Source organism: Streptomyces sp. NPDC048290, assembly GCF_040652095.1.
Classification (GTDB): Bacteria; Actinomycetota; Actinomycetes; order Streptomycetales; family Streptomycetaceae; genus Streptomyces.
This window is the reverse complement of record NZ_JBEZLM010000014.1, coordinates 112,708-168,798: the sequence shown is the minus strand read 5'-3', so window position 1 is coordinate 168,798 and position 56,091 is coordinate 112,708. Positions and strand designations below refer to the sequence as shown.

Here is a 56,091-nt window from a genome sequence, read left to right as displayed (position 1 = left end):
AACGGGCTGGTCGTGGAGACGGCCGCCGAGGAGGGCGCGGCCCGGCGTCAGGGGCGCCCGGCCCGGCGGTTCCGGTTCCGGGCCGAGGCGGGATATCTGCTGGGGCTGGAGATCGGCCCGCACCGGGTGGCGGCGCTGCTGGCCGACCTGGACGGGCGGGTGGTCGGCGCCCAGGCCAAGGACGTGGACGCGACGGCACCGGCCGACGAGCGGCTGGAGCGGCTGCGCGGCGCGGTGGCCGAGTTGCTGCGGCGGGCGGGGGTCCCGCGCGGGGCGCTGCGCGCGGTCGGGGTCGGCACACCGGGGATCGTGGAGGCGGACGGCACGGTACGGCTGGGCACCGCGCTGCCGGAGTGGACCGGGCTGCGGCTCGGGGAGCGGCTCGGGCGGTCCTTCAAGTGTCCGGTGCTGGTGGAGAACGACGCCAACGCGGCGGCGCTGGCCGAGCACTGGAAGGGCGGCGCCCGGGACTGCGACGACCTGGTGTTCGTGCTGGCGGGGCTGAGCCCGGGGGCGGGGTCGCTGATCGGCGGGCGGCTGCACCGGGGCTTCGGCGGGGCGGCGGGCGAGATCGGCGCGCTGCATCTGCTGGGCCGCGAGGTGACTCCGGAGCGGCTGCTGTCCACGACGGACGAGCCCCTGCAACCGCTGGACGAGCAGCAGGTGGCGGATGTCTTCGCCCGCGCCCGGCGGGGCGACGAGCGGGCCCGGCAGGCCGTGGAGCGCTTCATACAGCGGCTCATCCACGATGTGGCGGCGCTGGTCCTCGCCCTCGATCCGGAACTCGTCGTCGTCGGCGGCTGGGCGGCCGGCCTGGACGACGTCCTGGAGCCGCTGCGCCGGGAACTCGCCCGCTACTGCCTGCGTCCGCCGCGGGTCGCCCTGTCCCTGCTGGGCGAGGCGGCCGTGGCGACGGGGGCGCTGCGGCTGGCGCTGGACCATGTGGAGGAGGAGCTTTTCGCGGTGGAGGGCGCGGGGGTGGCGCGGCAGTAGGGGGCCGGCCCTGGTGCGCTCTTCTCGGCGTGTCGCCGGGGGGGGCGGGTCTGCTGGCGGGCGCCCTGTGCCGGTGTGTGCGGCTCGGTGGCGGGCGACCTGCTGGTGGCCGCCACGCCGGTGGCTGCCTGCCGGGCCGCTGTATGCCTGCCATGTGGCTGTATGCCTGCCGGGCCGGTGTGTGTCCGCCGCGCCGGTGCGTAACTGCGGCGCCGGTGCGTGTCCGCCGCGCCGGTGCTGTGTCTGCGGCGCCGGTGCTGGTCTAGGCGGGCCCCCAGACGCGCGGACGCGCCCCGGAGGATTTCCCTCCGGGGCGCGTCCGCTGTGTCCGTTCCGGTGTCGATCCACTCTCCGGAGAGCCCTCGCCCAGCCCCTGGTCCGGGCGGAGCCCTCCGGATGTGTCAGGAAGCCCGCTGCTCGGGCCCCTGGTGGATCTCCACGCCGCCCGAGTCGCCGAACGTCAGCCGGCAGGTGTCGGCGCGGTACGTGGCCACGGAGAGCGCGGCGGTGCGGCCCCCGGCGAGGTAGCGGGTGGTGACGACCAGGACCGGGGCGCCGGGAAGGCGGTCCAGTTCCTTGGCGTCGCCCGCGTTGGCCGAGCCCAGCTCGACCGCGCCCTCGCTGCCCTCCAGCTCCAGCCGGTGCAACTCGCGCAGGACGGCCCGCGCGCGGGCGGCGCCCGAGGGGGCGTCTATGGCGGTCAGCTCCGGCACCGAGGACTCCGGGATGTAGAGCAGTTCCGCGGCGACCGGCTGGCCGTGTGTCATCCGGGTCCGGCGCACGGTGTGCACCGCCTGCTCACGATCCGTCTCCAGGGCCTCGGCGACCGACGCGGGCGGCTCCGCGAGGGTGCAGTCGACGGCCTGCCAGGCATCCTCGCCGGTGCCCGGCCAGGCGTGCTGCTCGGTGCCGACGGCCACGCCCATGCGCGGCGGCGCCACCGTCGTACCGACTCCGCGGCGGCGCTGGAGCCGGCCTTCGAGTTCGAGCTGTTCGAGTGCCTGCCGCAACGTGGCGCGGGCTACACCGAAGCGGGCGGCGAGGTCGCGCTCGTTGGGCAGGATCTCGCCCACCGCGAACTCGGAGTCCAGTGCTTCGGTGAGCACGGTTCGTAGATGCCAGTACTTCGGTTCCGGTACCGATTCCAGCTGCGTGGTCCCCACCCTGTCCTCCGCAATCGCCGTGATCCGGCAGCGTTTTAGCGCCCTTGTTTATTAAAGGTTGTTGCACTAAGAGCGACCATAAGGCTGCCTTAACCCTTGGTCAATACCAATCCTCCGTCCCCCGCGCGCCGTGGACGGCCCTCGCAGCGGAGCGTTCATGACGCGTTCGCAAAGGGCCGCATTCGTGACGTAGCGGCAAAGCCCCCGTCGTGGGACGGGGGCCATGGCGCCAGCCACCGGTCGGGCAAACGTTCGCCAGAAACCTACCTAGTCGGGATGGCGTAGGCGAACTCAGACGTCGGCCAGCGCGTGCAGCTTGTCCGGATTGCGGATGACGTAGACGGCCTGAATGCGTCCGTCCGCGACATCCAGCTGGAACACGGTGTCGGGCTTGCCACCTGAGAAGACGGCGATCGCGGGTCCGGCGTTCACTTCCATGGTCCGGAAGCTCATGTCCGTCACCCCCTCCCGGCCGATGGCGGCGAGGAAACGGCCCACCTTGTCGGCGCTCTCCATGATCCGGAGCGGGGCCTTCGACTTGCCTCCGCTGTCCCCCACCAGGCGGACGTCCGGCGCGAGCAGCTCCATGAGCCCGTCCAGGTCCCCTTCCAAGGCGGCGGCCAGAAACCGCTCGGTCAGCTCGCGACGGCTGGCCGGTTCCACCTCGTAGCGCGGGCGGCGCTCCTCCACATGGCGGCGGGCCCGCACGGCGAGACGGCGTACCGCGGGCTCGGACCGGTCGAGCAGCCCGGCGATGTCGGCGAACGGGTAGCCGAACGCCTCGCGCAGGACGAACACCGCGCGCTCCAGGGGGGAGAGCGACTCCAGCACGACGAGCACGGCCAGGGACACGGTGTCGGCGAGGACGACCCGCTCGGCGGTGTCGGGGACGGCGTCGCCGAAATCGGTCACATACGGCTCGGGCAGCCAGGGCCCCACATACGACTCGTTGCGGGCGCGGATCTGGTGGAGCCGGTCGATGGCCAGCCGGGTGACGATCCGGACGAGGTAGGCGCGCGGCTGGCGGACCTCGGAGCGGTCTGCGGCGGACCAGCGCAGCCAACCGTCCTGGACGACGTCCTCGGCGTCGGCCACGCGGCCGAGCATGCGGTACGCCACGCCGAACAGGACGGGGCGGTGCTCCTCGAAGGCTTCGGTCACGGAGTCGGTGGTCGTCACCCCGCCATCCCACAACGGCGCTTCAGGCACTGTCCAGGCGATATCGGCGTGTCCTCGGAAGGCGGCGGGGGCGGTCGGAAGGCGCCGGTCATTCGAACCCGCGATTCCGGATTCCCGTTTCGCTACCCGCGAGTAGTAATTGCTGACAAGCTGTCCACCGAGCGCGCGGGGCCCGCGTCCCGCGGCCCTTCCCGCATGTCCCCAGCCACCCCGACCCGGTCCCCAGGAGCACCCATGGCCGCCACCACCGTCTCCTTCGAAGTCCCCGGCCCGCGCGGTCCGCGCAGCGCGACCGTGTCCTATGTGCGGGTCGGCGCCGGAGAGCCGCTGCTCCTGCTGCACGGCATCGGGCACCACCGGCAGGCCTGGGACCCGGTGCTGGACATCCTGGCGACCGAGCGGGACGTCATCGTGATGGACCTGCCCGGCTTCGGCGCGTCGCCCGCGCTGCCGGACGGGCTCCCCCACGACCTGCCCACCACCAACGCGGTCCTTGGTGCGCTGTGCGCGACGCTGGGCCTGGACCGGCCTCATGTGGCCGGTAACTCCCTGGGCGGGCTCCTCGCGCTGGAGATGGGCCGGGAGAAGCTGGTCCGGTCGGTGACGGCGCTGTCCCCGGCCGGGTTCTGGAGCCAGGCCGAGCGGCGGTACGCGTTCACCGTGCTGCGCACCATGCGGCACACCGCGCGGCGGCTGCCTCCGCCCGTGGTCGAGCGGATGGCCCGTACGGCGGCCGGGCGCGCCGCGCTCACCAGCACGATCTACGCCCATCCGGCGCGGCGCTCGCCGGACGCGGTGGTCGCCGAGACACGCGCGCTCGCGGAGGCGCCGGGGTTCGCCGAGACGCTCCGCGCGGGGACGGACGTGCGGTTCACGGACGATGTGACGGGGGTTCCGGTGACCGTCGCCTGGGGCAGCCGTGACCGGTTGCTGCTGCGGCGTCAGGGGGTGCGGGCGAAGCGGATCATTCCGCATGCCCGGCTGGTGCGGTTGCCGGGGTGCGGGCATGTGCCGATGCATGACGATCCGGCGCTGGTGGCTCGGGTGATCCTCGACGGGAGCCGGTGAGGCGGGTCGGGGTGTCGGGTGAGGTGCCGCCCTCGCCCGCGTCTCCGGTGGACCGGGGCGGCTCCCCTGTGCGCGGTTCCCCGCGCCCCTGGGGCGTCCGTGTCCATCGCCGTCCGCGGCGGGCGCGGGAGCCCGTTCCCGCGTTCCCTCCAGCCGTGCGCGATTCCCCGCGCCCCTGGGACGTCCGTGCCCATCGCCGTCCTCGGCGGGCGCGGGAGCCCGTTCCCGCGTTCCCTCCAGCCGTGTGCGGTTCCCCGCGCCCCTGGGGCGTCCGTGTCCATGGTCGTCCCCGGCCGGCCCCCGAGCCCGTTCCCGCTCAGCCCGCCTCCCATCCAGCCGCTCCCACCCCCGCCGTGCGCGGTGCCCCGCGCCCCCAAGGCGCCGGGGTCCCCATGTGACCGGGATCACTCGCCAGGTAAAACCTGAAGGCCGGGGCTCGCGTCTAGCCGGTGTGAGATCAGTGAGGAAGACACCGCGCGTGCCGGACGAGGAGCAGCTCGTCCGGCGGGTCGCCCGGGGCGACCGCGCGGCGTTCGAGGAGTTGTACCGGCGCACCGCGCCATGGCTGGCGGTGCGGCTGCGCCGTCGCTGTGCCGACGAGCAGATCGTCGCCGAGGTCATGCAGGAGACGTATCTCGCGGTGTGGCGCGCGGCGGGCGCGTTCGTGGGCGCCCCGGCGGGCGGGACGGCCGCCGGATGGCTGTGGACGATCGCGGCGCGCCGCCTCGTGGACGCCTTCCGGCGCCGGGCCCACCACGCCGAGCCTCCGACGGCAGCCGCGCTCCCGGACGCGGCCCCCGCCGCCGAGGAGGAGGCGCTCGCGACGACCGTCGGCGGTGACGTCGGCGACGCGCTGCGGTGCCTCGCGCCGGAACTCCGGCAGGTGCTCCAGGCCATGGTGCTCGACGGGCTGTCGGTCCGGGAGACGTCGGTCCTGCTGGGGCTGCCCGAGGGCACCGTGAAGACCCGGGCCCGGCGGGCCCGTACCGCGATGCGGAGGGCGCTGGCATGAGCGGGGAACACGCGTCGACGCGCATGATCGAGGGCTACGCGCGCGGCGGCACGCACCTGGCGGCCGACGAGGTGTGGGCCCTGGAAGCCCACCTGGAGGCGTGCGGGCCGTGCCGTGACCGGCTGACGGCCGCCGTCACCGCCGAGGCGCCCGCGGTGGCGGAGCTGGTCGCCACCGTCTGGTCCGGCCTCGAACCCCGGCTCGCCGACACCGCCCCGCTGTCCCGCCGACGGCACCGGCGGGCGCGGTTGTCGCGCTGGTTGACGCCCGCGATGGTGCCGTGGCTCGCCATGGCCGTGGGCGTGACCCTGCTCGCGCTGCTGCTCGACCTGGTCGGCACCGGCCTGGGCGAGGTGTCGCTGGTGCTGCTGTTCGCGCCGGTCCTGCCCGTCCTCGGCGTCGCGGCATCGTGGTCGCGCGGCCTGGACCCGGCGTACGAGCTGACGTCCGCCGCGCCCCGGGCGGGTCTTGACCTGGTGCTGCGGCGCACCGCGTCCGTGCTGGCCCTGGTCGTGCCCGCGCTGCTGGTCGCCGGGTGGCTGACCGGGGTGACGGCCGCTCAGTGGCTGCTGCCCTGTCTGGCCTTCACCTCGGCGACCCTGGCGCTCGGCGGGGTCGTCGGCGTGGCCCGTGCCGCCGCCGCGCTGGCGGGCGTGTGGGCCGCCGTGGTGGTGGCGCCGACCCTGGTCACCAGCCGTACGGCCGTCGCCCTGGAGACGGGCAGCCTGCCCGTGTGGGGCGTCGTCCTCGCGCTCGGTACGGCCGTCGTGATCGCGCGCAGAGGCGCGTACTCCGCCGGGGGAGCCCCTCGATGACCAGCGGGACGACGCACATGACGACCACTCTCAGAACGACGATCGGAAAGGAACACCACATCATGTCCGCGATCAGCGCGGCCGACATCGCGCCGACGCCCTACGCCTGGCAGGTCCGGGCCACCGGGCTCAAGGTCAGGGTCGGCAGGAACCGGATGGCCGTCGACGGGATCGATCTGTCGCTGAGCACGGGTGTGCACGGGCTGCTCGGCCCCAATGGGGCGGGCAAGACCACCCTCATCCGCACCCTGGCCACCGTGCTGCGCCCCACCGGGGGCGGCCTTGAGCTGCTCGGCGGGTCCGTCGGTGGTCCGGGAGGGCACCGCGCGGTGCGCCGCCGGATCGGCTATCTGCCGCAGGAGTTCGGCTACTACAAGCGCTTCACGGTGCGCGAGTTCGTCGAGTACATGGCGTGGCTGAAGGAGGTGCCCAAGGCGGAGATCCCGGCGGCCGTGCAGCGTGCCGTGGAGCGGGTGGGTCTGGCGGACCGCGCCGACGACCGGATGAAGGCCCTCTCGGGCGGCATGGTGCGCCGGGTCGGCATCGCCCAGGCCATCGTCAACGATCCGGCGATCCTGCTGCTGGACGAGCCGACGGTCGGCCTGGACCCGGCGCAGCGGCTGCGCTTCCGGGAGTTGCTCCAGGAACTGGGAGCGGACACCTGTGTGCTCGTCTCGACCCATCTGGTGGAGGATGTCGCCGCCGCCTGCACGGACGTGATGGTCCTCGCCGGGGGACGGCTGGTCTTCCAGGGCGCGCCGGACCGGCTGGCCGCGCTGGGCGGCCCCGGGCACCCGGGCGACAGCCCGCTGGAGCGCGGCTACTCGGCACTGCTGCTCGACCCGGCGCGGCAAGGGGGCACCTGGTGAACGGCCGTGTCCTGCGCATCGAGCTGAGGCGCTCGGTCGCCCCGTGGGCCGGGGCCCTCGTCCTGACGACCGCGCTGGCGTTCCTGTACCTGATCCCGGGACCGTGGTGGAGGGGCACCACGGAGTGGACGGCCCAGTGGACGTCCATGTCCCTGTGGACCCGTTCCGTGCTGTTCTACCTGTGGCCGCTCGCCGTGGGCCTCGGCGCGTTGCAGGGACTGCGCGACCACCGCTCCAGGATGTCCGAGCTGCTGACGAGTACACCGCGCCCCGCGCGGCACCGCGCCGCCGCCCTGGCGGGCACGACGGCGATCACGCTGGCCTCGGCCTTCGCGGTCCTGGTGCTCGTGGGCGGCGTCCAGGTCCTCGCCCGTACCGGGTACACGCATCCGGGGTGGCTGCCGGTCTCGCTCGTGGGGGCGCTGTCCCTCGTCGCGGGAGCCCTGCTCGGGATGGGCGCCGCGCGGGCCCTCCCCTCCGTGTTCACCCCGCCCGCGCTGGCCGTGGCCGCCTTCGTGTTCACGGCCCTCCTCCACATGTCGCCGGGCCGTACGCAGACGGTCACGGCGGACGGGTTCGCGGTCACGGAGCCGAACCGGCTCTCCCTGCTGTCACCGGCCGTGCAGGACGTGCGGGAGGCGTTCGTCACGCTCTCCGCGTCCGTGCACGCCGGGCAGACGGTCTGGCTGCTCGCGATGGCGGCGACCGGCTTCGCGCTGCTGGTCGCCGCGGCCCCGCGCACCCGGCTGTTCGCCCTGACGCCCCTTCTGGCGGGCGCGGTGGTCGCCCTGCTCGTCCTGCCCTCCGACCCGCGCCGGATGTTTGTCGTGGACGAGGCCGCCGCGGAGCCCGTGTGCGACGGCCCCGTGTGCGTGACACGGACCCAGCAGGCGCGGCTCCCCGATCTCGCGGCCCCCGGCAAGGAGGCGCTGCGGCTGCTGGACGGCGCTCTGGGCGGCCGGGCGCCGGTCTCCGTCCGGGAGAACACCTCCGTCGTGCCGGACGGCGCCACGCCCCGATGGTCCGCCGGGACCGTGCTCGTCGACTTTGACGACGACCTTGTGGCCGGTGCCGAGGGCGACGAGCTGACCCGGGCCCTGGTCGCCCAGGGCCTCGCCCCGGGGTGCACCCCTGTCGGCTGGAGCAGCTTCGGCGCGGATCAGTTCGCGCAGACCGTCGCGGCGAGCTGGGTCCTCGGGGACTTCGCCCCGGTGCCCGCCCGCCTGCCGGACGATCTGCGCCGCGAGCTGGACGCCGAGACCCGGCCGGTGTGGGAGGAGCTGAAGGCGCTGCCCCGGGCCGAGCAACACGCCCGGATCGACGCCATGCGCGCCGCAGCGCTCTCCTGTGAGGGCGACCCGTTCGAGGCACTGAAGGGCGGGGCGTCCCGGTGAGATGGCTGACGCTGTACGCGCGGTCACGCCGGATACCGGCGTCGTTCGCCGCGGTGCTGCTCTGCGCGGCGGCGGTGTGCGGGCTGGTCCGGGACGGCGGCGGGGGGAGCGGAGATCCCCGACTGCCCGTGCTGGTCCTGGCCGCGGGGGTGATGGCGGTGTCGGCCGGGTTCGGCGGGCAGGACCGCGCGCTGGACCGGACGGCCGCGATCCGCTGGGCACCGCGCAGAGCGGCACATGTGCTCCTCGGCGGGGCGGTCACCGGCGCGGCGCTGCTGATGGCGCAGACCCTGGGCGCGGACCGGTCGGCCCTCGCGTTCGTCGTCCGGGACGGCGCGGGCCTGATGGGACTGGCCGCGCTGGGCGCCGCGCTCTGGGGCGGCCACTACGCCTGGACGCTCCCGTTCACCTGGCTGTCGTTCGCCTTCCTCGCCCCGCCCCCGACGAGCACACCGGCCCGGGTGGCGAGCTGGCTGCTGCTGCCGCCCGGCACGACGGCGGCGACTTGGACGGCACTGGTCCTCGCGGTCACGGGCACCACGGCCTACGCGGTCGCGGGCCCGAGACGCTGACGCGCGGCGGGCGCCGCGCGGCCGTGGAGCGCGGGGCGGGAACCGGCGGTCTGCGTGATCGGTGTGGCGCGCGCTGGTGACGGTCGTCCCGGGGTGCCGCTCCCCCGCTCCAGGAGCGGCGCGGAGCAATCCCGCAGAACCCCGACCCCCGGCCCTCGGCCCCCGGCGGTCGGCGGTCGGCGGTCGGCTGTCGGCTGTCGGCTGTCGGCTGTCGGCTGTCGGCTGTCGGCGGTCGGCGGTCGGCGGTCGACACCGCTACGGGACCAGCGGCTGATCCCCACCGCGCGGCTTCCCTCCACCCAGCGGCTGATCCCCGCCACGCCCCTGACCCCCGCCACGCGGCCGTCCACCCCGGCCCCCGCGCCGCCCACCGGCCCCGTCCCCCGCACACTCGACGCGGCGCGCCCCTGATGTCGGCCGTCCACACCCGCCTCCGGCGTGTCCCTCCCCCGGTCCGGGAGCCGCGCGGAGCGGTTCCTCGGGGGCCCTCTTCCGGCGCAGTACGCCCGATCCCAGGGCCACGCCCGCCCCCACGAGCGCGCTGCCGACGGCCTGGGCCGGTCCGTAGGAGCCGGTTCCGACCAGCGGGGCCGTGGCCGCCGCCGCCACCGGGATGAGGCCGGAGAAAAGAGTGGCCCGCTCCGCGCCGATCCGCTGCATGGCCATGTACCAGCAGACGAAGCCGACGACGGTGACCACGGCCGCCTGCCACAGCAGCGCGAGCGCCTCCGTGGTGTCGGGGCGGGGCAGCCAGCCCGAACCGTCCGCGAGCAGGCCCACGGCGGCCGACTCGACCGCGGCGAGCCCGCACACGGCCGCCGACAGCAGCCGCGGCCCCAGCGGGCGCAGGACCGGCACCGCCAGGACCGCGAAGCCGACCTCGCCGAGCAGGGCGCACACCGAGAAGGCGATCCCGGCACCGTCGGTGCGGCCCCACCCCTGGACGGTGAACGCGCCGACCGCGACCAGCAGCGCCCCGTACAGGACCGCCCGCTGCGGCCTGCGGCCCGCCGTGAGCGGCACCAGGACCGCGACGACGATCGGGGCGCAGCCCACGAAGACACCCGGTACGGCCGGTTCCGCCGTGCGTTCGGCGGCCAGCACCGCCAGGTTGAAGCCGACCATGCCGACCGCCGCGAGCAGCGCCAGACGGCCCCACTGGCGCCCGGTCAGCGCCTTCAGCCGGGCTCCGGCGCCCGGACCCGCGAGCGGGGCGAGGAGCAGACCGGCCAGGGCGTAGCGCAGGAACTGGCCGCCCGCGTAGGGGTAGTCCCCGAGGACGCTGTTGGCGGTGAAGGACGCCCCGACGAGGACGCAGGCGAGCGCGGCGAGCAGGGCTCCGCGCGCGGTGGTGGCATTCATGGCGCCGACGCTAGGGACGCGAGCGGTCCGGATTAAGGTCCATTGGCATGAGCCCATCGGAGACCAATTCCTCGCCCGCCTGGGAGCTGCTCCTGCCCGCCGCCGCGGCGCCCGCCCGCGCGCGGGGCCGGTCCTTGCAGGCCGCGCTGCGCGAGGCCGTGCGGTCGGGACGGCTCACACCGGGGACCCGGCTGCCGTCTAGCCGGGACCTGGCGGGCGACCTCGGCGTGTCGCGGGGGCTGATCACGGAGGCGTACGAACAGCTCACCGCGGAGGGGTATCTGCGCAGCGGGCGCGGGGCGGGGACATGGGTCGGGGACGCCGTACGGGCCGCCCGGCCGCCCGCGCGGGACCTCGCGCCGCGCACGCCCGGTATCCGGGCCGACTTCGTGCCCGGCACGCCCGATCTCGCCCTGTTCCCGAGGGCCGCGTGGGGGGCGGCGCAGCGCGCCGCGCTGGCGGAGCTGCCGCACGACGGACTCGGCTATCCCGATCCGCGCGGTCTGCCCCGGCTGCGCACCGCGCTGGCCGGGCTGCTGGCGCGGCGCCGGGGCGTGGTCGCGGACCCGGAGCGGATCGTGGTGGTGTCCGGGGTCGCCCAGGCGTCGGCGCTGCTCGGTTCCGTGCTGCACGCGCGCGGGGCGCGGACGATCGGGGTGGAGGACCCGGGCAGCCCGCAGCACGACCGCCTGTACGCGGCGGCGGGTGTGGCGACCGTGCCGGTGCCGCTCGACGGCGAGGGCATCGCCATGGAGCCGCTGCGGGCGAGCGGGACCCGCGCGGTGGTGACCACCCCGTCGCACCAGTTCCCGACCGGGATCGCGTACTCGGCGCGGCGCCGCGCGGAGCTGCTCGCCTGGGCTCGGGACGTGGACGGACTCGTCCTGGAGGACGACTACGACGGCGACTTCCGCTACGACCGGGCGCCCGTCGGCGCGCTCCAAGGGCTCGATCCGGAACGCGTCGCCTATGCGGGCTCGGTCAGCAAGTCCCTGGCGCCGGGGCTGCGGCTGGGCTGGCTGCTGGTCCCGGAGTGGCTCGCCGAGGAGACGGTGGAGCGCAAGCGGACCCTGGATCTCGGGCATCCGGCGCTGGATCAGGAGCTGTTCGCGCGGTTCGTGGAACGCGGCGACTACGACCGGCAGTTGCGGCGCTGCCAGCGCGCCTACCGGGAGCGCCGGGACGCTTTGGTGGCCGCGCTGGCGGACCGGTTCCCCGGCGCGCGGGTCTCCGGGATCGCCGCCGGGCTCCATGTCATCGCCGGACTGCCGCTGCGCGACGGGAGCGAGGAGGGGTTCCTCGCGCGGGTGCGGGGCGCGGGGGTCGCCGTACGCACCCTCGCGGAGTACGCGAACCACGGGGCCCACCACCACGCGGAAGCGTGCCCGGAGCCGGGTGAGGGTCCGTCCGGCGACGCCTCCGGCACCGTACGGCTGGTGCTCGGGTACGCGCATCTGACACCCGCGCGGATCAGGGCGGGCGTACGGCTGATGGCGGAGGCGGCACGCGGATGAGCGGTCAGCCGGACGGGCGGGACGGCATGTGACGCGTGGGAGCCGGCGACCGGGGCGGAATAGGCAGCCGGGGCGACACGCGGGGAGGGGGCACAGGAGACCGGGCGACGGGCAGGGCCGACACGCCGGGGCGGCGAGCGGGCGCCGGGCACATGAGGCCGGTAGCGGGCACTGCGCACATGCAGTCGCCAGCAGGCACTCCGCACCTGAAGCCAGCAGCGGGCACTGCGTACATGAGGCCGCCGCCAGGCGTCGCGCACATGAGGCCGATAGCAGGTGCTCCCCACCCTGAAGCCGCCAGCAGGCCCACGCACCCGAGACCGGTGAACCCGCACCGAAGCAGGCGCGCCAAAACCGATCAACCAACTCAGCGGCACACACCGCCGATGAACGGTCACGACGACACGCCCCACGGATGAACAGGTGGCCCGGGGGGCACGGGACTCAGGGGGCCGGTGCGCAGACGGCGCCCGCGCGGTCCGTTGTTCACTTCCGGTTCGCGTCCCCGCTGTGCCGCCCCCGTAGGAGTGACAGCGCCGCCGAGGACCGGTTCCCCTCGACGGCGTCCGGCCGGAAGCACCACCGGACCCCGCATCCCACCGGACCCCCGAACGCCACTGGAGGCCCCATGCACCCCGCCCCGCTCTCCGCCCCGCTCCCCGCCCGCCGCAGCGTGCTGCGCGGCTCGCTCGCCGCCTCGGCGGCCCTGGCCCTGCCCGCCGCCGGTCTCGGTGCCGCCCCCGCCCTCGCCCTGTCGGGCCGTCCCCGCGCGGGCTGGGGTGTGCAGACCGGGGACGTGACGACGGACTCCGCGCTGGTGTGGGTCCGCGCGGACCGTCCGGCCCGGATGGTCGTCGAGACCTCGGCCACCGAGTCCTTCCGCAGAACGAAACGCTGGTACGGCCCGCTGCTCGGCTCCGGCTCCGACTTCACCGGCACCACCGCGCTGCGCGGGCTGCCCGCCGGGGAGCAGATCCACTACCGGGTGCTGCTGGCCGACCCGGACGACCCGCGCCGGACGGGTGAGCCGGTCGAGGGCAGCTTCCGTACGGCGTCGGACCGGCGGCGCGACGGTGTCCGGTTCGTCTGGTCGGGCGATCTGGCCGGACAGGGCTGGGGCATCAACCCGGAGATCGGCGGCTACCGGATCTATGAGGCCATGGGGCGACTGGACCCGGACTTCTTCCTGTGCAGCGGGGACAACGTGTACGCCGACGGCCCGATCACGGGGTCCGTGACGCTGCCCGACGGGCGGATCTGGCGGAACGTCACCACCGAGGAGAAGTCCAAGGTCGCGGAGACGCTGGCGGAGTTCCGCGGGAACTTCCGCTACAACCTGCTGGACGCGAACCTGCGCGCGTTCAACGCCCGGGTGCCGTCGATCGTCCAGTGGGACGACCACGAGGTCACCAACAACTGGTACCCGGGCGAGATCCTGGGCGACGCCCGGTACACGGAGAAGCGGGTCGACGTGCTCGCCGCCTGGGCCCGGCAGGCGTTCTCGGAGTACTTCCCGATCTCCACGCTGCGCCACCCCGGGGGCCGGGTGCACCGTGTCCAGCACCATGGACCGCTGCTGGACGTGTTCGTGCTGGACATGCGCACATACCGGAACGCCAACTCGGCCGACGACCAGACCCGGGACCCGCAGGGCATCCTCGGCGCCGGGCAGCTGGCCTGGCTGAAGCGGGAGCTGTCGCGGTCGCGGGCGGTGTGGAAGGTGATCGCCTCCGACATGCCGCTCGGGCTCGTCGTGCCGGACACGGGCGACGGCAAGCCGCACATCGAGGCCGTCGCGCAGGGCGATCCGGGGGCGCCGCTCGGCCGGGAACTCCAGATCGCTGAGCTGCTGCGGCACATCAAGCACCGGCGGATCACCGGCACGGTGTGGCTGACCGCGGACGTCCACTACACCTCGGCGCAGCACTACCAGCCGTCGCGGGCCGCGTTCGGCGACTTCGAGCCGTTCTGGGAGTTCGTCTCCGGGCCGCTGAACGCGGGCGCGTTCCCGGCGAACGCGCTGGACGGCACGTTCGGTCCGGAGCGGGTGTTCCTGAAGGCGCCGACGGTGGCGAACGTGTCGCCCGCCGAGGGCTACCAGTTCTTCGGCGAGGTGGACATCGACGGCGGCAGCGGCGAACTGACGGTACGGCTGCGCGAGCAGGACGGGACGGTGCTGTTCGCCAAGACGCTCCAGCCGGGGCGGGTCGGGCAGTGAACCGCCGCCACCACACCGCGGAAGAGCCCTGTCACGACACCGCAGAACAGCCCTGTTACAGCACCGCAATAGAACCCACAAAGGGCACATAAGCACCTTTTACCGATCAGTCACAGGACGTTCGTGATCACGCAACACCGTTCCTTCACAGTGGCGGCATGAAGCGGAAGATGTCTGACGTCACCCGGGCGAGGCACGGACGTCCGGTGCACCACTGGCGACGGGACGTGGTGGAGCTGGCGGCGCTGTTCACGGCCGTCGCCGTCGCGGACGCCGTGGCCAATCTGATCGGGCACGGGCCCGGCGGCCCCGAGCTGCTGATGCTGTCGGCCGTGGTGCTGGTGGCCACGGCGGCGTTCCATGTGTGGTGGTCACGCCGCCACGGCCACGCCCCTCCGGCCCCCGATACCGGCGCCCGGCCCCGCTCCCCCGAGCGGCGGTCCGGGCCGGTGCCGGACGACACCACGACGGCCGCCGACGAAAGCCGTCCCAGGACCGGGCCCGACGAGCGCCGCCCAAGGACCGGCGCCGACGAGAACCGCCCCCAGGCGGGGCGCCCCGTGCTGTGGCGGATGCGGACGACCGTACGGGACGAACCGGGCGCCCTGGCCGCGCTGTGCACGGCACTCGCCGGGCACCGGGTCGACATCCTCAGCCTCCAGACGCATCCCCTGGGCGAGGAGACCGTGGACGAGTTCCTGCTGCGCTCCCCCGGCACCCTCGGCGCCGCGGAGCTGTCCCGCGCGGTGGCCCTCGCGGGCGGGTCCGGCACCTGGACCGAACGGGCCGACGCCCACGATCTGGTCGACGCCCCGACCCGGGTGCTCGGCCTGGCCACCCGGACCGCGCTGGACGCGGCGGAACTTCCGCTGGCCCTGCGGCAGTTGTTGGGACGGTGCACCATCCGCTCGCTGCCCGCGCGGCCCGCCCACTCCGGCAGGGCGCCGGACGGGGTCCCGGTGGAGGGCGCGCTGGAGGACACCGTGATGCGACTGCGAGCACCGGAAGGCGGAGTGATCACCGTGGAGCGGCCCTATCTGCCGTTCACACCCACCGAGTTCGCGCGGGCGCGGGCTCTGGTCGAGCTGGACTCCCGGCTCGGCCCCCGCGTCCCGCGCGGCCATGACGTCCTGACGCTGCCCGAGGGCGGCGACTTCGCCGTGCGCCGGGCCGGTCCCGGGGACGTCGAGGCGGCGAAGGCCATGCATGAGCGCTGCTCCGCGCACACACTCGGCCTGCGTTACCACGGCCCGGTCGGTGACGCCGACCGCTATCTCGGCCATCTGCTCAGCCCCCGCTTCGGCCGCACCCTCGCGGTCGAGACGGACGACGGCCGGATCGTGGGCCTCGGCCATCTGCTCTGGGACGGCGACGAGACGGAGGTCGCGCTGATCGTCGAGGACGCCTGGCAGCGGCGCGGCATCGGCGGCGAACTCCTCGGGCGGCTGGTGGCCATGGCGGTGGAGGCGGGCTGCGAGAGCGTGTACGCCGTGACCCGGTCCGGCAACACGGGCATGGTCGCCGCGATGCGCGCCCTCGGCCTCCCGCTCGACTACCAGATCGAGGAGGGCACCCTGGTCATCACGGCCCGGCTGGACGCGACACCGGTCACCTCGACTCTGCCGTACGACGCGGGCCGCCGGCGGAGCGTACGGGACTGAGCGCCATGGGGGCCGCCGGGTGGGCGCCGGTGGCCCCCAGCGCCCGGTCCAGGTCGGCCCACAGGTCGTCGACGTCCTCCAGGCCCACCGAGAGCCGCAGCAGCCGGTCGCCGACGCCCGCGGCCCGGCGGTCGGCCGCGTCGACGATGCGATGGCTGATGGACGCCGGGTGCTGGATGAGGGTGTCGACGCTGCCGAGGCTGACGGCGGGGGTGATCAGCCGGACGGCGGCGATGACCGCGTGCGGGTCGCCGTACGGCTCGAAGGCGATCATCGCGCCGCCGATCCGGGGGCGGTGCACATGTGCCACGCGCGGGTCGGCGGCCAGGCGGCGGGCGAGTTCGGCGGCGGTCGCGGAGGCCGCCCGGACCCGTACCGGCAGGGTCGAGACGCCGCGCAGCAGCAGATATCCGGCCAGCGGATGCAGCACCGCGCCGGTGGCGAACCGGATCTTGCGCAGCGCCCCGGCGAGTTCCTCGTCGCAGGCCACCACCCCGCCCAGGACGTCCCCGTGACCGCCCAGGTACTTGGTCGCGGAGTGCAGGACGAGCCGGGCGCCCTGCGCGGCGGGGCGCTGGAGGACGGGCGTGGCGAAGGTGTTGTCGGCGAGCAGCGGCACCGCACCGCAGGCGTGGGCGACGGCCCTTAGATCGACCTCGGCGAGCGTCGGGTTGGCCGGGGTCTCCACCATCACCAGCCCGGTGTCCGGGCGCAGCGCGTCGGCGATGCCGGCCGGGTCGGTCCAGGTCACCTCGGTGCCGAGCAGTCCGCCGGTGAGCAGATGGTCGCTACAGCCGTACAGCGGCCGGACGCCCACCACATGCCGCAGCCCGAGCGCGCCACGCGCCAGCAGTACGGCGGTCAGGGCGGCCATGCCGCTGGCGAACGCGACGGCCGATTCGGTGCCCTCCAGCCGGGCGAGGGCGGTCTCGAAGCGGGCGACGGTGGGGTTGCCGAGCCGCCCGTAGACCGGCGGGCCCAAGGGATCGGCCCCGGTGGCGGCGAACGCGTCCACCCGGTCGGCCTCGGCCCGGCTGTCGTAGGACGGGTAGGTGGTGGACAGGTCGATCGGCGGGGCGTGCAGCCCCTGGCGGGCGAGGTCGTCGCGCCCGGCGTGCACGGCTTCGGTGGCGAGGGCCCTCGGCGCGGCCTTCTCGGGGACAGGCGCGGTGTCCCCCGGGGTCCGGGGCGGAGTGGCTGACGTGTGCGAACGGGTGGGCGTGTCCATGAGGGAAACGGTGGCCGCCTGTCCGGCCGTGCGTCCGAAAACCCGTGCTACGTTCGCCCGATGGCCGAAACCGTCGTACTGGATCCGGTGGATCTCCAGTTGCTGCGGCTCCTCCAGAACGACGCCCGGACGACGTACCGCGAGCTGGCCGCGCGCATCGGGGTGGCGCCGTCGACCTGCCTCGACCGGGTGACCCGGCTGCGGCGGGCCGGGGTGATCCTCGGGCACCGGCTGCGGCTTGATCCGGCCAAACTCGGGCGGGGCCTTCAGGCGCTGCTGTCGGTGCAGGTCAGACCGCATCGGCGGGAGCTGGTGGGGCCGTTCGTGGACCGGGTGCGGGCGCTGCCCGAATCGCTGACCGTGTTCCATCTGACCGGCCCCGACGACTATCTGGTGCACGTCGCGGTCATGGACATGGCAGATTTGCAGCGACTGGTGATCGACGAGTTCACCTCCCGGCGTGAGGTGGCCCGGGTCGAGACACGGCTGATCTTCCAGCAGTGGGACTGCGGGCCGATTATGCCCCCGGCGCAATCGGGGTGACGTGTGCCGGGCGGTCGTATGAGGATGGTCGGCATGTCACAGACCAAGACCCCCCAGCTGCCCCGCGCGGTCGCCGACGCCTATGTCGACGACCTCATCGCCCTCGACCCGGTCACCGGTACCTATCTCGGCGTACCGGAGAGTTCGAGCAGATTGCCCGATCTCTCCCCCGCCGGACAGGAGGCGGTCGCGGAGCTGGCGCGGGCCACGCTGGCGCGACTGGACGAGGCCGAGCGGCTGCCCGGCGCGGACAGTGACATCGAGCGGCGCTGCGCCCGGCTGCTGCGGGAGCGGCTGACCGCCGAACTCGCCGTACATGAGGCGGACGAAGGGCTGCGCCAGGTCGGGAACCTGGGCACGCCGCTGCACTCGGTGCGTGAGGTGTTCACGGTGACACCGACCGACACGGACGAGGACTGGGCGGCGATCGCCGAGCGGCTCCGCGCGGTGCCCGACGCGCTGGCGGGCTACCGGGCCGCGCTCCAGCTGGGTCTGGACCGCAAGCTGTACGCGGCGCCCCGGCCGACGGCCACGTTGATCGAGCAGCTCGGCGAGTGGTCGGACACGGACGGCGGCGGGCGCGGCTGGTTCGAGGACTTCGCCGCCGCCGGACCGGACGCGCTGCGCGGGGAGCTGGACGCGGCGGCGGGCGCGGCGACCGCGGCCGTGGTGGCGCTGCGGGACTGGCTGCGCGAGGTGTACGCCCCCGCGGTCGAGGGCGCCCCCGACACGGTCGGCCGGGACCGCTACGCCCGCTGGGCGCGCTACTTCAACGGCACCGATCTCGACCTGGACGAGGCGTACGCGTACGGCTGGGCCGAGTACCACCGGCTGCTCGGGGAGATGAAGCAGGAGGCCGAGAAGATCCTGCCGGGTGCGGCGACCCCCTGGGCGGCGCTGGCCCATCTGGACGAGCACGGACGGCACATCGAGGGCGTGGACGAGGTCCGCGACTGGCTCCAGGGGCTCATGGACCAGGCGATCGAGGCGCTCGACGGCACCCACTTCGAACTCGCCGAGCGGGTGCGCCGGGTGGAGTCGCGGATCGCCCCGCCGGGCAGCGCCGCGGCGCCCTACTACACGGCCCCCTCGGAGGACTTCTCCCGGCCGGGCCGCACCTGGCTGCCGACCATGGGGCAGACCCGGTTCCCGGTGTACGACCTGGTGTCGACCTGGTACCACGAGGGCGTGCCCGGCCATCATCTCCAGCTCGCCCAGTGGGCGCACGTGGCGGAGAACCTCTCCCGCTACCAGGCCACCATCGGCGGGGTCAGCGCCAACGCCGAGGGCTGGGCGCTGTACGCGGAGCGGCTGATGGACGAGCTGGGCTTCCTCACGGACGCCGAGGAGCGGCTCGGCTACCTGGACGCGCAGATGATGCGGGCGGCCCGGGTGATCGTGGACATCGGGATGCATCTGGAGCTGGAGATTCCTGCGGATGCGCCGTTCCATCCCGGTGAGCGGTGGACGCCCGAGCTGGCCCAGGAGTTCTTCGGCGCGCACAGCAGCCGTCCGGCGGACTTCGTGGAGAGCGAGCTGACCCGGTATCTCACGATCCCGGGCCAGGCGATCGGCTACAAGCTGGGCGAACGGGCCTGGCTGCTGGGGCGCGAGAAGGCGGCCGAGCGGCACGGCGACGCGTTCGACCTGAAGGCGTGGCACATGGCGGCGCTTTCGCAGGGGTCGCTGGGGCTTGACGACCTGGTGGACGAGTTGGCGCGGCTGTAGGTCGGGCGGAGGGGGCGGCCGGATGGGACGGGGCCGGGGTGTTGCGGGGGCCCCCGGGGGGGGCTCGCATGTTCCGGCGTGTCCCGGCGCCGTCCGGCGTGTCCCGGCGTCTTCGGGCGTGTCCCCGCGTCGTCGTCCGGCGTGTTGCGGCGTCTTCTTGCGTGTCCCGGCGTGTTCCGGTTCAGCGCCGGAAGCCGCCTTCCGAGTCGATGACCTGGCCGGTGATCCAGCCCGCCTCGTCCGTGGCGAGCCAGGCGATCAGCCGGGCCGGGTCGTCCGGCATGCCCCAGCGTCCGGCGGGGAACCGGGCGGCGACGGCGTCGTAGTCGGCACCGGTCAGGTAGTCGGTGTCGACGGGGCCCGGATTGACCGTGTTCACGGTGATGCCCAGCTCGGCGAGGGTGGTGGACAAGGAACGGGTGACCGAGGCGAGGGCGCCCTTCTGGAGGCCGTAGGCAAGTTCGCCGGGCATCCCGCCCGCGATGTCCTGCCCGGACGTCATCATGACGACCCGCCCGCCGTGCGGCAGCCGCGGCTGCCGGGCGAACGCCTGGACGAGCAGCAGCACCGACCGGGTGTCCACGGCCCAGTGGTCGTCCAGCATCGCCGCGTCGATCTCGAAGAGCGTGCCGTCCCGGCCGCTGCGGGCGTGATTGGCGACCAGGATGTCCAGCCGTCCGCCGAGCGCCGCGGCGGCGGTGGCGATCAGCGCCGCGGGCGCTTCCGGGGCGGCCAGGTCGCCGGGGCCATGCGTGACGGTGGCGGCCTGGTCGCCGGACGCCTCGCGCACGGACGCGGCCACCTCCTCGGGGCGGTCGGCGCCCCAGGGCAGTTCGGCGTCGTGCGGCACATGGTGGTGGAGATAGACGGCGGCGCCGTACGCGGCCAGCCGCCGGGCCACGGCGTGTCCGATGCCCCCGCGTCTGCTGGCACCGGTCACCAGGGCGGTACGGCCGCGCAGGGGCAGGGGGTCACGGCGGAGCGCCTCGGGCGTGGGGTGGGGAAGTCGGGGCATGGCAGCCCATGATGGGGATCAAGAGGAAGCAGCGCATCCCCTTTTTCCCGCCCCCCTTGTTCCCTCCCGCTCTCCGGTCAGCAGCCGCAGGCCGCGCCCACCGGTGCCGTCAGCGGGTCGGCGGCCCGGCTGGTGCCCCCGTCGGCGGTCTCGTACGCGAAGCCTTCACGGGCCCAGTACTCGAATCCGCCGAGCATCTCCCTGACCCGGTAGCCGCGTTCGGCGAGGGCGAGCGCCGCGCGGGTGGCGCCGTTGCAGCCGGGCCCCCAGCAGTAGGTCACCACCGGCACGGCCGGGTCGAGGAGCCGGGCGGCCAGCGCGGGGATCTGGGCGGTGGGCAGATGCAGTGCGCCGGGCACATGTCCCTGCTCCCACGATGCGGTGGACCGGGAGTCGAGGAGCACGAAGCCGGGTCCGCCGTCGGCGGCCAGCGCGGCGGCGACGTCCGAGACATCGGTGTGGAAGGCGAGGGAAGCCCGGAAGTAGGCGGCGGCCTCGGCGGGAGCGGGACCGGCGGACGGCTGCGTCGTGATCGTCATACCGGAGAATCTACGGCGGCGGAACCGCCCCCTGAACCCCGGATCACCGGCACTTCGCTTGCCGCGCCATGGATTGCCCTGCTACTTCTGCCCCATGACCACGTTTTCCCCGGACGCCACCGACTGGCGCATTCTTGAGGTCCTCCAGCGCGACGGCCGGGCCAGTTACGCCGAGCTGGCGCGCGCCGTGGCCATGTCGCCGAGCGCGGTCACCGAGCGGGTACGGCGCCTGGAGGAGGCGGGGGTGATCCAGGGGTACGCGGCGGTGGTGGACCCGGAGCGGCTGGGCCTGGGCGTGCTGGCGTTCGTCCGGCTGCGCTATCCGCACGGCAACTACAAGCCGTTCCACGACCTGGTGGCCGCGACGCCGGAGATCCTGGAGGCCCATCACGTCACGGGGGACGACTGTTTCGTCATCAAGGTCGCCGCGCGCTCGATGCGGCACCTGGAGGAGGTCACGGGCCGGATCGCCGGGCTCGGAGCGGTGACCACGAGTGTCGTGTACTCGTCGCCGCTGCCGCGCCGGCCGATCGGCCGGTGACCGGGCCTGGGCCTACCGGACCCGGTGGGACGCCGGTGACCGGGCCCTGGGGGGCGGCCGTGACCGGAAGGGCGTGCCCTGGTGAGCCGACAGTGACCAGGATGACGTGCCCTGATGGGCCGCCGGTGACCGGAACACGCCCCCTGGTGCGCACGGTCGCCGGGCCCGCCGGGGCTCACCCGCGCTGCCGCAGCACCGACCCCGATCTGCTCTTCACCACCTCCAGCTGGGCGTGGACGCGGCGCCGCAGATCGGCGACATGGCTGACGATCCCCACACTGCGGTCCCGCTCCCGCAGCGAGTCCAGGACGTCCAGGACCTCGTCCAGCGTCTGGTCGTCGAGGCTGCCGAAGCCCTCGTCGATGAAGAGCGTGTCGAGGCGGACGCCGCCGGTCTCGTCGGTGACGACATCCGCGAGACCGAGCGCGAGGGCGAGGGAGGCGAAGAAGGTCTCACCGCCGGACAGCGTGGCGGTGTCCCGCTCCCGGCCGGTCCAGGCGTCCACCACATGCAGTCCGAGTCCGCTGCGGCCCCGTCCGCTGCGGTCGTCGGAGTGGACCAGGGTGTAGCGCCCGGAGGACATCCGGCGCAGCCGGACGGTCGCGGCGGCGGCCACCTGCTCCAGCCGGGCGGCGAGGACATACGACTCCAGGCGCATCCGGCGTTCGTTGTCGGCGGCGGTGCCCGCCGTGAGGGCGGCCATCCGGGCGACCCGGTCGTACTCCTCGCGCAGGGGGCCGAGTCGGCGCACCGCGTCGGCGGCGCGCGCGGAGAGGGTGTCCAGCTCGGTTCCGCGCCGGGCGGCGGCGTCCCGCGCGGAGGCCGCTTCCCGTACCCGGCGGGCGGCCCCGGTGGCGGTCCGCTCTGCGGTGGCGAGGTCGGCGGGGGGCCGCTGCGCGGCGGCGGTGGTGTCCCGCTCGGCGAGCACCGCGCGGACGGCTGCCTCTTCTGCCTGCCACTCGTCCAGCCGGTGTTGCAGCGCGCGGTGGGCGGTGTCGTCGAGCAGGGCTCCGGCGGCTTCGCGCGGCGTGTCGAACCCGGCACGGAACGCGGCGTCGGCGAGTCGCGCGTCGGCGTCCTTGAGGCGCTGGGCGGTGTCCTCGGCGTCCCGGGCGGTGTCGGCGGCCTCGGTGAGCAGCGCCACCTGCCGCTCCAACTGCCCGGCCCGCGCGGCGACACTCCCGGACGTGCCGCGCGCCTGCACCAAGTCGCTCTCCAGGGACTGGCGTTCCCGCTCCAGGGCGTCCCGGCGGGCGGTGCGGGAGGCGGCCCGCAGTTCGGCCTGCTGCCGGTCGGTGGTGCGCCGCTGGTGTTCCTGTTCGGCGTGGCGCAGCTCCTCATGCGCGGCGTGCAGCCCGGCCGCGTCGGCGCGGGCCCGCGCGAAGAGCCGCTCCAGTTCGTCGGTCTCGGTGGCGAGGCGGTCGGTCGGGGTGTCCCCGGCCTCGGCGGAGGCGGCGGCCAGGGCCTCGCGGACCAGACCGAGGCGGCGTTCGTCCTCGGCACGCCGCTCGTCGGCGCTCTGGTAGGCGGCCAGGGCACGTTCCTCGGCCTCCCGGCCGACATGTCCGTCGACTTTGCGGGCGGGCGCGGGGTGCTCCGTGGCACCGCAGACCGCGCAGGGCGCGCCGTCGGCGAGGTTCGCGGCGAGTTCGGCGGCGATACCGCTCAGTCGCCGCTCCTTCAGGTCGAGCCAGTGGGTGCGGGCGTCGGCCGCCGTCCGCGCGGAGGCGAGGGCCCGGTGCTGGGCGGATTCGGTGTCCTGGGCGAACTGGTCGCGCTGGCGGGCGGCGGCCAGCCGCCGCTGGGCGGGTTCGCGCTGCACCCCGAGCTGCTCGGCCCGGGTGGCGGCGTCCTGCGCGGTGTCGATCCGGGCCTGGAGGGCGCCGCGCAGGGTGTCCCAGCCGGTGAGCCAGGTGCCGGACTCGGTGAGGACGTCGTCGTCGGCGCGGTCCTGACGGTCCAGGTCCGCGCGTTCCCCGGTCAGTGCGGCGAGCCGCTGTTCGGCGCGGCGGGCGGCCTCCAGGCCGCCGAGTTCCTCGGCGGCGCGGCGGGCCGCGGTGGCGAGGCCGGCGGGTCCGGCTCCGTCGAAGGCGGCGGGCAGCGGGCCCCGGGCGCGGGTCTCGGCGGCGCTCGCGCGGCGGTGCTCGGCCTCGGCGGCGTCGCGCAGTTCCAGGGCGGGTGCGACGGCCGCCGCCTTGCGGGCCCGCTCCATGCGCGCCTGGGCCTCGCGGTGCGCCCCGGAGCGCTCTTCGAGCCGCTCCGCGCGCTCCCGCGCCTCGGCGAACCGCCCCTGGAGCCGCGCCACTTCCCGTACGTCGGCCAGGGCGCGGTCGGCGGCGGCCTGGGCGGACTCGGCGGCGAGCAGGCCCGCGCGGGCGATGTCGAGCCGCTCGCGGGCGGTGCTGCGGGCGACCGCGGCGGCGGCGAGGACGGTCCCGGCGAGTCCGGGGTCGCCGGGGGCGAGGTCGGGCAGTTCCATGGCGTCCCCGGCGGCCTGCTGCATCCGGTGGGCGTCTGCGAGCAGGGCCGTGTCCCCGTCGCGGACCGCGGCCTCGGTGGTGCGGCGGCGCTCGGCGAGGCGTTTCTCGACCTCCCCGAAGCGGTGGGTGTCGAAGAGGCGGCCCAGGAGCCGGCCGCGGGCCTCCGCGTCGGCGCGCAGGAACCGGGCGAAGTCGCCCTGCGGCAACAGCACGACCTGGCAGAACTGCTCCCGGCTCATCCCGAGCAGCTGGGTGATCTCCTCGCCGATCTCCTGATGGGAGCGGCTGAGGTCCCGCCAGGTGCCGGACCGGTGCTCGCGCAGCCAGGTCTGTGCCTTGTCGACCGTGGTGCCGCCGCCGCGCTTCTTGGGGCGGGCCCAGGGCGGCTGCCGGGTGATCTCCAGCCGCCGCCCGGCGACGGTCAGGTCGAGGGTGACGGACGTACGGGTGGCCGGTGCGGCGTGGTCGCTGCGCAGGGTCAGGCCCTGGCCGGTCTGGCGGGCGCCGGGGACGGCGCCGTACAGGGCGTAGCACACGGCGTCCAGGACGGAGGTCTTTCCGGCGCCGGTCGGGCCGTGCAGCAGGAACAGTCCGGCGGCGGACAGGGTGTCGAAGGCGACGCTCTGTGTGGTGCCGAACGGGCCGAAGGCGGTGACGTCGAGCCGGTGCAGCCTCATGGGGCGACCTCCCGGACGGTCAGGTCCGCGCGGACCGTGTCGAACGCGTCGCGCAGCACCGCGCGCTCCCGCTCGTCGGGTCCGGCGCCGCGCACATGGGCCACGAAGTCCTCGGCGATCTCCTGGTCGGTGCGGCCCGCGAGCCGCCGGGCATACGACACATCGGGGTCGTCGGGCGGCCGGTCCGGGTCGAACACCAGCCCGAGGGTGTGCGGGAAGCGCTCGGTGAGCCGGGCCATGGGGTCGCCGGGGCGGATGGCGTCGGTGAGCGTGGCCTCGATCCAGGACTCCTCGTACGGCGTGAGGCCGGGGTCGGCGAGCAGGTCCTCCAGGGTGCCGCGCAGCCGGGCGAGCGGGCGCGGGACGGGGCAGTCGAGGCGCTCGGCGGTGACCGCCCCGTCGGCGTCGAGGTCGATCAGCCACATGCTCTTGCGGTGGTCGGTCTCGGAGAAGGAGTAGGCGAGCGGGGAGCCCGAGTAGCGCACGCGCGGGGAGAGGGTCTGGCAGCCGTGCAGATGTCCCAGCGCCACATAGTCGACCCCGTCGAAGACCGCCGCGGGGACGGCGGCGACACCGCCGACCGTGATGTCCCGTTCGCTGTCGCTGATCTGTCCGCCGGTGACGAAGGCATGGGCGAGGACGACGGAGCGGGTGCCCGGGGGCCGGGCGGCGAGGTCCGCGCGGACCCGGTCCATGGCGGCGGCGAGCACCGCCTCATGTCCGGCCTTCGCCACGTCGAACTCGTCCTTCACCAGGGCGGGTTCGAGATACGGCAGTCCGTAGAAGGCGACCTCGCCGAACGTGTCGCCCAGCATCACGGGGGTGCCGCAGCCGGCCGGGTCGGTCCGCAGATGGATACCGGCCTGTCCGATCAGCCGGGCGCCGACACCGAGCCGCCGCGCGGAGTCGTGGTTCCCGGAGATCATCACCGTCGGCACCCCGAGGGCGGCGAGGCGGTGCAGGGCGTCGTCGAACAGCTCGACCGCGGCCAGCGGGGGCACCGCGCGGTCGTACACATCGCCCGACACGACCACCGCGTCCACCGCGTGCTCCCGCGCGCTCGCCACGAGATGGGCGATGAACTCGGCCTGGGCGCCGAGCATGTCGACCCGGTGGAACGCCCGGCCGAGATGCCAGTCGGATGTGTGGAGCAGCCTCATGATCCCCGAGACTAGCGGCCGGGTCCGACATCACGGCGGTTACTTCCGTATCGCCCCACCATGTCCGGCCCCGCACCTCACTGTTGTACCGATTCACCCGATGGTTCACTGTGCTGCCGAGGCGCCTCAGACATCTCCGTAGGTCTCGCCGCCCGCCTCGAAACCGGCCGTCCCGGCGGTGCTGTCCGCCAGCCATGCGCGGAACGCGGGGACGTCGGCGTCGGGGAGGCCGATCTCGATGGTGACCTGTTCGCCGTAGCGCACGTCCAGGACCGCGCGGCCGGTGGCGAGGAGGTCGTTGTGCAGTCTGCCCGCGCGCTGATGGTCGACGGTGACCGTGGCCAGCCGGAAGCGGCGGCGGGTACGGGTGCCGAGCGCGTCGAGGGCCTCGCCGACCGCTCCGCCGTAGGCCCGGATCAGTCCGCCCGCGCCGAGTTTGACCCCGCCGTAGTAGCGGGTCACCACGGCGACGGCGTAGCGGACGTCTCGGCGCAGCAGCATCTGGAGCATGGGGACGCCCGCGGTCCCGCCGGGCTCGCCGTCGTCGCTGGCCTTCTGCACCGCCGCGTCCGCGCCGATGACATAGGCCCAGCAGTTGTGGGTGGCGTCGGCGTGCTCCTTGCGCACCCGCGCGATGACGTCCTGCGCCTCCCGCTCGGTGGCCGCCGGGGCGAGCGAGCACAGGAAGCGGGAGCGGTTGACCTCGGTCTCGTGCACACCCGCGCGGGCCACTGTGCGGTACTCGTCCTGCATCCGCCCAGCCTATGCGGCCCCCTCCGGCGGCCCCCATCTAGGTATCCGCACTCATGCGCGATACCGGGCGGAGCGTCAGGCTGACCCCGGACGACACGCGCGGACGGAGGAACGATGACGAGGGAAGCCGGGCCAAGGAGGGCGATGGCGGAGACGGGACGTAGGCGGGGCCCTTCGGGCGCGGCGCAGGCGGTGGCCTGTGTGGCGCTGCTCTGCCTGGACCTGCTGGTCGTCGCCTGGATGTGGCTGGCCTGGGGCGTCACCGGCTGGAGCGACAGCTACGACCCGGACAACCGGGCCGACGCGCCCGGCGTGGCCCAGCAGGCCATGTGGCTCCTGTTCGGTGGGGCGGCCCTTAGTGGCGGTGGGCTGCTCGCGCTGCGCTGGCGCGCTCCCGGGGTGCTTCAGCTGATCGTCCTGGGCGGGGCGGGAGCCGTGGCGGGGAGCTTGGCGGCGATGGGGTAGGGCGGGGAGGGGGGCTGGTCAGTGGCGGGGGTGGGACGGACGCTGGTCTGCGGCGGGGTGGGAGGCCGCTCAGGGCCGGGCTTGGAGGGCTGGGGGGCTGGGCCGGGCTGGAGCGGGATGCCCGGCGGGCTGGGGAGGGCCGTATAGGGGAGCCGTATAGAGGGATGGACCGCATAGGCGGGCCCTACGCACAGGCAGGCACGGCCCGCGTGGGCGGCCGATCTGCATTGGCGGTCGTACGCAGGCCCACCCGCGCGGCTGCCCCCTCCCGTAGGCGCCCACCCGCGCGGCCCCCTCCCGCAACCCCCATCCCAAAGGCACCGCCCCGCAGCGCGCCCTCCCGCAACCCCCACCCCAAGGCACCGCCCCGCAGCGCGCCCTCCCTCACGCCGCCTTCTTCCGCCCCCGTGGCACCATCACCGCCGTCAGCAGCGCGCTGCCGGGGGCGAGGGTCTGCCAGGCGGGGCCGTACCAGCTCAGGACGGCCAGCGCCGAGGTGGGGAACTTCTCCCGGACCTGTTCCAGGGTGCCGTTCAGGCCGTCGCCGGCGAGTTCCAGGACCAGGTCCTCCAGGCCGGGGTTGTGGCCGACCAGGAGCAGGGTCTCCACCTGGGGCCGGGTCTCGCGGACGACGGCGAGCAGGTCCGGTACGTCGGCCGCGTACACGCGCGGGTCGTGGCGGACCGGTGGCGGGGTACCCCACTGGGCGGACGCCAGTTCCCAGGTCCGGCGGGCGCGTACGGCGGTGGAGCACAGGCAGAGATCGGGCAGGAGGTCGGCCTCGGCGAGGGCGCGCCCGGCGGCGGGGGCGTCCCGCAGGCCCCGGGGTGCCAGGGGCCGGTCGTGGTCGGGGACGCCTTCCGGCCAGGCGGACTTCGCGTGCCGCAGCACCACCAGGCGGCGCAGCGGGCCCGTCCCCGCCCGCGCGGTCACGCCTGCGCCCCCAGGTCCCGGGCGAGTTCCAGGCCGAGCAGCCGGTCGGCGTAGGCGTAGGTCTCGAAGCGGGCCCCGTCGGGGATGCCGGGGTCGGCCGCGACGCCGTGCAGGACGTCCAGGACACCGGGCACGTCGAGGTCGTCCTCCCAGGCCGCGCGGAGCCGGTTGCGTACCCCGCCGGGGATCGGCCGGGAGGGGGTCCGGGCCCAGCCCGCGACCGCGCGGCGCCAGTGGGCGAGGGTGCCGCGGGCCTCGTCCAGCGCGGCGGCGTCCACCCGCGCGGGACGGCCGCGCCGGGCCGAGATCAGGGCGAGCCGCAGGACGGACGGATCGGTGCCCAGCGGCGGCCCGGCCGGGGGGTCCACCGGGGCCACGGCGATGAGCACGCCCTCGGCGGCGACCGGGGCGCCGTCCCCCGTGCACGCCGGTGCCGGTGACTCGGGGAGCAGCGCCTCCCCCTCCGCGACGTGTATCACCTGGGCCGCTCCGAGCGCCTGTCCCACGTCCCGGCCCTCCTCGAAGGGCCGGACGCCGAGCGCGGCGGCCTCCGCGCGCAGCTCGGTCTGGTCCACCGCGCCGCTCAGCACCGCCCAGACCGGCGTACCGCCCAGTTCCAGGGCGCGGACGAGGACATCGGCGACCAGCAGCACCCGCAGGGCGGTGGTGTCGTGTCCGGTGGCATGGACCTCGACGCGGGTGAGTCCCCGGCGGACCGGGGCGGCGTCGGCGGATTGGCCCGTTCGGGCGTCGATGATGCGCAGCACGGCCCGAGCGTAGGCCCGAACACCGCAATACGCAGGCATGTCATGAGGCATCCGGACACGTTGGCGTGGAAACGCGGTCGGCGGCGGCCGGTGTGCGACGGCGGGAATCTCCACGGGCCGCCGCGCGTTCACACCACAGGCACCCGATCACAGGTGCCGGACAGCTCCGCCTCTGGTGGGACCGTTGGCGGCGGGGTTGTGTGGGACGACCAGGAGGCCGGCCGTGTACGGCGACGCAGCGACCATCCGCAAGATCCTCACCGAGTCGGGCGACACCTGGGCCGTGGTGGGCCTGTCCTCGAACCAGTCGCGTGCGGCCTACGGTGTCGCCGATGTGCTCCAGCGGTTCGGCAAGCGGGTGATACCCGTCCACCCCAAGGCGGAGACGGTCCATGGCGAGCAGGGTTACGCCTCGCTGGCGGACATCCCCTTCGAGGTGGACGTGGTGGATGTGTTCGTCAACAGCGACCTGGCGGGCAAGGTGGCCGACGAGGCCGTCGCCAAGGGTGCCAAGGCGGTCTGGTTCCAGCTCGGGGTGGTCGACGAGTCGGCGTACGAGCGCACCCGTGCGGCGGGCCTGGACATGGTCATGGACCGCTGCCCGGCGATCGAGATACCCCGCCTCGGCTGATCCGGTGCCCGGCTGATCCACGGCCGGTACAGGGTCTCCGGCACACGTCCCGGCTCGCCATACTGTTCGAGTGCATCTCCCTTCCCCCGCGCCCGAGTTCACCGCTCCCGTCGTCATCGTCGGAGCCGGGCCCGCCGGTCTCACCGTCGGCAATGTCCTGCGCGCGGCGGGAGTCGAGTGCGTCGTGCTGGAGACAGGGACCCGGGAATCCATCGAGACCAGGCCCCGGGCCGGAGTGATCGAGGAGTGGGCGGTGCAGGCCCTGCGGGCGCGCGGGCTGGCCGACGGACTCCTCGCGCGGGCCGGGCTGCACACCGCGTGCGAGTTCCGCTTCAACGGGCAGCGCTATCCCTTCCCCTACCAGCGACTGACGGGCCGTCATCACTTCGTCTACCCGCAGCAACTGCTGGTCACCGACCTGGTGCGGGAGTACGCCGACGTACGCGGCGGGGACATCCGCTTCGGTGTCCGCGAGGTGGAGCTGCACGACCTGGACTCGGCGCGGCCCTCCGTGTCGTACCGCCGGGACGGGACCGGCTCGCGGGAGGTCGTGCACTGTGCGTTCGTCGCGGGCTGCGACGGGGCGCGCGGGGTGTCCCGGGCCGCGCTGGTCGATCACGGGGCACGGATCTCCCGGCACACGTACGGCATCGGCTGGCTGGCGCTGCTGGCCGAGGCGCCTGCGTCGGCGGACTCGGTGCTCTTCGGCTGCCATCCGCGCGGGTTCGCCGGACACATGCCGCGCAGCCCCGAGGTGACCCGCTACTACCTCCAGTGCCCACCGGGGGACGATCCGGGGAACTGGCCGCGCGACCGGATCTGGGAGGAACTCCAGGAACGGCTGGGCGCGGCGGGCGCCGACCCGCTGACCGAGGGGCGGCTGACCGAGAAGCGCGTCCTGGACATGCACGACTACGTGGTCGAGCCGATGGCGCACGGGCGGTTGTTCCTGGCCGGTGACGCGGCCCATCTGGTCGCGCCGATCGCGGCCAAGGGCCTCAACCTCGCGCTGCACGACGCCTTCCTGCTCGGGGACGCCCTGGCGGCCCGGCTCACCGGCGGCGACGAGCGGGGGCTGACCGGATACTCGCAGGCGTGTCTGCGGCGGGTGTGGGACTACCAGGAGTTCTCACAGTGGCTGTCCGAGCTGTACCACGGTACGGCGACCGGCGACCCGTTCCGCGCGGGCACCACGCTGGCCCGGCTGCGGCGGCTGTTCACCTCCGAGACGGCCGCCGCCGCCTTCGCCGAGCAGTACCTCGGCACCGCGACCCACTACTGACCGCGCCTCAGTCGTGCGGCGGACGGTCGGTCAGCCGATGGTCCGCGACGTTCAGCGCCTCGTCCACCAGCCGCCGCAGATGCCCGTCCGGCAGCGCGTACACGACCCGGCGGCCCTCCTTGCGGGTGCTCACCAGCCCGGCCAGCCGCAGCCGCGCCAGATGCTGGCTCACCGCGGGCCGGGCCGCGCCGCACCGCTCGGTCAGGGTGGTGACATCGGCCTCCCCCGCCATCAGGGAGTGCAGCAGGGTGAGCCGGGTGCGGTCGCCGAGCAGCGCCAGCACCTCGGCCGCGAGCGCGAACTGCTCCTCGCCCGGGGTGCGCGGGTGCGCATCCTGCGCAGCTGACAGGTACATGCGTGCGTTCATACGCACATAATGGCGCCGCGGACGGGGTACGTCCACTGTCGTCATCCACTGTCGTCCGCGCACCGGAGGGAGAGGGGAGCACATGAGCGGCCATTCGCACCCGCACGACGACCGCGACAACCAGGGCCATGACCACCCGCATCACCAGCACCACCCGCGTCGCAACCGTCTCTCCCGTCTCCTCACCCCGCACTCCCATGGGACGGCGGACAGACTGGATCAGGCGCTGGAGACGTCGGCGCGGGGCATGCGGGCGCTGTGGGTCTCGCTGGCCGTGCTCGGGGCGACCGCGCTGGCGCAGGCGGCCGTGGTCGCCCTGTCCGGGTCGGTCGCGCTGCTCGGCGACACGGTCCACAACGCGGCCGACGCGCTGACCGCCGTACCGCTGGGCATCGCGTTCGTGCTGGGGCGGCGCGCGGCGAACCGGCGGTTCACCTACGGGTACGGGCGGGCGGAGGATCTGGCCGGGATCGTGATCGTCCTGACGATCGCCGCCTCGGCGGCGTTCGCCGGGTGGGCGGCGGTCGGGCGGCTGCTGGAGCCGCGTCCGGTGCAGCACCTCCCGGTGGTGGCGGTGGCGGCGCTGGTGGGGTTCGCGGGCAACGAGTGGGTGGCCCGCTACCGGATCGGGGTGGGCCGGTCGATCGGCTCCGCGGCGCTGGTCGCCGACGGGCTGCACGCGCGGACCGACGGCTACACCTCGCTGGCGGTGCTGCTGGGCGCGGGCGGCTCCGCGCTGGGCTGGTGGTGGGCGGACCCGGTCGTGGGGCTGGCGATCACCGCGGCGATCGTGCTGGTGCTGCGGGACGCGGCGCGCGAGGTGTTCCGGCGGGTGCTGGACGCCGTAGACCCGGAACTGGTGGACCGGGCGGAACAGGCGCTGACGGCCGTGCCCGGCGTGATCGCGGTGGGTGAGCTGCGGCTGCGCTGGATCGGCCACCGGCTGCGCGCGGAGGTCTCCGTGGTGGTGGACGGCGAAGCGACGGTACGACAGGCGCACGCGGTGGCCGTGGACGCCGAGCACGCGCTGCTGCACGCGGTGCCCCGGCTGACGGCGGCACTGGTGCACGCCGACCCCGCCCCCGTACCGGGAGGGACGGACCCGCATCTGCCGCTGGCCCATCACTCCCCCGCGCGGCCCCGGCAGGTGTGACCCCGCCGGGCGGGGCGTCAGGCGACTCCGAGCCCCTCCAGGACCACCGCGCCCGGCAGTTCGGCGAACGCCTTGCCCGGAACCAGCAGCTTCCCGCGCCTGCGCCCGCTGCCGACGAGAACGTACGGCAGGTCCACCACGGCGGAGTCCACCAGCACCGGCCAGTCGGCGGGCAGGCCGATCGGGGTGATGCCGCCGTACTCCATGCCGGTCTCGCCGGTGGCGGTGTCCATGGCGGCGAACGACGCCTTGCGGGAGCCGAGTTGGCGGCGGACGGCGCCATTGACGTCGACGCGGGTGGTGGAGAGGACCACGCAGGCCGCGAGCGTCGTCTCGCCGCCGCGCTTTCCGGCCACGACGACGCAGTTCGCGGACTGTTCGAGCAGTTCCCGCCCGTAGTGCTCGACGAAGACGGCGGTGTCGGCCCACTGCGGGTCGGTCTCGACGTAGACGATCTGCTCGGCCGGGACGCTTCCGCTCCAGTCGCGGACGGCGGCGGCGACCGGGGCGGTCAGCTCACCGAGGGCGTCGGGGGCGGGAGTGGCCTGGTCGAAGGTGCCGATGGGTGCGCGCATCCGGGCACGGTAACAGGGAGCACGACGGCTCGGGACGGCGTCTCGGTGTACGGGCGGCGGGCCTTTGGGCGGCCCTTGGGTGACCCTTGGGCGGCCCCTGAGCACGCCTCCGGACTGCCCTCAGTACGCCTCCGGACCGCCTCGCGGTGCCACCTCCGGCGGCCCATCGGTGCACCTCCGACGGCGCCTCGATACCCCTCCGGGCGGCCCATCGACGCGACCTCCGGACGCCCCTTCAGTGCACCGGCGGGACGGACACCGCCATCATCAGGCGCATAGGGACCTCGCCCGTATTGCCGTACACATGTGCCGCGTTCGCCTCGAAGGCGGCGCTGGCTCCGGCCGGGACGTGGTGGTCGGTGCCGTCGACGGTGAGGGTCAGCTCGCCCTCGGTGACATGGACCAGTTCCACCGTGCCGCTGGGGTGCGGGTCGGAGCCGCTGGACTCGCCGGGCATCAGCAGCCACTCCCACAGCTCCAGCGGACCGGGCGCCTCCGTTCCGGCGAGCAGCAGGTTGTAGCTTCCGGCGTCGGTGTGCCAGAGGCGGACGGCCTGGTCGGCGGGGACGATCCGGACCTTGGGGCCCTGCTCGTAGTCGAGCAGGGTGGTGATGCTGATGCCGAGGGCGTCGCCGATCTTGACGACCGTGCCGAGGCTGGGGTTGGTGCGGGCCTGCTCGATCTGGATCAGCATGCCCCGGCTGACCCCCGAGCGGGCGGCCAGCACATCGAGCGTGAAGCCGCGCACCGCGCGCCAGTGCTTCACATTGCGCGCCAGGGACTGGGTCAGCAGTTCGAGGTCCGACACATTCCACCCAACATCTAGACCGGCGTCGTCGACCGTGCGGTACCGGGTCGTTCACCGAACTGTACTGCGGGGCGGGCGCCGCGGCGTCCGGCGGGGACGGCTGCGTCAGCCCCGGTCAGCCCTGTCAGCCCTGTCAGCCCGGTCGGCTCAGTCGGCGTCGAGCTGGGCGAGCCGCGCGAGGTCCGCCTCGTCCAGGTGCGCCAGTTCCGCGAGCCGGGCCGCCGACGCCTCGTCGAGACCGGACAGCGCCAGCAGCTGCTCCGACGTCACCCCGTCCGGGATCGGGACCGGCGCCGGGGTGCGCAGCGGCGGCTGCCAGCCCTCGGCGGCGGTCCAGCGCCGTACGACCCGGGCGGGCGCGCCCGCGACCACCGCGTGGTCGGGGACCGCGCCGCGGACCACCGCACCGGCGGCGACCACCACGTTCCGGCCGATCCGGGCGCCCGGCAGGATCACCGCGCCGGTGCCGATCCAGCAGCCGGGGCCGATCTCGACCGGCTCCATGCGCGGCCACTGCTTGCCGATGGGCTGCTGCGGATCGTCGTAGGAGTGATTGGTGGAGGTGACATAGACATACGGGCCGAAGTAGCAGTCGGCGCCGATGGTGACCGTGGTGTCGGCGATGACATGACTGCCGCGGCCGAGCACGACCCCGTCGCCGATGCGCAGGATCGGGTCGGGGCCGAGATCGAGGTCGGGCATCAGTCCGGCGGTCAACGTGACCTGTTCGCCGACGATGCAGTGCGCGCCGATGCGGATCCAGGGTTCGCCGAAGACCGTGCCGAGCGGGAAGGCCAGTCTGGTACCTGTTCCCATCGCGCCGAAGCGCAGGCGGCCCGGCCGCTCGGCCGTCACGGAGCCCGTGCGCTGCACCCAGGCCCACCCCGCGTGCACCGCGCGCTGCGCCATCCGGCGCCGCCAGGACGAGAACGTGTTCTTGCGCTTCGCCACGGGTTCACGGTACTCAGCGGTCGGCGCGGGCAGGGCACCGGCACCCTGTGATCTTCGCCCTACCGGGTGACGTACGGTGCTCTCGGGCACCCGCAGGTACTCATCGGTACGTACGGACGGACGGACGGATGTACGCACCGGTACGCACGGATCGCTTCCCCCATTTTCCTCCCAGGGAGACGGCATGACGCAGCAGGCGCTGATCACCGGTATCGGCGGCAGGGAGCCGGAGATCGACCCGACGGCGTTCGTGGCCCCGACGGCCGCCGTGATCGGGGACGTGACGATCCGCGCGGGAGCGAGCATCTGGTACGGGGCGGTGCTGCGCGGCGATGTCGAGCGGATCTCGGTGGGCGCCGACAGCAACATCCAGGACAACTGCACCCTGCACGCCGATCCCGGCTTCCCGGTGACCGTCGGCGAACGGGTGTCCGTCGGCCACAACGCGGTGGTGCACGGCGCCACCGTGGCCGACGACTGTCTGATCGGCATGGGCGCCACCATCCTGAACGGCGCCGTCATCGGCGAGGGGTCGCTGGTCGCCGCGCAGGCGCTGGTGCCGCAGGGCATGGAGGTGCCGCCGGGGTCTCTGGTGGCGGGCGTACCGGCGAAGATCCGCCGCGAACTGACGGCGGAGGAGCGGGAGGGGCTGACCCTGAACGGCACGCTGTACGCGGAGTTGGGGAAGGCGCATGGGGCGGTGCACGGGCAAGGGCGCGGTTAGAGGGGTGTAGGGGGAGGGGGCGCAGGGGGGCGAGGGGACTCGCGCGGCGGGGCAGGTACATGTGGGCGGGGCTCGCGTCGACCCTTCCGGTATGCCCAATTCCGCTCCCTTCCCCTGCGTTACATCGCATCCCCGTGCCGCCCCGCTCCGCCGCGTCTTCCGAACTCCCCGGCCCCTGTTGTCATTCACTGAATGGCCGTACGATCAACGCACCACGCACGACGCGTTCCCCGGCGGCCTTCGCCGGTAGTGAGGTGGGCAGAGGTGTCGCCACGGTCGGCCCGGGTCAATGAGGAGATGCGGGAGCAGTCGCGGGAGCGCATCCTGACGGCCGCGCTGGAGGTCTTCGCCGCGAAGGGCTACCACGACGCCACCGTCACCGACATCACCACACGGGCGGGTGTCTCACGCGGACTGCTCAACTACTACTTCCCCGGCAAGCAGAACCTCGTCGAGGAACTGCTCGACCGCCATCTCGACGCGGTGACCGGCGTCCTGGACGTCACCGGCACCGCCGACGAACGGCTCGCCGCCATCATCGACGGCATCCTGTACGCCGCGTCCACCACGGTCCCGGTGCAGCGGATGGCGCTCAGTCTGGTCGTCAACCCGGCCACCCTGCCGCTGTTCGCCGCCGCCGAGTCCCGCAAGGAGGAGCGGCTGCGGTACATGGAGGACGAGTTGCGGGGGATCTTCGCCGAACGCGGCGCCGACGACCCGGCACTGGAGGAAGTACTGCTGCGCAGCGTCCTGGAGGGCGTGGTCTTCAAGATCGCGGTCTATACGGACGACTTCCCCGTCGAACGCGTCCGGCGGCGCCTGTACGCCATGTACACGCTGCCCGAGCCGGACCGCACACTGCTGGGGGCCGAGCCACCACCGGTGGGCCGGATGCGGGCGAACCGGGTGGATCGGGAGGGCCGGACGTCCCGGGCGGGTCGGAGCGACGGGGCGTAGGCGATGCGGAGGTGCGGGGATTCCGGGGTTCGGAGATTCAGGGATTCGAGGTCACGGATTGACGGATCTAGGGATGCAGGGATTAAGGGATGTTACGGATGTAGCGGATGTAGCGGATGTATGGGATGCCGACGGACGTGGCGGGGCGCACGGGTGCTCAGAAGCAGGGCGGGCCAGGGGGGCGGGCGGTGTCGCGGGGCGGCGGCGGTCGTGGCCGGGAAGCGACCGACCAGTGAGGGGAAGCACGCATGTACCGGGGACGGCGGCAGGGCGAGGGGCCCTCGGGCGACGGCGGGTGGGGCGAGGGATGGCGGCGGTCCGGTGAACGGCGTTCCAGTGAACGGCGGTCGGGCGAGCGGCGATTATGGGAGCGGACCCGCCGCCAGGCGGAGGCACTGGAACTGCCCCGCCCCTTCGACGCCGAACGGTTCATCGCCGCGCTGGCCGAGCGGCGCGGGCGGCCCATCAGTGTGCTGCCGGTGGTCATACCCTCGTCCGCGCCCTGTGGACTGCTGGTCACCACGGACCTCGCCGACTACATCCTCTACACGGCCGGGACGACGGGCTTCCACCGTCAGCACATCCTGCTCCACGAGGCGGCCCATCTGCTGTGCGGGCACGACCGCGGCACACCGGCCACCGCCGCCGCGTCCCGGCTGCTGCTGCCGGGCCTGTCCCCCGCGCTGGTCCGCCGCGTCCTCGGCCGGTCCGTCTATTCCGAGCCACAGGAGCGCGAGGCCGAGCTGCTGGCCTCGCTGATCCTGCACCGCGCCCAGTCCGAGGACGCCGCCGCACCGCCCGGGGACGGTACCGAACCCGACCGCGCCGAGGCGCTCGTCGGCTCGCCACACGCCCCGCACACCACGGCATGGACCAGCCGGCGGCCCGGATGAGCGACGGTCTCGCCTACGGTCCGGCGCTGGTGGCGATGGGCGTGGGCTGGTACGAGCTGCGGCTGTCACGCGGCCCGCGCGCCGGACGTTCCGTACGGCTCCTGTGTCTGTTCGGGGTACTGCTCGGCGCGGCGATGGCGGTGCTGGCGCCCGCCACGATGGCCGCCGCCGACCACGTCTGGCCTGGGCTGTCGCCGCTCGCGCATCTCCTTGGCCGGGAACTGGAGATGACCGCGCTGGCCTTCCTCCCTCTCGTCGTGATCGAACTCGACCTCCCTCCCCGCTGGCGCGCCCGCCGCCGCACCCACCTCACGGTGACGGCTATCGCACTGCCCCTGTGCGCGGGCCTCTTCCTGGCCGCCGGACCGGACATCAACGACGGAAAGCTGTCAGCCGACGGCCTCGGCTGGATACTGCTCGCCCTCTTCGGCGCGATCTTCACGAGCTACGGACTCTGGTGTCTGGTGGTCTTCGCGCTGCCGGTCCTGGACCACGCCCGGGGACTGCCGTCCGGCCCACTGCGTACGGGGCTGCTGCTCATCGGCGCCGGCGCGGCGATCGGGCTGGTCTGGGGTGCGTGGGGCGTCACCGGCATCAGGAACATGGTGGTGACCCATCAGCAGGGGGCGGCCCAGGACCCGGTGGCCGTAGCGCTGGGCACGGGATGCCTGGCGGTGGCGGCCCTGGGAGCGACGGCCGCCCGCTGGTCCGGTGCACTGGACGGGCTACGGCGACGCCTACGCGCCCGGCGCGACCACCACGCCCTGGAAGGGCTGTGGGCGGCGCTGCACACGGTCCTCCCGGAGACCGCGCTGCCCGTACACCCCTGGCCCGGCGGCGGACGCCCGGTGCGCAGGGGCCGGGGCCTGCGGGGGCGCGTCGGGCTGCGGGACGTGGAGTTCGCCCTGTACCGGCGGGTGGTGGAGATCCGGGACGGCTATCTGGCCCTACGGCCCCACGTCCCGGCGGAATTGCCAGACTGGACCCGCACGGCTCTCGACTACTTCCCCCCTCCCCGTCCAGCCGTGGCCGCCGTCACGGAAGCGGCGGCGGTCGCGGCGGCCATCGAGGCGGCGACGGCGGGTCATCGGCACCGGGAGGCCGGGACCGCCGCTCCCCCGTGTGCGACCGGTCCCCTCGTCCCGGCGTCCGCCCCGGCCGGGGGCGGCACGGTCGACGCGGAGGCAGCCTGGCTCACCCAGGTCGCCGAGGCGTTCACCACGTCGGTGGCGGTGGAGCATGTCCGCCACCGGGCTCGCAAGCGGTTCGCGGGGACACGGGAGACGCGCGAGACGCGGGAACTGTCCGCCGGGGGTGGGGCGGGCTCCGTCGGGGAGGGCGTACGGGCCTGATCCACCCCCTTCCTTGGCGTACCCGGACCGGTCACCGACCCCGCTCATCCGGGCTTCCCTGAACCAGCCACCGACCCCACTCACCCGGCCTACCCGACCCCGTCACCGGCCCCGCTCACCCGGCTCACCGGACCCTGCCACCGAACCGGTCGACTCGGCCCAGTCTGCTCGGCCCATTGGTCCCACTCGATCCGCGCGGCCCCGGGTGGTCCCTGGGGTCGCCCGGGGTCGGCGCCTGGGCGGGGGGCCTCTGCGGCGGGGCGGACGGCAGGGGTCCGATCCAGCGGCGGTGGACGCCCACGACGTACAGCCCATGCCGCCGCAAGTGTCGGCACCCGCACCCGCACCCGCACCCGCACCCGCACCCGCCGCAGGGTACGGCGCCGAGGGCGACGCGCCACACCCGTCGAGCCGCAGAGCCAACCGCCCCGCTCCGCCCCGCCTCCGTCCGCTCACCCCACCACCGCCGCCACCCCCGTCGGCGTTCCTGTCTGCCCCTCCACCAGCGCCCGGTACTCGTCGCACTCCCGCAGTAGGGCGTCATGGCTGCCGGTGCCCCTGACGCGGCCCGCCGCGAGGACGACGATCCGGTCGGCGTGCCGGACCGTGGTCAACCGGTGGGCCACCACGACCACCGCGCGGTCCCGGGCCAGCCGGTCCACGACATCCCGCAGCAGTTGTTCATTGACGCCGTCGAGCTGGGACGTGGGCTCGTCCAGGAGGACCACGTCGGCGTCGGTGAGCAGGGCACGGGCCAGGGCGAGCCGCTGACGCTGGCCACCGGAGAGGTCGACGGCTCCGCCGATGCGGGTGTCGACGCCGTCCGGCAGTGCGGCGACCGTCGCCGCGAGACCGACCTCCGTCAGTACGGCGGTCAGCGCGGCGTCGTCCACCGGCTGGTCGCAGCCGAGGGTGAGGTTCTCCCGTACGGTCCCTTCGAGCAGGGTGAACGCCTGGTCGACGTAGGCGATCCGGCGGCGCAGTGCGCTGAGCGGCCAGTCGGTGATCTCGGTGCCGTGCAGGGCGACCGCGCCGCCGCCCGGTTCGACCAGTCGCTCGATCGCGGCCAGCACCGTCGACTTGCCCGCGCCGGACGGTCCGACGAGCGCGGTGAGGCCGCGGGCCGGGACGGCGATGTCGACCCCGTGCAGCACCGGGTCGCCGTCGTATCCGGCGACGAGGGCGCGCAGCCGCAGCGCCGGGGCGCCGGGGGCGCGGGCGGGCTCGTGCTCGGGGCCGGGGTCCTCGGCGGGCAGTTCCATCACCGCGTGTATCCGGCCGCGGGCTGCCATACCTGCCTGCAAGCGGCCCAGCCCGGAGGCCAGCACGGTCAGCGGGCTGACGATCTGGAACAGGTACATCATGAACGCGGCGAAGTCGGCCGGGCTCAGCGCTCCCGACGCCAACCGCACCCCGCTGCCCGCGAGTACCCCCACGATGGCTATCTGCTGTCCGACGCTCATCAGCGGGGTGATGAACGCCTGCGAGCGGTCCGCGTCGACGGCGGCGGCAGCCGCGGTCTCCGCGTCGCCGATCACCGCCCGCGCGGTGCGCTCCTCGGCGCGATTGGCCTTGATGGTGGCAATGGACGTCAGCGCCGCGGTGAAGCGCTGGGCGACTCCGCCGAGCGCCTCCTGCTGAGCGGCGATGCCTTTGCGCACTCCCTTGACGAACGCGCCGATGGCGAGCCCCGCCAGCAGGAAGGTCGCCATCACGATGAGCAGCAGCACCCAGTCCAGCAGTCCCATCAGCACCAGTGAGACGAGGGCGACCAGCGCGGAGGCCGGCATGGAGGTGACCCCGACGTCGAACATCGAGCGCAACTGGGCGGAGTCGGTGGTGACCCGGGCGGTGAGTTCGCCCGTGCCGGTACGGCGGATGTCGGACAGTCGCATCCGCAGGACATGCCGGACCAGCCTGGCCCGGGTCTCCAGCACCGACCACTCCCCGATCCGGCCGAGTAGGAAGGACGCCCAGGCACTGGCGAGGGCGCCGCCCACGGCGAGCAGCACGAGCAGTGTCACGGACAGGAAGGCGTTGCGGTCAGCGCCGAGGTCCAGGACCACCTGGCGGACGGTGAGCGGGACGCACAGCGCGGCCACGACCGAGCCGAGGATCAGCCCGAACGCGGTGCCGGCCTGGAGTCGGTGGTGGCTGAGCTGGCTGGCGAGGGGGCCGAGGCGGGCGGAGGTGGGGGTGGTGGTGTCGGGCACGTGGGACGGTCGTGCGGTACGTGGCTCGGGCATGGGTCCGGTCCTTCCGGTACGCGGGTCACAGGGCGGCGGTTCGGGGGTGGGGTGCGCCGGGGGTCGGCAGGGAGGGGCTCGGGGGCGGTCCGGAGTGCCGGGAGGGGGAGACGAGACCGGTGGCCTGGTGCAGCATCCAGCCGGCGATCGCGACCCGGGAGGAGCAGCCGAGTTTGCGCATGGTCTCCCGGATGTGATTGACCACCGTCCACTCGGAGATCTCCAGCCGACGGGCGATCTGCTTGTTGCTCAGCCCCAGTGCGACCAGCCGGGACACCTCGGTCTGACGGGGGGTCAGCGGGCCCACGGGACGGTCTTGGGAGGCGGGGGTAGTGGGGGTGCTGGGGACGGTGGAGGTGGAAGCGGGGGGATGGAGCGAAACCGGGGAGAGGCGCGTAGGTGTGGCAGGCCGCTGGATGGCCGTGGCGCGTTCCCTGGCCCTGGGTCCCCCGCGGCCCGCGATGTCGGGGACAGCCGCTGCGCCGCGTCCGAAGTCGGCGATCTGGTCCGCTAGCGGGCATCGCGCGCCTTCCTCCAGCGCCGTGATGAACTCCCGTTCGCCCAGCAGTCTCCGCAGCGGCTGCTCGAAGCGGGCCAGGGTGAAGTGCGGCTCCGGACCGTCGTCGGGGAATGCGGCACGGGCGGCGTGGAAGCCGCCGAGGACCCGGGCGGTGCGAGTCGCCCGGTCGGTGGGGTCGGGCAGCAGCGGGCCGCCGAGCAGGGTGACGTAGGCGCCGAGAACGGCGGCGGGGCCGAGGGGACGCAGGACCGCTGTGGCCCTGCCGTGGTACTCGGCGGCGCGGGCCGGGTGCCCGGCGGCGGACGCGAACGCGCTGAGCTGGAGCAGGGCGCCACCGCTCACCAGGGCGTCACAGCGGCGGAGGGCGTCGGAGAGCACGGCCAGGGCGGTGTGCGTGGCGGTGTCGAGGGCGGTGCGCGGATCGCCGTAGAGGAAGGCGGACAGGGCGCCCTCCAGGCGGACGCGTCCGGCGGCGTGCTCCTCGCCCAGCGCGCGGTGGCGGTCGGCGGCCCGGCCGAGCAACTCGGTGCCCTCGGTGGGTTTCTCGCGCAGGGTGGCGATTCCGCGGAGGCGGAGCGAACGCGGGGATGCGTCCAACCCGCGTCCCGGGCCATCGCTCGCGTCTGCTAGCTCCTCGAATCGGCCGCCCGAGCCCTCGAACGCGTCTCCCGGACCCTCCGATCGGCCTCCCGACCCATCGGTCGCGCCGCCCGGGTCCTCGAATCCGCCTCCCGAGCCCTCGATCGCACATCCCAGGCCCTCTGGACGGCCTTCTAGACCCCCAATTGCGCCCCCTAGGGCACCAGTTCCGTCGCCCAGGCTCCCGATGGCGCCTTCCACGCCCACGGCTCGGCTGCCCCGACCCCCTGGCCCTTCTCCTGAGCCTTCCGCCGCCCCGCCTCCTGGCTGTTCCTCCAGCCCGGCGAGACCGACCGGACCGGGGGCGGGGGTCCTGGGAAGTGGAAGGGGGCAGGCCGCTTCCGGTTGGCCCGCCTGGATGACGGCGTCGACCAGGAGGAGGGTGGGGCGGGTGCGGGGTCCGGCGGCGCGGGCGGCGCACCGTAAGCGTTCGGCCCAGTCGGCGGGGCAGCCTGTGGCGTGCCAGTGGATCGTCAGATCCTCTACGAGGTCGAGGGCCTCCTCGGTCAGCCCTCGGGCGGACAGCTCCCCGAGCGCGGCCCGCAGATTGGCCTCCTCGCAATGGAACATGGCCATCCCGGTGCGCTGGTCGCCCTGCGTGATGTGACGGGCGGCGGTGCGGGCGAGCCGGGCGTAGTGACGGGCGTGGCGCAGCCGGGTGTCGCCCTGTGCGAGGACGGGGGCAGGCGGCGGCCAGTCGAAGGGGACGTGGAGCCGGACCAGGGCCGTACCGTCGAGCCGACCGGACGCCCGTCCCGACAGGACGAGCCGGCCGTCGCCGAGCAGCCGCTCCAGGGCGTTCGGGACGTCCACTCCGGGCACCTGGGTGATCTCGCGCAGCGCCTCCGTGCCGAAGCCACCGGCGAAGACCGCGCATTCGGCACGCAGGCGGGCGGCGGGGTCCTGCGCGGTGTCGCCGTCGGCGACCTGGTCGCCGCCCCCTGGCGACAGTGGGTCGGTCGAGGGCGGCTCGGGCCATGCGGGGCGGTCCTCCAGCGCGGTCCAGACCGCCTCGGGGCCCTCCAGTGCGGCCACACGCGCCGCGTGGACCAATGCGCCGGGCAGTCCGCGCAGTGCGGCGCAGGTCCTCACCACCGCGTGCTGGTTGTCGCACCGGAGGCGGAACGCCGGGTCGAGGGCGCGCGCGGCGGCCGTGTAGAGGGCGACAGCCGGATTGCGGACGACCGTGTCGAGATCGAGGGCCGAGCAGTCGTACGGCACCGGCAGGCCCTCGACCTGGACGACCGTGGCGTCCGGGAACGGGATCGGTCCCCGGGTCGTGGCGAGCACGCTCGCGCCGGTGGCCGCGGCGGTGGCGAGCAGCCGGGCACGCTCCGCCTCGGACAGTGCGTCGGCCCGGTCGATGATGTGCAGCGGCCGGGAGTGGCCGGTGGGGTTGGGCGGGTTGGGCGCGCCGGTCGTCCGGGTGTGCGCGGCGGCGACCGCGTAGGCCAGCCGGGTGGTGCCCGCGCCGGGCACGCCGTGCAGCACCACCTTCGGCGGGGTGGGTGTGGTGTCGGTGAGAAGGGTGAGCAGCCGCGCGATCTCGTGGTCCCGTCCGATGAACTGGGCGGGGAACAGGTCCGGTGTCTGCGCGCCTGATCGGGACCGTGGCTGGATCATCAAGGGATGCTCCGGTTGCGAGGTCCCCGGCGTGAACGACGGGGGTGATCTGGGGGGTTACCTGAGAGAGGCGAGCCGGGCGGAGTGCGCCAGGCGCATGGAATCAGCCGAGATAAATCGACTGCGGAAGATCATTCATTTCCGCTGTCCACCATGGTGGCTGACGCCACGCCCTCCTGTCAACTAGAATGAATGCGCTGAGGGTTGGCGATTCATGTCTGTTGAGACGCCGAGCGGCGTCGAGGCGTTGAGCCTGCGGGACACCGAATCGCCGAGGCGCGGAGAGCAACGAAGCGGGGGGAGCGGGGCAGTGGCTGGAGAGGAGTCCACGGCGGAGACGCCGACGACGCTGGCCGGACGGATCGAGGCGCTCTTCCGGATCGTCCGCAGACCCGACCAGCAGCCCTACACCAACGAGGAAGTGGCCACGGCCTGCCGGGAGGCGACCGGCGAGTCCTTCTCCGCCACCTATCTGTGGCAACTGCGCACCGGACGCCGGGACAACCCGACCAAGCGTCATCTGGAGGCGCTGGCCGGGTTCTTCCAGGTCCCACCCGCCTACTTCTTCGACGATGCCACGGGCGTCGAGATCGCCTCGCAGCTGGAGCTGCTCGGTGCTTTCCGGGACGCCGGGGTGCGCAGTGTGGCGCTGCGAGCGGTCGGGCTCTCGCCGGAGGCGCTCGGCACGGTCAGCGATCTGATCGATGTGATCGCCCGCCGCGAAGAGGCCGCCAAGCGGGCCGACGAGCCCGAGAAGGCCGGTGAGCCGTCCGATCAGCCGTCCGGCCCGGCCTGAGAGCGCCCCCGCCGATCAGCCGGGCCCGGTCGACGCCCGTACGCCGACAGACCCCGCCGGTGGCGGATGGCCGGCCGGCGGGGTCTGTCGGTGCGGTACTGCTGCCGCGCGCTGGGGGTGTCGGCCGGGTCAGTCGCCCCGTCCGACGCGTCCGAGCGCGCAGGCCGTCACTCCTGGGGCAGGGTGAGGACCCGGCTCACGTGGGTTATCACCAGGGTGACCAGGGTCCAGCTGGCGGACTCCTGGACGGCGCCGGTCTGCGCCACCTCGGTCACCGCCGAGGACGGGTTGGTGTAGGCGGCGTAACCGCCCATCAGGCTGTTCTGGTGCACTGCTGCCTCCGGTCGGATCGGTCAGAGCAGGATCTCGGTGATGTGGGTGAGGATGAAGGTCAGCGGCAGGGTCGCCGACGCCTCCGCGGACGGCGTGGCCGCCGCCAGGTCCCGCACCGCGTCATGAGCGGTCGTGTAGGCGGCGTAACCGCCCATCAGCTCGATGCCGTCCATCGTCGTCACCCGGCTCACTGGGTGAAGATGGCGATCGTGATGGTGATGCCGCTGACCAGGCTCGCGATGACGGTCGGAGTGAACTGGGCCTCCGCGACCGCACCGGTGGCGGCCAGTTCCTGGACCGCCGCGTTCGACGTGGTGTAGGCGGCGTAGCCGCCCATCAGGTCGCTGTCGCTCATGGCTGCTGCCTCCGGCTCAGTTGGTGAGGACGGTGATGGCGACGGTGGCCAGGGTGACGACGATGGAGAGGATCGTCTGGACGCTCTCCGCCTCCGCGGCGGCACCCGTGGTCGCCATCTCCTCGACGGCGGCGTTGGGCGTGGTGTAGGCGGCGTAACCGCCCATCAGATCGGTGCCCTGCATGACGGACTCCTTCGGCTCAGTTGGTGAGGGGGGTGATGGCGATGGTGCTCTGCGTGACGACGAGCGAGACGCCGGACGTGAAGCTCTGCGCCTCCGCGGCGGCGCCCGTGGTCGCCATCTCCTCGACAGCGGCATTGGGCGTGGTGTAGGCGGCGTAACCGCCCATCAGATCGGTGCCGTGCATGACGGACTCCTTGGGGGCGTATGCGGACGGCTGTGGGTCAGAGGAGGGTGATGGTGATCGGCGAGACGATCACCGTCACCGCGGAGATCGCGGTGATGATGAGGGGAGAGCCGGCCTCGGCCTGCTCCACTCCGGTGGTGGCCAGCTCCTGGACGGCGGCGTTGGGGGTGGTGTACGCGGCGTAGCCGCCCATCAGGTCGTCGCTGCTCATGACGGTTTCTCCTCAGGGATGTCGGTGTAGGGAACGGGCCCGGACTCGGGCGGAGGTGGGAAAGTCCCGGCGCGATGCCGAGGACCGCCCGGGGAACCGGCGATGCGGTCTCCGGGCCCATCGATCACAGCAGTTCGACACCCTTCGCCGACAGTGCAGAAGTCTGCTGCCAGCAGATGAGGCGAAGTCGCCTCTGACAGAGGTGTGCCGCCAATGCCCACTGGTCCCGGCGCCGGGACCCGGGCATTACAGAGATCTGCCATACCGATTTCTGTCACTGTCCGTGACGACCCATGGCGGCCTAGCGTTGCGGACATGGCAGCAGCGACGACGGCGCCCGACACGGATCGGGTCGCGACGACGACATCCGGCAAGGCCGCCGGGGACTCTCCCCCCGCCGACGACCAGCGCCTCGCCCCCGTCCCCTTGGACGAGGTGCCCGAGGTGGCGGCGGCGATGGAGCGGCTGGGTATCGCCCCGTTCCGGCCGACCGGTCTGACCGGTCACCCCGGCCGCAACGACAACTGGTCCGGACCCACCGCAGACGGCCGCCAGGTCTTCGTCAAGCGGCTCAACACCGCCTCGCCGGGCGCCGGGGACCGCTTCGAGCGTATGCGCGCCTTCGAGCGCACCCGGAAGCGGGCGGCCCGAGCGCTGAGCTGGCAGGCGCCCGCGCTGCTGGGCGCCGACCGCGAGACGCTGGTCCTGGTCTTCGACGGGCTGACCGACGCGGTGACCGGCACCGCCCTCGCCGACGACGGCCGCTTCGATCCGGCATTGGCCCGGCGGGCCGGACAGGCCCTGGGCGAGCTGCACAGCCTCCCCTCCGACGGCGTGCCCACGCCGGCCACCGGGTCGGTCGCGGGAGCCGCGCACGACGAGCGGATCACCGGGCGCCTCGCCGCGCTCTCCCTGGACACCTATATCTCCGGCAGCGGGGCCGAACTCGACGCCTGGGCCCTGCTCCAGCACGATCGCAAGGTGCGCGAGGCCCTCGCCGACCTCGCCACCCGGTCCGCCGCCGCGCCCCGCACCCCGCTCCACGGCGATCTGCGCCTCGACCAGTTCCTGCTGGTCGACGAGGTGCTGTATCTGACGGACTGGGAGGAGTTCCGGCTCGGTGACCCGGCCGCCGACGCGGGCGGGTTCGTCGGACAGTGGCTGTACCGCGCGGCCACCCGGATGTTCACCGAGTTGGACCCCGAGACCTCGCATCTCGCCGAGGACGCCCACCAGTCGCTGGTCGACAGCGGCGAACGCCAACTGGACGCCGTGCGACCGAGGATCACGGCCTTCTGGCAGGGATACCGGACGGCGCGGCCCGAGGTGGGCGCCGGATTCGGGGCGCGAGTCATGGCGTACGCCGGGTGGCATCTGTTCGACCGGATGCTCGCCGCCGCCCTCTTCGGTCACCGGGTGAGCGCGGTGCAGCGCGGCACCGCCGGGGTCGGACGCAACGCCCTGCTCAACCCGGCCGGGTTCGCCGAGAGCCTCGGCCTGGTCGAGGACCCCGAGACCCGGACCGAGCCGCACGCCCCGGCCGGGACCACCTGCACCCAGGACGCCCCGAACAACCTCCGGGAGGAACGATGACGACGGCGACGGTCATGGGGACGACGACCGCGGAGGCGCCGCCGCGCACCGCCCTGCGCCAAGCCCTCGCGGCACTGACCTTCCACCCCGGAACCACTCCGTCCGTCTCCGTCGGGGACCGCCGCGTCGAGGGCGGCTCGCCGCGCGAGTTGCGGATCGCGCTGGGCGCCGCCCTGTACGAGGAATGGCACGCTGGGACGGAGCACGACCCCGCGCGGCGCCGGCTGCCCCGGCGGGACCCCGGCTTCGAGGCCCGGCTCACCGCGGCCGTACCGCATGCGTCGACTCCGGTGGCCGCCATGCTGCGCTCCCCCGGCCAGCCGACTGGTCCGGAGGCGGTCGTGGAGATCGGACGGGTCCTGGTCCGGGTTCCGGTGGAGCGGGTGCGCGGCGCGGCCGACGCGGGCCCCGGCGACCGGGTCGCACTGGACCTGCCCGCCGTACGGCCCGCTCTGTCGCCCGGGTTCCTCCTGGTCGACGGCCCGGTGGGGAGCGGGACACGCGGCGGGAACCAGGAGTTGCTACGGCTGTACGTCCATGTCGCCGACCCGGAAGCGGCGCCCCGCGTGTGGGGCGCGCTGCTGGAGGTGCTGGCCGACAGCGGTGTCCCGTACCGGGCGAAGGTGCTGTCCCGGCCGTGGTCGTACCCCCGGCGGGACGCGGTCGTGGTCTATCTCGGCGCCGCGCACACAGCCGTGACGGGGGCGCTGACCTCGGCCGCGCGGGGACTGCCGGGGGTCGGGGAGGCGGTGTCCGCCTTCGCCCATCGGGTCGCGCCCGGGGTCGCCGTCGCCTGGGAGCCCCAGGACGGGCGGCCTGGCTGGAGCGACAAGAGCTTCGGGCAGCACCGTGCGGCGGCGGTCGCCGACGGAGTGGTCCAGCACCTCACCGATCCCGCCGCGTCGCCGCTGGAGGAAGCAGTGACGGAAGCGCTGCGGAACGCCTCCGTGGTGCCGGACGAGCCCGCCCGCAACACCGGTTCACCCGCCCTGACCGGTGCCAATACCGCCGACGCGGTCCGGGTCGGCTGAGGGGGCCGTGATGCCAGAGACACCCACGTCGGGAGGCGAGGTGCGGGAAGTACCCGCGCAGGAGAGCGTCCTGCATGGTGGCGAGCACATCTCCGTGCTCTTTCCCTGGATGGTTCGCGGACTCGGCGAACTCACCACCGTCGCCGATCTGGTCCGGGACGGCACCGCGCACCGGCTCTGGCTCGGCCAGTCGCTCACCGTCGAGAGCCATCACGCGCTGGCCTATCTCGCCGGGGCGGGCTATCGCATCCCCGTCGGGCTGTCGGTCGCGCTGATGGCGCTGCGCCACCCCTTCGACGCCGCCGCCCAGGCCCGCTCCCTCGCCATACTCACCGGTCACCCACCGGTCATCGGCTACGGGGCTGCCGAACCGGAGTTTGCCGCCGCCCTGCACGGCGCCCGCTACGCCCGCCCCGCCTCCGCGGTCGCCGAGTACATCTCCGTCCTGAGACGGCTGCTCGACGGCGATGCCCTCCAGCACCGGGGGCCGCTGTTCACGGCGGATCAGGTGAATCTGCCGCCCGTCATGGAGGAGTTGCTGCCCGACCCGGTGGCCGAGGTCGGTGCGGGGGTGCTGCGGCCCGGGATGGCTCGGGCGGCGGGGCGCACCGCCGATGTGGCGATCAGCTGGCTGACCCCGCCGGACTATGTGCGGGACGTCCTGATACCGGCGCTGTCCGCCGGTGCCGAGGCCGCGGGGCGGACGGACCGGCCGCGTGTGGTGACCGTCGTGCACGCGGCGGTCGCCCGTCAGGGGCGCAGTCCGCTGATCCTGGCCCAGCTCGGCGCCGGGAACCATCTCCGGGTTCCGCACTACGCCGACATGCTGCGCCGCGCCGGGCTGGACGTGGATGTCTCCGACCCGGTGTGCGCGGCCCGGGAACTGGTCGAGGAGGGCGTGTTCCTCTACGGCAAGCCCGGGGACGTGGCGGCCGGCATCCGGCGCCATTTCGCCGCCGGCATCGACGAGGTGGTGGTCAATCCGCTCGCCGTCGCCCAGGTGCACGGGTTGGACGCGGCGCTGGCGGATCTGCGGGAGATCCTCGCCGAGTTCGCCTGAGCCCGCCCGGCCGACGGACCGGACGGCGCCGGGCGAGAGCGAGCCACACCGGGCCGGACCTGACCCGACCGTCCTCGGCATCCGCTCCACGGGGCCAGATCCTGCGGCCCAGGTTCTGCGCCCTCATCGAACCAGCACCCGGCGACACACCGACCCGCCACCCCATGCGCCGCGCCGTCCGGCCCCACCAGACCACCACCGCACGACACACCATCCGCAAGCACCACACCCACCACCAGAGAGGTGATCACCATGTCCACCGCCCTTCGACGCCCGCTGAAGAGGATCACGGTCCGGGTCGCCGGTCCGGTCAGGCTGACCGCCGCCGCCACCGCGATCTACGGCAGCACCTGCCCGCCGGACATCCAACTGCCCGGCCTGCCTGCTCTGCCCGGCCTGCCCCACTGATCCCCCGGGCCGCCGCCCCAGCACCCCGGGCGGCGGCCCGCCCTCAACCCCCTCCCTCACCGCCGCCTTCGCCCCACCTACGCCCCGCTTTCTCCCTCACCCTCGCCCCACCTTCGCCCAGCCCGCTCCCTCCGCCCTCCCCTCGGCCTCGCCCAAGCCCTTCCGCAGCCCCTCCCCGGGGCGCCGGTCCGCGTCAACCCTCCACGTGGGGAGTCCCCGTGAGCCACTCCGCCACCTCCAGCACTCCGACCCCGACCCCCATCGCCGAAGTCCACGATCTCGACCGCCCCCTCCGCCTCCACCCCCTCATCTTCCTCGACGAGCCCGAGTCGACCACGCTGGGCCGCGCCGACACCGACACCTATGCGGTGCTCCCACCGGACGGGGCACAGCTGGTGCGCCGACTCGCGGCCGGGACGACTCCGCGTGAGGCGGCCGAGTGGTACGAGACGGCGTATGGCGAACCGGTGGACATCGCCGAACTCCTTGCCGCCCTGGAGGAACTGGACTTCGTCCGCGCGGACGACACTCCCGAACCGTCCCCCGGTGCCGCCGCCCCCATCCGCTGGCAGCGGCTCGGCGCCGCCGTCTTCTCGCCGTTGGCCGCCGCCGGATACGCACTGGTGGCCGTCGCCGCGATCCTGCTGTGCACGGCCCGCGCGGACCTGACCCCGCACTACCGGCAGCTCTTCTTCACGGACTACTTCACGGTGATGGAACTCGTGCTGTTCCTGGGGCAGTTCCCGCTGATGCTGGTGCATGAGTCGGCGCACGCCTTGGCGGGGCGACGGCTGGGCCTGCGTTCCCGGCTGCGGGTAAGCCGACGGCTGTACTTCCTGGTCCTGGAGACCTCTCTGGACGGACTGGTGGCCGTCGAGCGGCGCAGACGCTTTCTGCCGATGCTCGCGGGGATGGGCGCCGACGTCGTGGTCTGGTCGGTGCTGGTCCTGCTCGCGGAGGTCTCGCGGCAGCCGGACGGGACGCTGTCGTTGCTCGGCCGGATATGTCTGGCGCTGGCCTTCGGCACCCTGCTGCGGATCATGTGGCAGCTCTGCTTCTATCTGCGGACCGACGTCTACCACCTGATCAGTACGGTGCTGGGCTGTGTCGACCTGCATGGCTCGTCGGTGCGGGTGATGCGCAACCGGTTCCACCGGCTGCTGGACCGTACCGCCCGGATCAGCGACGAGTCGCTCCTGCACCCGGCGGACCGGCGCGCCGCCCGCTGGTACGGCTGGTTGATGGGCGTCGGCTACACGGTGACCCTGACCAGCCTCTGCTTCATCGGACTGCCCACCATGTACACCTTCCTGAGCGGGGTAGTGCGCGGGGCGAGCGGGCGGGAGGGCGCGGTGGCGTTCATCGACGCGGCGCTGCTCATCGCGCTCAACGCGGCCCAAGTGGCGGTGGTGATCACCCTGACGGTCCGCGAACGGCGCCGCACCCGCTACCGCCATGTCCTCAACTGACCACGCCCATGCCCACGCCCATGCCCACGCCCGCTCCCGCTCCCGCCGAGCCGGTCGCCTACCCAGCCCGGAGGCCCCCGCGCGCTCAGCTCCGACACCGACCCGCCCCGCCACCGCCACCGCCAACTCGTCACCGCTCCCATCGCCGCAACCGCTCCCGCCACCGCCCCGCCACCGCCACCGCCAACTCGTCACCGCTCCCATCGCCGCAACCGCTCCCGCCACCGCCCCGCCTCCACCCCGCCCGGCCCCGCCCGGCCCCGCCCGGCCCGATGAAATCGCCCGCCGCGACGGACCACAAGAACGGACCACAAGAGAGGGACAACCGTGCCCGCCATGCCCGCCACTCCGCCCGCCACACCACCCACCACCGGTCATCAGTGGATTCGCGCCGCGCACCGGCACGACCGCCGCCGTCTGCTCACCGAACGCGCGGCCGGTGTCCCCGTGCTGGCCTCGGTGGACGCGCACCGGCGGCTGCGCGGGCCGTACAGCGGGGGCGGGGCGGTCCTGCGGGCCATAGTGCCGGAGGCGTTGCGCCGCGCGCCCGCCCTGGTCGCCGGTCATGAGACGGAGATCCTCACTCTGGCACCGGAGTTGCGGGACCTGGTCCCGGCCACTCGCGAGACGTTGACCTCTCTCGCCGTGCCCCGGGAGCGGACCCGTTTCTACTCCCGGCTGCGCACCTGGCGGATCGCGCACGGGGTCGCCGAGTTCCTGCGCGAGTATGTGCGCGTCCTCGCCGACGGCCCGCGCTGTCTGCTGGTCGACAATCTGCACGAGGCCGACCCCACGGACCAGGAGCTGTTCGCGGTGCTGCTGCGCCGTACCGATCCGGCCATGCTGCGGCTGTGCCTGGCCACCGGCACCGGGGTGCCCGACCCGCCGCCCGGCCCGGTGCCGGAGCCGCTCGACACAGCCCTGCTCCGGTACGCCGGTGAGGTCACCGCCGAGGCCACCGCACTGCCCGACCTGCCGGCCGGCGACCAGGCGGCGCGCTTCGTGGCCGGTGACTGCACGGACGACGACCCCCGCCTGCGCGAGGCGTATGTGCTGCTGCCCCCGGCGCGACGAGCTGCCCTGCACGACGCCCGAGCGGACGCCCTCGCCGCGGCTGGTGAGCCGTCGACGTTGCTCGGCGCGGTCGCGTATCACCGTGAGCATGGCTCGGACCCGATGGGCGCCGGGGTCGGAGCGCTGCGCGCGGCGCTGGACACCTGTGTCGATCTGGGGCTGTATCACGCCACGGTGGAGTGGGGGCGGCGCGGTCGGGCGCTCGTGGGTCCGGAGACGGAGCGGGAGCAGTGGTGGGCGTTCACCACGAAGATGACGACATCGCTGGCCGCGCTGGGCCGGGCCGAGGAGGCGCTCGCCCTCTACACCGAGGTGCGGACGCTGACCAGCAGCCCGGCCCTGCTCATGCAGGCCGCCTATGCGACGGCGATGATCCTCACCCGGCATCTGCCGGGTGAGGCGCAGGACCACGCGGAGGCTCGCCGCTGGGCCAACACGGCGATCGCGTTCGCCCACTGGATACCTGACCCGGCGGAGCGGGCCTTCCAGGCCGCGTTCCACCGCAACGGGCTGGCCCTGGTCGCGGTCCACGAACGCCGCCTCGACGAGGCCCTGCGGCTGGTGGACGAAGGGCTGGCGCAGTTGGAGCGGACCTTGGAGCCGTCGGCGCACGCGCTGCACCGCTCGGTGCTACGGCACAACCGCTCGCAGGTGTACGCGGCGACGGGCAGGCTGGAGGAGGCGCTCATCGATCTCGACGCGGTGATCGCGGCCGACCCGAACCATCCGGAGTACCACTTCGACCGGGGCGGACTGCTGCGCCGGATGGGCCGTCCGGACGCCGCGATCGAGGCGTACGAGCAGGCGATGTGGTTGTCGCCGCCGTTCCCCGAGGTGGTCTACAACCGGGCCGACGCCCGGTTGGAACAGGGGGACACGGCGGGCGCGTTGGCCGACTTCGGGTATGTGATCGATCTCGACCCGGGCTGTGTCGACGCCTACGCCAACCGGGCGGCGCTGCGTTTCGCGGCGGGCGACGACGCCGGGGCGCGGGCCGATGTGGACGCCGGGCTCGCGCTCGACCCGGACAGCCCACCGTTGCGCTGTCTGCGCGGCCAACTGACCGCGGCCGACGACCCGGACGCCGCGTACGCCCTGCTCTCCGAGCTGGTCACCGCCCGTCCTGCGTACGCGCCGGGCTGGGCGGCGCGCGGCACCACGGCCTACGACCGGGGCGAACCAGGGGCCGCCGTCGCCGACTTCGACCGTGCCCTGGCCCTCTCCGACGATCCGGAGGTCCGGTTCAACCGGGGCGTCGCCCGACTCGCCACGGGTGCCCCGGAGGCGGCGCTCGCCGATCTGTCGACGGCGTTCGCGGCGGGCGGCGACCCGGAGGCCCAGTTCCAACTGGGCATCTGCCTCCTCCAGCTCGGCCGTACGCGCCAGGCGGAGGCGGCCCTCACCGCCTGTGTGGCGGCGGACCCGGCGCTCGCCCCGAGAGTGACCGCCCTCCGCCACACACCAGCGCCGCCCGCCTAGCGACCCCGGCCCGCGTGCGGCGCACAGCGAAACCGACCGCGACGCGTCACGGGTACAGCGGGCACGCGAAGCCCTTCGTAGGAGCAAATAGGAGAAAGTAGGAGAAAGAGGTATACGACAAGTCCATGACCGAACGGGAACACCGGGCGCACGCCCTGTGTGTCGTCCCAGCGACGGCCGATGTGCACGCCCTCGGGGCACTCCGGACCGGGGTAGCTGCGGGCGTCGGTGGCGACCCGATCAGCGCTGAGCAGGGGATCCTCACCGAAGGTCTCGAAGTCGCGGCCCGCGTACGGCGTCCGGACCAGGTTCACCATCGGGGACAGGGCCGTTCGACGGGGAACGGCGCCCGCCATGAGCGCACTGTGCGCCAGCGCAGCATGACGTCCCGTCAGGCAGGTGCCCGGCGCGGCGCCGCCTACTGAAGGAGCCCGGAGACGACGCCAAGCACTCCCCCGACGCCATCCGTACCGCTGGCGACGAGTCCCGCAACCCCACGGGCAGCCGCCCCCGACTCAACCTCGGCCCCCGACCCCTCGCTGTCGACCTGGGCGACCCGAGTGGCATACGGCTCGGAAGGAGTACGGGGCTCCCGCCCCACGGGCGGCACACCGGAGCCCTCCCGCGGCCGAGCGGACCCAGGCGCCCCGGAAGTCCCCGGAACCCCGACGCCCCCACCGATCCCACCGACGCCCGAGGAGCCCATGCCCCCGGAGACCACCCCCGGCACCCCAGCATCGCCCCCACCCGCACCCCCACCCGCACCCCCACCCTCACTCCCCGCCGTCGTGGAACTCCCCCCGCCCTCCCACACCCACCGCTGCCCCCGCCCACCGTCCCGCCGATCCGCGACCACCCGCCTCCCGGCCCCCGGCGCGAGGGCGAGACGTTCGCTCCAGCGCAGGGTCAGCTCACCGCGCACGGTGAGGTCGTACTGCACCTCCCCCTCGGTGACCCGGCAGTCGGCCAGGGTCACGGTCCGCCGTCCGGTGTCGGTGCCGAGGCAGAGCGCATACCCGAGGGCACTGCGCAGCAGACCGTCCTCCTGGTACGTCCACTGTTGCCCGGCGGCGGTGGAGCAGGGCGCGAGCACGGCTGGTGCACCGGGCTCGGCGACACCACCGCGCACGGCGAGGCACAGATCCTCGCCGAGATTGCGCAACCGGCCGCCGACCGGATCGCCGGGCCGCTGTACGGAGGCGGCGGACGGGGCCCCGGAGGACGGCGCTTCACCGTCGGCGCCGGGTGCCGCAGGGGCGGTGGGGACAGCGGGCGCGGTGGCCGTGGAGCCGGTGCCGCCCGCCCAAGTGGTGCCCGGGGCGCGCGGGACACCGTTCTCGCCGGACCAGCCCTTGCTGGCCAGCACGGTGGCGAGCAGGGCGAGGGAAGTGAGCCCAGCACCAAGGAGCACGGCCCTGGCCCGCCGCGAGGACGAGCCGACAACCGACCCCCGGGACGAGAACGAGGAGGAGGACGCGTACAGGACCGGGGCCGGGGCCGAGCGACGGAAACGGGATGAACGCGGGTCCGGACCGGAGGCACGGGCGGGCCGGGAGTCGAGATACCGACGGGCACCCCAACCGAGCACGGTCTCGGCGAGCAGCACGTCCAATGGACCGTCGAAATGACTGAGCTGCTCGGCGGCGTGCCGACAGTACCGGCACGCCATCAGATGACGCTGGACATCAGGGAGAAGGGCGCCGCCCCGGCGCATCGGGACATCGAGGAGACGACTGTGGAAGCGGCATTCCCGGGTGGGCGCGAGTTCCCGGTGGGCGCGTACACAGCCACGCCGGAATTCCTCGCGGGCCCGTTCCCGTGCGACGTTCGCCGTTTCCGTGTCGATTCCCAACAGACCGGCCGGTATGGAAAGGATTTCCGATTCGACCTCGGTATGCCAGAGCAGACATTGAGCGGCACTGGGAAGCGCGTTGAACGCGCGCTCGGCGATGCGGCGCCTTTCGGAGGTACCGGGGCGTGCGGCCCGCAGTCCGCGTCCGCCGGTCGGCTTGCGCAGCGCGGGCAGCAGGGCGCAGACGTCGTCCTGCGCGGCCCAGGCCCGGACGGACTCCCGTACGGCGATCAGGAGTTGTGGGCGCAGGGCGCCGCCGGAGGCGCGATGCGCCAGGACCTCCTGGAACGCGGCGGTGGCGGCCATGGCGGGCGGCCCGCCGCTGGCGGCGAGACAGATGACCGCGTAGTCGTGGACGGCCCGGTAGTGCCGGGCGAGCAGCAGCACGAGGGAGCGGGCGCCGGAGTCAGGGGCACCGAGCCCGGCGAGCAGATCCCGGTCGGACTCCCCCGGGACACTTGCGGAGCGCGGCGGGTAGGGCGGACGTGGGGGGTGAGGAGAGGGCACGGGACCAATTCCTTCCGGCCCGGTGGTCAGCCGTCCGGAAAGGAGCGGCCACCGGAAAGCAGAGCGTGATTGGTGTGGACTTTCGCGTCAGGTCCGACCTGCACTTTTCCGCGGGAGGCACACCCTCGCACAGGTGACGCGAGGGAAACAAGGAGTTCGAGTGACCGAAGTTCAAGACCCTTTAA

Annotated in this window: 52 protein-coding genes (1 of these 52 only partly in view); 28 read left to right on the top strand and 24 right to left on the bottom strand. The window is 73.9% G+C overall.

All coding sequences use genetic code 11. The features are described from left to right. Window positions 1-993, top strand: partial view of an ROK family transcriptional regulator gene (locus AB0D49_RS24830; RefSeq protein ID WP_362761171.1) — the 3' portion only. The gene continues 165 nt to the left of window position 1, outside the view; the window shows 993 of its 1,158 coding nt (coding positions 166-1,158); its start codon lies beyond the left edge, outside the window; it ends in the stop codon at window positions 991-993. A gap of 401 nt (window positions 994-1,394) precedes the next feature. Here the strand turns inward: AB0D49_RS24830 and AB0D49_RS24825 are convergent, their stop codons facing one another. Next, a complete protein-coding gene (locus tag AB0D49_RS24825; RefSeq protein ID WP_362761169.1) occupies window positions 1,395-2,156 on the bottom strand; it encodes a GntR family transcriptional regulator in 762 nt (253 codons plus the stop codon). A gap of 291 nt (window positions 2,157-2,447) precedes the next feature. Continuing rightward, complete coding sequence (locus AB0D49_RS24820; RefSeq protein ID WP_362761166.1) at window positions 2,448-3,335, bottom strand: RNA polymerase sigma-70 factor; 888 nt, start codon at window positions 3,333-3,335, stop codon at window positions 2,448-2,450. Between the two features lie 234 nt (window positions 3,336-3,569). Here AB0D49_RS24820 and AB0D49_RS24815 point away from each other — a divergent pair, with 234 nt between their 5' ends. From AB0D49_RS24815 to AB0D49_RS24790, 6 genes are all read left to right on the top strand, one after another. Next, window positions 3,570-4,403, top strand: a complete 834-nt coding sequence (locus AB0D49_RS24815) for an alpha/beta fold hydrolase (RefSeq protein WP_362761164.1) — start codon at window positions 3,570-3,572, stop codon at window positions 4,401-4,403. A 451-nt stretch (window positions 4,404-4,854) separates the two neighbouring features. Beyond that, window positions 4,855-5,415, top strand: coding sequence for an RNA polymerase sigma factor (locus AB0D49_RS24810; protein WP_362761162.1), 561 nt, complete (start codon window positions 4,855-4,857; stop codon window positions 5,413-5,415). Beyond that, window positions 5,412-6,230: a zf-HC2 domain-containing protein gene (locus tag AB0D49_RS24805; RefSeq protein WP_362761160.1), complete on the top strand. Its 819-nt coding sequence runs from the start codon at window positions 5,412-5,414 to the stop codon at window positions 6,228-6,230. The genes AB0D49_RS24810 and AB0D49_RS24805 overlap by 4 nt, the downstream gene beginning before the upstream one ends. Window positions 6,231-6,292: 62 nt before the next feature. Beyond that, entirely contained in the window at window positions 6,293-7,099 is an 807-nt protein-coding gene (locus tag AB0D49_RS24800; protein WP_362761158.1) for an ABC transporter ATP-binding protein, read from the top strand. Further along, the gene (locus AB0D49_RS24795) at window positions 7,096-8,493 is read left to right on the top strand and encodes a hypothetical protein (protein WP_362761156.1); all 1,398 of its coding nucleotides are present in this window, start codon (window positions 7,096-7,098) and stop codon (window positions 8,491-8,493) included. Before AB0D49_RS24800 ends, AB0D49_RS24795 begins: the two co-directional genes overlap by 4 nt. After that, window positions 8,490-9,065, top strand: a complete 576-nt coding sequence (locus AB0D49_RS24790; RefSeq protein ID WP_362761154.1) for a hypothetical protein — start codon at window positions 8,490-8,492, stop codon at window positions 9,063-9,065. Before AB0D49_RS24795 ends, AB0D49_RS24790 begins: the two co-directional genes overlap by 4 nt. A gap of 255 nt (window positions 9,066-9,320) precedes the next feature. Here AB0D49_RS24790 and AB0D49_RS24785 read toward each other — a convergent pair whose 3' ends face one another. After that, the gene (locus tag AB0D49_RS24785; RefSeq protein WP_362761152.1) at window positions 9,321-10,427 is read right to left on the bottom strand and encodes a DMT family transporter; all 1,107 of its coding nucleotides are present in this window, start codon (window positions 10,425-10,427) and stop codon (window positions 9,321-9,323) included. Between the two features lie 47 nt (window positions 10,428-10,474). Between AB0D49_RS24785 and AB0D49_RS24780 the strand changes: the two genes are divergently transcribed. The 3 genes from AB0D49_RS24780 to AB0D49_RS24770 all read left to right on the top strand — a co-directional run bounded on the left by AB0D49_RS24780 (window position 10,475) and on the right by AB0D49_RS24770 (window position 15,820). Continuing rightward, complete coding sequence (locus AB0D49_RS24780; protein WP_362761150.1) at window positions 10,475-11,941, top strand: PLP-dependent aminotransferase family protein; 1,467 nt, start codon at window positions 10,475-10,477, stop codon at window positions 11,939-11,941. 628 nt (window positions 11,942-12,569) lie between these two features. Next, window positions 12,570-14,159, top strand: coding sequence for an alkaline phosphatase D family protein (locus tag AB0D49_RS24775; protein ID WP_362761148.1), 1,590 nt, complete (start codon window positions 12,570-12,572; stop codon window positions 14,157-14,159). A gap of 170 nt (window positions 14,160-14,329) precedes the next feature. Continuing rightward, on the top strand, window positions 14,330-15,820 hold the full coding sequence (locus AB0D49_RS24770; protein WP_362761146.1) for a GNAT family N-acetyltransferase: 1,491 nt from the start codon (window positions 14,330-14,332) through the stop codon (window positions 15,818-15,820). Here the strand turns inward: AB0D49_RS24770 and AB0D49_RS24765 are convergent. Then, window positions 15,768-17,048: a PLP-dependent transferase gene (locus tag AB0D49_RS24765; RefSeq protein WP_362761144.1), complete on the bottom strand. Its 1,281-nt coding sequence runs from the start codon at window positions 17,046-17,048 to the stop codon at window positions 15,768-15,770. The genes AB0D49_RS24770 and AB0D49_RS24765 overlap by 53 nt on opposite strands. Before the next feature lie 60 nt (window positions 17,049-17,108). On the opposite strand from AB0D49_RS24765, the gene AB0D49_RS24760 reads away from it, so the two are divergent. Both AB0D49_RS24760 and AB0D49_RS24755 read left to right on the top strand, forming a co-directional pair. Beyond that, complete coding sequence (locus AB0D49_RS24760) at window positions 17,109-17,591, top strand: Lrp/AsnC family transcriptional regulator (protein WP_362761142.1); 483 nt, start codon at window positions 17,109-17,111, stop codon at window positions 17,589-17,591. 33 nt (window positions 17,592-17,624) lie between these two features. Further along, entirely contained in the window at window positions 17,625-19,319 is a 1,695-nt protein-coding gene (locus tag AB0D49_RS24755; RefSeq protein ID WP_362761140.1) for a DUF885 domain-containing protein, read from the top strand. Window positions 19,320-19,500: 181 nt separating this feature from the next. Here the strand turns inward: AB0D49_RS24755 and AB0D49_RS24750 are convergent, their stop codons facing one another. Both AB0D49_RS24750 and AB0D49_RS24745 read right to left on the bottom strand, forming a co-directional pair. After that, window positions 19,501-20,334: an SDR family oxidoreductase gene (locus AB0D49_RS24750; protein ID WP_362761138.1), complete on the bottom strand. Its 834-nt coding sequence runs from the start codon at window positions 20,332-20,334 to the stop codon at window positions 19,501-19,503. Between the two features lie 77 nt (window positions 20,335-20,411). Further along, window positions 20,412-20,873: a rhodanese-like domain-containing protein gene (locus AB0D49_RS24745; protein ID WP_362761136.1), complete on the bottom strand. Its 462-nt coding sequence runs from the start codon at window positions 20,871-20,873 to the stop codon at window positions 20,412-20,414. A gap of 94 nt (window positions 20,874-20,967) precedes the next feature. Here AB0D49_RS24745 and AB0D49_RS24740 point away from each other — a divergent pair, with 94 nt between their 5' ends. Then, window positions 20,968-21,414 (top strand): Lrp/AsnC family transcriptional regulator, encoded by a 447-nt coding sequence (locus AB0D49_RS24740; protein ID WP_362761135.1) that lies wholly within the window; start codon window positions 20,968-20,970, stop codon window positions 21,412-21,414. Window positions 21,415-21,589: 175 nt separating this feature from the next. Here the strand turns inward: AB0D49_RS24740 and AB0D49_RS24735 are convergent, their stop codons facing one another. The 3 genes from AB0D49_RS24735 to AB0D49_RS24725 all read right to left on the bottom strand — a co-directional run bounded on the left by AB0D49_RS24735 (window position 21,590) and on the right by AB0D49_RS24725 (window position 26,484). After that, a complete protein-coding gene (locus AB0D49_RS24735; RefSeq protein ID WP_362761133.1) occupies window positions 21,590-24,571 on the bottom strand; it encodes an SMC family ATPase in 2,982 nt (993 codons plus the stop codon). After that, complete coding sequence (locus AB0D49_RS24730) at window positions 24,568-25,731, bottom strand: exonuclease SbcCD subunit D (RefSeq protein WP_362761131.1); 1,164 nt, start codon at window positions 25,729-25,731, stop codon at window positions 24,568-24,570. Before AB0D49_RS24730 ends, AB0D49_RS24735 begins: the two co-directional genes overlap by 4 nt. A 126-nt stretch (window positions 25,732-25,857) precedes the next feature. Then, window positions 25,858-26,484 (bottom strand): YigZ family protein, encoded by a 627-nt coding sequence (locus AB0D49_RS24725; RefSeq protein ID WP_362761129.1) that lies wholly within the window; start codon window positions 26,482-26,484, stop codon window positions 25,858-25,860. A gap of 144 nt (window positions 26,485-26,628) precedes the next feature. Between AB0D49_RS24725 and AB0D49_RS24720 the strand changes: the two genes are divergently transcribed. Then, window positions 26,629-26,949: a hypothetical protein gene (locus AB0D49_RS24720; protein ID WP_362761128.1), complete on the top strand. Its 321-nt coding sequence runs from the start codon at window positions 26,629-26,631 to the stop codon at window positions 26,947-26,949. 384 nt (window positions 26,950-27,333) lie between these two features. Here the strand turns inward: AB0D49_RS24720 and AB0D49_RS24715 are convergent, their stop codons facing one another. Both AB0D49_RS24715 and AB0D49_RS24710 read right to left on the bottom strand, forming a co-directional pair. Beyond that, entirely contained in the window at window positions 27,334-27,882 is a 549-nt protein-coding gene (locus AB0D49_RS24715) for a histidine phosphatase family protein (protein ID WP_362761126.1), read from the bottom strand. Beyond that, the gene (locus AB0D49_RS24710; RefSeq protein ID WP_362761124.1) at window positions 27,879-28,649 is read right to left on the bottom strand and encodes a hypothetical protein; all 771 of its coding nucleotides are present in this window, start codon (window positions 28,647-28,649) and stop codon (window positions 27,879-27,881) included. Before AB0D49_RS24710 ends, AB0D49_RS24715 begins: the two co-directional genes overlap by 4 nt. A gap of 223 nt (window positions 28,650-28,872) precedes the next feature. Between AB0D49_RS24710 and AB0D49_RS24705 the strand changes: the two genes are divergently transcribed. Next, window positions 28,873-29,280, top strand: a complete 408-nt coding sequence (locus AB0D49_RS24705) for a CoA-binding protein (protein WP_362761122.1) — start codon at window positions 28,873-28,875, stop codon at window positions 29,278-29,280. 70 nt (window positions 29,281-29,350) lie between these two features. Then, window positions 29,351-30,562, top strand: coding sequence for a 4-hydroxybenzoate 3-monooxygenase (locus AB0D49_RS24700; protein ID WP_362761120.1), 1,212 nt, complete (start codon window positions 29,351-29,353; stop codon window positions 30,560-30,562). Between the two features lie 7 nt (window positions 30,563-30,569). Here AB0D49_RS24700 and AB0D49_RS24695 read toward each other — a convergent pair whose 3' ends face one another. Further along, window positions 30,570-30,929, bottom strand: a complete 360-nt coding sequence (locus AB0D49_RS24695; RefSeq protein WP_362761118.1) for a metalloregulator ArsR/SmtB family transcription factor — start codon at window positions 30,927-30,929, stop codon at window positions 30,570-30,572. Between the two features lie 82 nt (window positions 30,930-31,011). On the opposite strand from AB0D49_RS24695, the gene AB0D49_RS24690 reads away from it, so the two are divergent. Further along, the gene (locus AB0D49_RS24690) at window positions 31,012-32,082 is read left to right on the top strand and encodes a cation diffusion facilitator family transporter (protein ID WP_362761116.1); all 1,071 of its coding nucleotides are present in this window, start codon (window positions 31,012-31,014) and stop codon (window positions 32,080-32,082) included. Window positions 32,083-32,099: 17 nt separating this feature from the next. Here the strand turns inward: AB0D49_RS24690 and AB0D49_RS24685 are convergent, their stop codons facing one another. From AB0D49_RS24685 to AB0D49_RS24675, 3 genes are all read right to left on the bottom strand, one after another. Beyond that, complete coding sequence (locus AB0D49_RS24685; protein WP_362761114.1) at window positions 32,100-32,657, bottom strand: YbaK/EbsC family protein; 558 nt, start codon at window positions 32,655-32,657, stop codon at window positions 32,100-32,102. Window positions 32,658-32,892: 235 nt separating this feature from the next. Continuing rightward, on the bottom strand, window positions 32,893-33,465 hold the full coding sequence (locus tag AB0D49_RS24680; protein ID WP_362761112.1) for a cupin domain-containing protein: 573 nt from the start codon (window positions 33,463-33,465) through the stop codon (window positions 32,893-32,895). A gap of 147 nt (window positions 33,466-33,612) precedes the next feature. Continuing rightward, window positions 33,613-34,416, bottom strand: a complete 804-nt coding sequence (locus tag AB0D49_RS24675) for an acyltransferase (RefSeq protein WP_362761110.1) — start codon at window positions 34,414-34,416, stop codon at window positions 33,613-33,615. Window positions 34,417-34,600: 184 nt separating this feature from the next. Here AB0D49_RS24675 and AB0D49_RS24670 point away from each other — a divergent pair, with 184 nt between their 5' ends. From AB0D49_RS24670 to AB0D49_RS24655, 4 genes are all read left to right on the top strand, one after another. Beyond that, window positions 34,601-35,140, top strand: a complete 540-nt coding sequence (locus AB0D49_RS24670; RefSeq protein ID WP_362761108.1) for a gamma carbonic anhydrase family protein — start codon at window positions 34,601-34,603, stop codon at window positions 35,138-35,140. Window positions 35,141-35,404: 264 nt separating this feature from the next. Further along, window positions 35,405-36,097 (top strand): TetR/AcrR family transcriptional regulator, encoded by a 693-nt coding sequence (locus AB0D49_RS24665; RefSeq protein WP_362761106.1) that lies wholly within the window; start codon window positions 35,405-35,407, stop codon window positions 36,095-36,097. 248 nt (window positions 36,098-36,345) lie between these two features. After that, on the top strand, window positions 36,346-36,990 hold the full coding sequence (locus tag AB0D49_RS24660; protein WP_362761104.1) for a ParH-like protein: 645 nt from the start codon (window positions 36,346-36,348) through the stop codon (window positions 36,988-36,990). Continuing rightward, a complete protein-coding gene (locus AB0D49_RS24655; protein ID WP_362761102.1) occupies window positions 36,966-38,342 on the top strand; it encodes an MAB_1171c family putative transporter in 1,377 nt (458 codons plus the stop codon). The genes AB0D49_RS24660 and AB0D49_RS24655 overlap by 25 nt, the downstream gene beginning before the upstream one ends. A 452-nt stretch (window positions 38,343-38,794) precedes the next feature. Here AB0D49_RS24655 and AB0D49_RS24650 read toward each other — a convergent pair whose 3' ends face one another. Together AB0D49_RS24650 and AB0D49_RS24645 are read right to left on the bottom strand one after the other, a co-directional pair. Further along, on the bottom strand, window positions 38,795-40,588 hold the full coding sequence (locus AB0D49_RS24650) for an ABC transporter ATP-binding protein (protein ID WP_362761100.1): 1,794 nt from the start codon (window positions 40,586-40,588) through the stop codon (window positions 38,795-38,797). A gap of 25 nt (window positions 40,589-40,613) precedes the next feature. After that, entirely contained in the window at window positions 40,614-43,370 is a 2,757-nt protein-coding gene (locus tag AB0D49_RS24645) for a LuxR C-terminal-related transcriptional regulator (RefSeq protein WP_362761098.1), read from the bottom strand. A 310-nt stretch (window positions 43,371-43,680) separates the two neighbouring features. On the opposite strand from AB0D49_RS24645, the gene AB0D49_RS24640 reads away from it, so the two are divergent. Continuing rightward, window positions 43,681-44,166 (top strand): helix-turn-helix domain-containing protein, encoded by a 486-nt coding sequence (locus AB0D49_RS24640; RefSeq protein ID WP_362761096.1) that lies wholly within the window; start codon window positions 43,681-43,683, stop codon window positions 44,164-44,166. A gap of 167 nt (window positions 44,167-44,333) precedes the next feature. Here the strand turns inward: AB0D49_RS24640 and AB0D49_RS24635 are convergent, their stop codons facing one another. From AB0D49_RS24635 to AB0D49_RS24610, 6 genes are read right to left on the bottom strand one after another with little or no spacing between them, the layout of a single operon-like run. After that, window positions 44,334-44,498 carry a hypothetical protein gene (locus AB0D49_RS24635; RefSeq protein ID WP_362761094.1) on the bottom strand — a complete coding sequence of 55 codons (165 nt, stop codon included), beginning with the start codon at window positions 44,496-44,498 and terminating at the stop codon, window positions 44,334-44,336. A 21-nt stretch (window positions 44,499-44,519) separates the two neighbouring features. After that, complete coding sequence (locus tag AB0D49_RS24630; protein WP_362761092.1) at window positions 44,520-44,690, bottom strand: hypothetical protein; 171 nt, start codon at window positions 44,688-44,690, stop codon at window positions 44,520-44,522. After that, window positions 44,687-44,854 carry a hypothetical protein gene (locus tag AB0D49_RS24625; RefSeq protein ID WP_362761090.1) on the bottom strand — a complete coding sequence of 56 codons (168 nt, stop codon included), beginning with the start codon at window positions 44,852-44,854 and terminating at the stop codon, window positions 44,687-44,689. Before AB0D49_RS24625 ends, AB0D49_RS24630 begins: the two co-directional genes overlap by 4 nt. A 16-nt stretch (window positions 44,855-44,870) precedes the next feature. Continuing rightward, complete coding sequence (locus AB0D49_RS24620; RefSeq protein WP_362761088.1) at window positions 44,871-45,038, bottom strand: hypothetical protein; 168 nt, start codon at window positions 45,036-45,038, stop codon at window positions 44,871-44,873. A 16-nt stretch (window positions 45,039-45,054) separates the two neighbouring features. Next, the gene (locus AB0D49_RS24615) at window positions 45,055-45,222 is read right to left on the bottom strand and encodes a hypothetical protein (protein WP_362761086.1); all 168 of its coding nucleotides are present in this window, start codon (window positions 45,220-45,222) and stop codon (window positions 45,055-45,057) included. 37 nt (window positions 45,223-45,259) lie between these two features. After that, window positions 45,260-45,433, bottom strand: coding sequence for a hypothetical protein (locus AB0D49_RS24610; protein ID WP_362761084.1), 174 nt, complete (start codon window positions 45,431-45,433; stop codon window positions 45,260-45,262). A gap of 315 nt (window positions 45,434-45,748) precedes the next feature. Between AB0D49_RS24610 and lxmK the strand changes: the two genes are divergently transcribed. The 6 genes from lxmK (at window position 45,749) to AB0D49_RS24580 (ending at window position 53,547) form a co-directional block, all read left to right on the top strand. Continuing rightward, entirely contained in the window at window positions 45,749-47,026 is a 1,278-nt protein-coding gene (gene lxmK, locus AB0D49_RS24605; RefSeq protein ID WP_362761082.1) for a class V lanthionine synthetase subunit LxmK, read from the top strand. Next, window positions 47,023-48,057, top strand: a complete 1,035-nt coding sequence (locus AB0D49_RS24600; RefSeq protein WP_362761079.1) for a T3SS effector HopA1 family protein — start codon at window positions 47,023-47,025, stop codon at window positions 48,055-48,057. The genes lxmK and AB0D49_RS24600 overlap by 4 nt, the downstream gene beginning before the upstream one ends. 10 nt (window positions 48,058-48,067) lie before the next feature. Further along, the gene (locus AB0D49_RS24595; protein WP_362761077.1) at window positions 48,068-49,117 is read left to right on the top strand and encodes an LLM class flavin-dependent oxidoreductase; all 1,050 of its coding nucleotides are present in this window, start codon (window positions 48,068-48,070) and stop codon (window positions 49,115-49,117) included. 252 nt (window positions 49,118-49,369) lie between these two features. Continuing rightward, window positions 49,370-49,525 carry a hypothetical protein gene (locus AB0D49_RS24590; protein ID WP_362761075.1) on the top strand — a complete coding sequence of 52 codons (156 nt, stop codon included), beginning with the start codon at window positions 49,370-49,372 and terminating at the stop codon, window positions 49,523-49,525. Between the two features lie 218 nt (window positions 49,526-49,743). Continuing rightward, window positions 49,744-50,994 carry a hypothetical protein gene (locus tag AB0D49_RS24585; RefSeq protein WP_362761073.1) on the top strand — a complete coding sequence of 417 codons (1,251 nt, stop codon included), beginning with the start codon at window positions 49,744-49,746 and terminating at the stop codon, window positions 50,992-50,994. A 336-nt stretch (window positions 50,995-51,330) separates the two neighbouring features. Continuing rightward, window positions 51,331-53,547 (top strand): tetratricopeptide repeat protein, encoded by a 2,217-nt coding sequence (locus AB0D49_RS24580; protein ID WP_362761071.1) that lies wholly within the window; start codon window positions 51,331-51,333, stop codon window positions 53,545-53,547. A gap of 418 nt (window positions 53,548-53,965) precedes the next feature. Here AB0D49_RS24580 and AB0D49_RS24575 read toward each other — a convergent pair whose 3' ends face one another. Then, window positions 53,966-55,906, bottom strand: coding sequence for an RICIN domain-containing protein (locus AB0D49_RS24575; RefSeq protein ID WP_362761069.1), 1,941 nt, complete (start codon window positions 55,904-55,906; stop codon window positions 53,966-53,968). Between the last annotated feature and the right edge of the window lie 185 nt (window positions 55,907-56,091).

What these genes read in the sequence shown, in the direction of transcription:
- AB0D49_RS24815 (WP_362761164.1), top strand. Translation starts at nt 3,570, where the DNA reads ATGGCCGCCACCACCGTCTCCTTCGAAGTCCCCGGCCCGCGCGGTCCG.
- AB0D49_RS24805 (WP_362761160.1), top strand. Translation starts at nt 5,412, where the DNA reads ATGAGCGGGGAACACGCGTCGACGCGCATGATCGAGGGCTACGCGCGC.
- AB0D49_RS24800 (WP_362761158.1), top strand. Translation starts at nt 6,293, where the DNA reads ATGTCCGCGATCAGCGCGGCCGACATCGCGCCGACGCCCTACGCCTGG.
- AB0D49_RS24785 (WP_362761152.1), bottom strand. Translation starts at nt 10,427, where the DNA reads ATGAATGCCACCACCGCGCGCGGAGCCCTGCTCGCCGCGCTCGCCTGC.
- AB0D49_RS24780 (WP_362761150.1), top strand. Translation starts at nt 10,475, where the DNA reads ATGAGCCCATCGGAGACCAATTCCTCGCCCGCCTGGGAGCTGCTCCTG.
- AB0D49_RS24775 (WP_362761148.1), top strand. Translation starts at nt 12,570, where the DNA reads ATGCACCCCGCCCCGCTCTCCGCCCCGCTCCCCGCCCGCCGCAGCGTG.
- AB0D49_RS24770 (WP_362761146.1), top strand. Translation starts at nt 14,330, where the DNA reads ATGTCTGACGTCACCCGGGCGAGGCACGGACGTCCGGTGCACCACTGG.
- AB0D49_RS24765 (WP_362761144.1), bottom strand. Translation starts at nt 17,048, where the DNA reads ATGGACACGCCCACCCGTTCGCACACGTCAGCCACTCCGCCCCGGACC.
- AB0D49_RS24760 (WP_362761142.1), top strand. Translation starts at nt 17,109, where the DNA reads ATGGCCGAAACCGTCGTACTGGATCCGGTGGATCTCCAGTTGCTGCGG.
- AB0D49_RS24755 (WP_362761140.1), top strand. Translation starts at nt 17,625, where the DNA reads ATGTCACAGACCAAGACCCCCCAGCTGCCCCGCGCGGTCGCCGACGCC.
- AB0D49_RS24750 (WP_362761138.1), bottom strand. Translation starts at nt 20,334, where the DNA reads ATGCCCCGACTTCCCCACCCCACGCCCGAGGCGCTCCGCCGTGACCCC.
- AB0D49_RS24745 (WP_362761136.1), bottom strand. Translation starts at nt 20,873, where the DNA reads ATGACGATCACGACGCAGCCGTCCGCCGGTCCCGCTCCCGCCGAGGCC.
- AB0D49_RS24740 (WP_362761135.1), top strand. Translation starts at nt 20,968, where the DNA reads ATGACCACGTTTTCCCCGGACGCCACCGACTGGCGCATTCTTGAGGTC.
- AB0D49_RS24735 (WP_362761133.1), bottom strand. Translation starts at nt 24,571, where the DNA reads ATGAGGCTGCACCGGCTCGACGTCACCGCCTTCGGCCCGTTCGGCACC.
- AB0D49_RS24730 (WP_362761131.1), bottom strand. Translation starts at nt 25,731, where the DNA reads ATGAGGCTGCTCCACACATCCGACTGGCATCTCGGCCGGGCGTTCCAC.
- AB0D49_RS24725 (WP_362761129.1), bottom strand. Translation starts at nt 26,484, where the DNA reads ATGCAGGACGAGTACCGCACAGTGGCCCGCGCGGGTGTGCACGAGACC.
- AB0D49_RS24720 (WP_362761128.1), top strand. Translation starts at nt 26,629, where the DNA reads ATGGCGGAGACGGGACGTAGGCGGGGCCCTTCGGGCGCGGCGCAGGCG.
- AB0D49_RS24695 (WP_362761118.1), bottom strand. Translation starts at nt 30,929, where the DNA reads ATGAACGCACGCATGTACCTGTCAGCTGCGCAGGATGCGCACCCGCGC.
- AB0D49_RS24690 (WP_362761116.1), top strand. Translation starts at nt 31,012, where the DNA reads ATGAGCGGCCATTCGCACCCGCACGACGACCGCGACAACCAGGGCCAT.
- AB0D49_RS24685 (WP_362761114.1), bottom strand. Translation starts at nt 32,657, where the DNA reads ATGCGCGCACCCATCGGCACCTTCGACCAGGCCACTCCCGCCCCCGAC.
- AB0D49_RS24670 (WP_362761108.1), top strand. Translation starts at nt 34,601, where the DNA reads ATGACGCAGCAGGCGCTGATCACCGGTATCGGCGGCAGGGAGCCGGAG.
- AB0D49_RS24660 (WP_362761104.1), top strand. Translation starts at nt 36,346, where the DNA reads ATGTACCGGGGACGGCGGCAGGGCGAGGGGCCCTCGGGCGACGGCGGG.
- AB0D49_RS24655 (WP_362761102.1), top strand. Translation starts at nt 36,966, where the DNA reads ATGGACCAGCCGGCGGCCCGGATGAGCGACGGTCTCGCCTACGGTCCG.
- AB0D49_RS24650 (WP_362761100.1), bottom strand. Translation starts at nt 40,588, where the DNA reads ATGCCCGAGCCACGTACCGCACGACCGTCCCACGTGCCCGACACCACC.
- AB0D49_RS24645 (WP_362761098.1), bottom strand. Translation starts at nt 43,370, where the DNA reads ATGATCCAGCCACGGTCCCGATCAGGCGCGCAGACACCGGACCTGTTC.
- AB0D49_RS24625 (WP_362761090.1), bottom strand. Translation starts at nt 44,854, where the DNA reads ATGAGCGACAGCGACCTGATGGGCGGCTACGCCGCCTACACCACGTCG.
- AB0D49_RS24620 (WP_362761088.1), bottom strand. Translation starts at nt 45,038, where the DNA reads ATGCAGGGCACCGATCTGATGGGCGGTTACGCCGCCTACACCACGCCC.
- AB0D49_RS24615 (WP_362761086.1), bottom strand. Translation starts at nt 45,222, where the DNA reads ATGCACGGCACCGATCTGATGGGCGGTTACGCCGCCTACACCACGCCC.
- AB0D49_RS24610 (WP_362761084.1), bottom strand. Translation starts at nt 45,433, where the DNA reads ATGAGCAGCGACGACCTGATGGGCGGCTACGCCGCGTACACCACCCCC.
- lxmK (WP_362761082.1), top strand. Translation starts at nt 45,749, where the DNA reads ATGGCAGCAGCGACGACGGCGCCCGACACGGATCGGGTCGCGACGACG.
- AB0D49_RS24600 (WP_362761079.1), top strand. Translation starts at nt 47,023, where the DNA reads ATGACGACGGCGACGGTCATGGGGACGACGACCGCGGAGGCGCCGCCG.
- AB0D49_RS24595 (WP_362761077.1), top strand. Translation starts at nt 48,068, where the DNA reads ATGCCAGAGACACCCACGTCGGGAGGCGAGGTGCGGGAAGTACCCGCG.
- AB0D49_RS24590 (WP_362761075.1), top strand. Translation starts at nt 49,370, where the DNA reads ATGTCCACCGCCCTTCGACGCCCGCTGAAGAGGATCACGGTCCGGGTC.
- AB0D49_RS24580 (WP_362761071.1), top strand. Translation starts at nt 51,331, where the DNA reads ATGCCCGCCACTCCGCCCGCCACACCACCCACCACCGGTCATCAGTGG.